The sequence below is a fragment of the Mycobacteroides saopaulense genome, assembly GCF_001456355.1.
Taxonomy (GTDB): domain Bacteria; phylum Actinomycetota; class Actinomycetes; order Mycobacteriales; family Mycobacteriaceae; genus Mycobacterium; species Mycobacterium saopaulense.
In genome coordinates, this window is record NZ_CP010271.1 from 620,605 (window position 1) to 675,971 (window position 55,367).

The window sequence follows — 55,367 nt, forward strand, 5'->3', positions numbered from 1 at the left end:
GGCAGCGTCAGATCGCGGCGCTCATGGACACGCAAGGGCCGACGACGATGGAGTACTCAAAGGCCTTCCTCGTCTCGATTGCCGTAGGGGCGCTGTTTATTTCGGTGGCCCGGATACTGCGTGACCTGGTTCGGCTACTGGCGCGATTCCTGATCCGTCGTCTGCGCCTGAGCCAGGAAGTGTCACTGCTCATCGGCACCGCCATCGTGGCCGTGTTGACGATCATGTTGTTCAACGGTGTGTTGGTACGCGGGTTCTTCTCCGCCGCGAATGCCTCATTCGGCCCGCATAACGACACCACGCGGGCCGGGGTGGAGCAGCCCATCCAACCCGAGCGTTCGGGGAGTCCGGCCTCGCTGGCCTCATGGGAAAGCCTCGGCTACGAGGGGCGCAATTTCGTTTCCGGGGGCTTGCATGCCGACGAGCTGACCAAGGTGAACGGTCGCCAGGCCAAGGAACCCATTCGCGTGTACGCGGGGCTGGAGACGGCCGATACCGCCGAGGAGCGTGTCGACATCCTGGTGCGGGAATTGGAGCGCACCAAGGCTTTCGAGCGTAAGGCGCTGATCATCGTCCCGACTACCGGTACCGGTTGGGTGACACCTGCCGCCGCCCGCGGCATCGAGCTGATGTACAACGGGGACACCGCGATCGTCGCCACCCAGTACTCGTTCCTGCCCAGCTGGATCTCGTTCCTGGCCGACAAGAAGAAGGCACTGGCCTCGGGCAGGTTGTTGGTCGACACCGTCCAGAAGCGTTGGGCACAACAGCCGGTGGGTCACCGGCCCAAGTTGCTGATCTACGGCGAAAGTCTGGGCTCCTTTGCGGGACAAGGCGCATTCGACGGTCTGGGTGATATTCGCGCGGCGGGGGTCGACGGGGTGTTGTGGACCGGTCCGCCGAACTTCAGTCAGATCTGGAACGAGCTGGTGTCCAAGCGTGATCGGGGCACGCTAGAAGCGCTCCCAGTGTACGACAGCGGATTCACGGCCCGTTTCGCGATAGGTCCCGACATCGATGCGCTGGCCAAACCGCCATGGCAGAACCCGAGGGTGTTGTTCGTGCAGCATCCGTCGGACCCCGTGACCTGGTGGTCCACCGATCTGCTGTTCAGCGAACCGGATTGGCTCAAGGAGGCGCCGGTGGGCGATCGGTCCGCGGCCATGCGCTGGTATCCGATCGTCACCTTCTGGCAAGTGGCCGCCGACCTGGCCAACGCCGTCGGGGTGCCCGATGGGCACGGCCATAACTACGGCATCTCGTCGGTCAACGGTTGGGCCGCCATCGCCCCGCCGGATGGCTGGACCCCACAGGACACCGAACGCATCCGGAAGGCTCTGGACGACACCGCGTCGCTCGACGGCCCCGACACGTGAGCTCCCGTGTTCGCGCCGTGGCTCTGGCCGTCGTGCTCGTGGCATGGCCGGCGGTGCTGGAACGGTTCCCGCAGCGCTGGCGGCCATTGATCGGCGCGGGCGCGAGTACCGCACTCGCGGCGACGGTGGGGACTCCCCTGGGTCTGCGGCACCCGCAGCTGGGGGTGGGTATGCGGCTCGGCGGGGTCGCCGCGTCGGTCGTCGCGGTTGCCGTCGGTGCGTCGCCGGCGCTGAAGCCGGTGCGCACCTCGATGCGTCAGCGCGATATCGACCTTCATCCCGCGGTGTGGTTGGGTTTGCACATTCCGGTGGGCACCGTGTGGTCGGAGGAACTCGCCTTCCGCGGCGTGCTGCAACCGATGGCCGTCGAGGCATTTGACCGCGCTCTGGGCGTCGTGGTCCAGGCCGTGGCGTTCGGGTTCGCCCATATCCGGCCCGCCCGCGCTGCAGGTGACTCAGTACCCGGGACAGTGCTGGTCACCGCGTTGTTCGGCGGGCTGTTGGGTTGGTTGCGGGAACGATCGGGGAGCCTTGCCTCGCCGGTGCTGGCCCACCTCGCGCTCAACGAGGCCGGTGCGGTGGCCGCTCTGTGTGTCGCGCGGCGCAATGTCGACTCACGGCGAGAAAGTGCGAGCAACTGATACCAAAATTCGACATTCGGCGGAATACTGCACGGATGGCCTCGAACTGGATGAGCAGGGCCGGCGCAGCACTGGCAGGCATGATGATCGCTGCCGGGTTGGCGCTGGCCGCACCCGCAGCCGCCGACTCCGGACAGGGCGCGTCGCTGCCCGTGTTCGTTCCGTACCCCTCGGACTGGTCACCGGACACCTCTGTGTTCCCCTACAACATGTGGCAGAGCCGGGCCAACGATGAGCAATTCACCGCGATGCGCGATTCGTGTCAGTGGTTCAACGCGCAGTACGACACCCTGATGGGCTCGGTGTACGGATTCCAGAACTACCTGCGCGACCACCACGACGTATGGGCCGCGTCGGGTTCGGACGCCGTCGGCAATGTGGTGACCGCCAATCTGGATCAGTCGGCGGCGTTCCTGGATCCCCGGGTGCACGCGCTGTACATCACCAACTATCCGGATCAGAGTCAGTACTCGCCGCTGTACAACGGCGACTCCTTCTACCACCTGTGGTTCCAGTTCACCCAGATCAGCGACAAGATCAAACAGCAGCTGCCGTCTGGGGTGATCAACGCCAATATCGCCACGGCCAACGTCTACGGGAACACCATCCGCGATTCCGGAGTGTGCAACGGGGCCTAAGCGCCCCAGATAGGCTGGCGGGCATGCCAGCTCGCGTCCCCGATGCCGCATCGACCCGAGCGGCTGTGCTCGCGGTGGCCGAGTGGTTGCGCGACCCGCAGGTCGGGGAGCCGCCGCGCGGCGCCCTTGCCGATGCCGTCCGGTTCACCGCACGCACTCTTGCCGCTGATGCGCCCGGAGCCTCCGTGGAAGTACGGGTCCCTCCATTCGTTGCGGTGCAATGCATCCCGGGGCCACGCCACACGCGCGGAACCCCACCAAATGTCGTGGAGACCACGCCGCGCACCTGGCTGCTGCTGGCGACGGGGCTGCTGACCCTGGATCAAGCCACTGCCGAGCGCGCCGTCACCGTATCCGGATCACGTGCCGGCGAGATCGCCGACTGGCTGCCACTGGTGCCGCTGCACTAGCGGAAGAACGGGTACTCCTGCACCCAGTGGAACCCGCGGTTGCGCAGCGGGAAGCTGTTTGGGTCCATTCGTTTCAGCATGATCGTCACCGGTTGTTCGTACATCCTCCCGCCGAGCATCAGCGCGTCGACATTCGGCTGGCTGTAAGTGAGGTCGGCGAATGGCGGCTGTCTCCCGACCTTTCCGTCGGTGTCATCCGAGGCATTGGTGAGCAGCAGGTGGCCGCCCCGGAATTCGGCTAGGACGGCCGTGAGATTGCCGTTCATGTGCTGGTAGGTGGCCATCCCCGGTCGGTCGAAAACGATTGCTTGCCAACGATTCCTGTCCGTGGCATAGGGCGGTACGAACACTCCGTCGACGAAGAACCCCTGTACCGACCACATGCCGTACAGCTGTGACTTGGGCGCGCCGCCCCCGTACTCGTGCCAGGTCACCCAGCCCTCGTAAACGCCGCCCAGCGCGACCCAGACGCCCAGGGCGACCTGAAGCCAGACCGCGAGGCGATTGCGCCGGCGATCGACGAACAGTGACGGTTGCGTCAGCGGATCGCAGGAACGTTGCCGCACAAACACATTGACGAGACGTTTGAGGTAGGGAGCGAGCAGGACCAGGCTCAGCAGCAACAGATGAAAGGACAACAGTTTGACGGGCACGTCGAACGCCATGTTCATCAGGAAGACCTGGGCCATGCCGGCCAGACTCAGCACAGTGCCCAGGACTGCCGTGCGGGGCACGAACAACAGCAGCCCGGCGATGACTTCCACCGCGCCCAAAGCCATCTCGTAGGGGTACGAGCTGCCGACCTGTAGCCAGAGCACGGAGGCCGGACTCAGGGTGCCGTACGGCTGCAGTAGCTGAGCCAACGTCGGTCCCGGCATCTGGGTGGGGATGAGCTTGGCGAATCCGTAGAAGAGCATCTGCCCGCCCAGGCATATGCGCAGGAACAGCGTGAACCAGGCCAGCAGTCGGGGATAGGAGGAGACATGGCGGTCGAGCATGGTCCACAGCGCCGTGGCCATCATCGCGACGACCAGGATGCAGAACGTGAACACCCAGATGGCGGCCTGGTCGCCGCTTCCAGAGTCCTCGTGCAGCACCGCGTCCACGCCGAACAGACTTCTGCCGACCCAGCTCGTGACGGGGTTCAACAGGGACATCGCCGCGAGCACCGCTTGGCCTCCGATCACCCGGCCGGCAACGCCCAGCAGGGCGTACGGAATCTGGGTGAAAAGCAGACAGAACAGCCCGAAGTAGACAACGCAGAATCGGAACACGACTCGTGTCAGCGGGTGCCACGAGGTGGATGCAGCAGTGGCCTGGGTCACTTTTGCGATGGTACCGACGCGACCGGGCCAGCCGATTCCCCAATCAGCAACCTTCCCCGTAGACTGGAGCAGTCACCCACCCCCCACCAGGGAGCAGCCATAGTGACCGCACAGCCAATCGAGCTGGAAAACGACCCACGCGAAGAATGCGGCGTATTCGGGGTCTGGGCACCCGGCGAAGAGGTAGCAAAACTCACCTATTACGGCCTGTACGCGCTGCAGCACCGCGGCCAGGAAGCCGCCGGTATCGCGGTGGCCGATGGCTCCCAGATCGTGGTGTTCAAGGATCTCGGCCTGGTCAGTCAGGTGTTCGACGAGCAGACCCTCGCCGCCATGCAGGGACATGTCGCGGTTGGGCATTGCCGCTACTCGACCACCGGCTCGGTCACCTGGGAGAACGCCCAGCCGGTGTTCCGGACCACGGCAGCCGGCACCGGAGTCGCCCTGGGGCACAACGGGAACCTGGTCAACACCGCCGAACTCACCGAGCGGGCGCGTGATGCGGGGCTGATCAACCCGAAGACCCCGGGCATGGCCACCACCGATTCGGACATCATGGGTGCGCTGCTGGCACACGGAGCTGCCGACGCCACTCTCGAGCAGGCCGCGATGGCGCTGCTGCCCACCGTGCGTGGCGCGTTTTGCCTGGTCTTCGCCGACGAGAACACGTTGTACGCGGCGCGCGATCCGTACGGCGTGCGGCCGCTGTGCCTGGGCCGCCTCGACACCGGTTGGGTGGTGGCCTCCGAGACCGCCGCCCTGGACATCGTGGGCGCCTCGTTTGTCCGGGACATCGAGCCCGGCGAGCTGCTGGCCATCGATGCCGACGGGGTGCGCTCCAGCCGGTTCGCCAATGCGACCCCGAAGACCTGTGTCTTCGAATACGTCTATCTGGCACGCCCCGACAGCATGCTCGACGGGCGCTCGGTGCATTCCACCCGCGTGGAGATCGGGCGCCGTCTGGCGGCCGAGCACACCGTCGACGCGGACCTGGTGATCGGCGTTCCCGAGTCCGGCACTCCGGCGGCCGTCGGCTACGCGCAGGGATCGGGTATTCCGTACGGACAGGGCTTGATGAAGAACGCCTATGTGGGCCGTACCTTCATCCAACCCTCGCAGACCATCCGTCAGCTCGGTATTCGGTTGAAGCTCAACCCTCTCCGCGAGGTGATCCGCGGTAAGCGGCTCGTGGTGGTGGACGATTCGATCGTTCGTGGTAACACCCAGCGGGCACTGATCCGGATGTTGCGCGAGGCGGGAGCCGCCGAGGTGCATGTGCGCATCGCCTCGCCACCAGTGCGCTGGCCTTGCTTCTACGGCATCGACTTCGCTTCTCCCGCAGAACTTATCGCCAACGCGGTGGAGTCGGACGATGAGATGCTCGATGGTGTCCGCACCGCGATTGGTGCCGATACGTTGGGCTATATCTCGGCCGAGGGGATGGTCGCGGCCACCCAGGAACCGCGCTCGCGGTTGTGCTGCGCGTGCTTCGACGGCAACTACCCGATCGAGTTGCCCAAGGAAACTGCTCTCGGCAAGAACGTGGTCGAGAACATGCTCGCGGCTACAGCCCGGGAGACGTCGACCGACAGTGCTGAATCCGTCCAGGCGCGCTAGCGGTTAGGCCCTTGGGGCGGGTACTTCTCATCGACGACCGCGTCCTGCAGCACAGCGAAGCGTCTTTTGGCGATGCTGATGACGGAGTCGATTTTGTGCTCGACGGCCACCATGAAGGAATGGTGCAGCCCGCCGGAGAGTAGGACTTCGTCGATCAGTACGAAAAGGTCCGCGGATACCGATGTTTCACCCTCGTAGATGTTGAGCACAATGGTGATGGTTGCGCCTTGCATCCATTTCGAGACAACCTGGAACCGGCCCCGGCGAGCGGTGAGCAGTTGATCCCTCGGGGTCGTCTCGACGACTTCCCACTCGATGGGCGTCAGCACACCGACAATGCCGGTAAGTGAGCTGAAGGTGTCTCCGGCGACAAAGTCTCGGGCGCGGCGTCGGGTGTTGGCGAACACCAGCGGGGTGCGGTTGCCTATTTGAACATCGTCGGCCCCTGGCACTTCAACGTGGGCAATGGTGTAGATCTCGTTCAGTCTGCGGGCGATCTCAAAATGCCGCTCGGCAGATAGCAAACTTTCCCCCCTTGGCCCGATCTTGTGCCTGAGGCTATGTGACGAATGTGACGGGTGCGATGACCGAATCAGTCGAATTACTTGACCGAACGCGCATCGTTTCGGTATTGCGCCGGGGAGGCGCCGGTCCAGCGCCGGAACGCGCGGGTGAATGCACTGACTTCGGAGAAGCCAAGGCGGGCCGATATATCCGTGAGCGTCTCGGTCCCGATCTTGAGACTTTTGATGGCTTCGTCGCGCAGGGTTGTATCGCGGATCTCGCGCACCGATGTGCCGAACTCGGTGCGCAGTGTGCGCTGTAGTGAAGACGGAGTCATGCTCAGAGTCCGAGCGATCTCGTCGACCGATGGGATCTGCTGCCCAACAGCTGATTTGATGATCCTACCGATTCGATCTGGCAGTTGGTGGTCGTAGCGTCCCGAGCCGAAGATGATCTCTTCCGGCCGATCGCGGATCGTCGTGATTTCTTCCTCGGAACGCAGGATCGGCGCGTCCAGATGCTCGGCATCGAAAACCAAACTCAATGTGTCGCAGCCATATTCCGCAGGGGCCTTGAACATCGGGTGGTAGTCGGAGGCGCCGTCCGGCCTGGGGTGCGGAAAGCAGACGTGGTGGGCGCGGATCCGGCGCATTGTCGCCCAGCTCATTCCCCGTATTGCGAGGGCCAACAGCCACTCGGTGACGGTGATGTCGGTTATCTGCAGGTATGAGAGATCGATGGCCACCGTGGCCAGGTCACCGCTCCTGGTGACGGTCATGGTGGGGACCACTGGAATCGCATCCCGAAAGGCGGTCGATCGCACGATGGCAGCGTCGATGTTGCCGCAGGAGGCCAGGCTGAACAGGAGGACTTGAGTGGTGCCGAGGGGGATCGGCACACCGCTCACCCCGAAGGACTCGTCCTCTATGCGGGAGAATATGTCGTGTACGAGAATCCTGAGCTGCTCGACGGAGATCTGGGTGAGTTCTCCGGCGAGGAAGCGCGGTGAGATCCCTGCCGCGACGAGCATTTCGGCGGCATCCCAACCCTGCTCGCGCGTCAAGTCGAGGGCCGCAGTGCCCCATCGGGCAGGGATCGACCACTCTCTCACAGCACCTCCTGTAGCAAGATTCCAGCAAGTGATCTTGGTACAGAACGTTGCCAGTTTCAACTATTAGCGCCGAGAAAGTATCGCGTGGCGGCCATGGCCGCGTGGACAGCGCCACCTGTGCGCACGGCCGGCCGGTCTCATTGTTCAGATTGGCAATGACTGGATCTGTCGATTTTCTTGACCGAATCGCGCACTGCCCGTGCTGGTCTCACCGGACCCGATACCGGGGTACGTCAATTCCGCGTGCCCGCAACGATTCCGATACCTTGCCCAGTAGTCGCAAGAGCTCGGCCTGCTCTTTCGTGCCCAGGTCGTCGAAAAGCGAGGCCGAGGCCAGCTCGGACGGCCCGAGCTGGTCCTGTGCGACTTGTGAGCCGGCGTCGGTGATTTCAACGCAGGTGATCCGGCGATCGCGCGCATGGGGGGTGCGCCGAACCAGCCCTTCTCTTTCGAGTCCATCGATCAGCACCGTCATGTTCCGCGGTGACATCCCCAGGTAGTCGCCGAGTTCGCTCATCCCAATGGGGTCGGTGCGGGTGGACAGGCCGACGAGCACTGTCGCGCGTGGCACGGTCATGCCTCCGCCGGTCGGGATGTTCGACTGGGTCCACTGCGTCGCCGCTTTCGACACCTTGAGCAGGGCGAAGAGGAGTTCTCGTGTTGTTGTGCTTGACATGGCCAATCTTAACAATTGATAATATTACGGACGGTAAGTTATCCACTAATCATAAACCTCAAGGGAGACCGTTGTGCCCCAATCCACCATCGTCATGACCGGCGCAACTGCCGGGCTTGGCGCGCATGCCGCCAAACTCCTTGCCGAACGGCCTGATACGCGACTGATCGTCGGTGCGAGGGGGGCCGGCCGCGATGTCCCAGGTGCCTTGGTGCTACCGCTGGACCTGGCCTCGTTGGACAGCGTCAGGGAGTTCGCCCAAGAAGTCAGGCGCGAACTTGGCGACGCCCCGATCGATGTGTTGGTGCTCAACGCGGGGATACAGTTCCGGGATACCAACCACCGGACGGTCGACGGCTTCGAGACCACCTTCGCGGTCAATCATCTGGCGCACTATCTGTTGGCCCGGTTGCTGTTGCCCAGCCTTGCCGACGGCGGCCGTCTGCTGATCACCACGAGCGATACCCATGACCCGGCGATCATCCCGTTCGGCCCGCGCTCACTGGATCCGGAGAGCCTGGCCTACCCCAGACCGGGTAGCGGCTTGGCGGGTATTCGGGCGTACGCCTCGTCCAAGTTGTGCAATCTGTTGACTGCGCGATCCTTTGCGAGGTCGGATGAGGTCACCCGCCGTGGCATCGACGTGGTCGCCTACAACCCCGGACTGACGTTGGGAACGAACCTCGTGGGGGATTCGACGTCCGCACAGGCGATCACCGGGGCATTGCGGCCGGTGCTGCGGCTGGCCTCGACGGTGCGGCCGGCGTTCTATCCCGGACGCGTCGAAACCGCGGGAAAGGCCTTGGCAGATCTGTCGATTGGCGCGGCGACGCTGCCGGAGGGACGCCTGTACGCGTCACTTGTCAAGGGGCAGCTGACCTTCCCGGACCCCGCGCCATTGGCCCGCGATGACGGCGCCGCCGCGGGGCTGTGGCACGTGAGTGCCGAGATGGTTGGGCTAGAGGCGTCCTGAGGCGACGAAGAAGTCGACGAGCTCGGTGACAGTGGTCTCGATCGGGCGTGGGTCGTAGCCCAGCTCGGTACGGGCCTTGGTGATGTCCGCGGTGGGGGACACCGTCAGCTTGTTGAAGGCGGCGCGGCTCAACGCATCGTTCTTGAGCAGCTTGCCGATGGGCTCGATGATCGGAATGGCCGCGTTGAGAAGCCCCATCGGCAACGCGAACAGCGGGCCGCGCTTGCCGACATGCTGTGCGGCCAGACGGCACACCTGCAGGAGGCTGCCCATGTGTCCGCCGAGGAGGTAGTTCTCCCCGGTGCGTCCCTTCTCGCCGGCCAGGTACAGCCCGGTCGCGACATCGCGGGCATCCACCAGGTCGTACTCACTGTTGACCATCGCGGGTAGCCGGCCACGCGCACTGTCGAACAGCAGTTGGTTGATGCGCGACAGGTTGGGCAGATCCACTGGGCCGTACACGCCGGTGGGATTGCCGATGACGGCATCGAGGCCCGACTCGATGGTCTCGCGCACGGCTACCTCGCCACCCCACTTGGAGCGTTGGTAGACGGGCAGGTCGGCACCTGTCGAGCGGGGCGAGTTCTCGTCGAGGGTCGCCACGCTGTTGGAGTAGGAGTCGATCGAACTGCAATGCACCATGCGGCGGGCACCGACCGCCAGGGCGGCCTGGGCAACCGTGCGGGCACCCTCGGTGTTGATGCGCCAGCACAGCTCATCCTCGTGCTTGAGGGTGATGACGGCCACCAAGTGGTAGACGACCTCGACGCCGTCGAGGGCCTTGGTCATCGAGTTCAGGTCGAGTACATCGCCGGAAACCCAGGTCACGGCCTCGCGGGTCTCCGGTGCACTGGGCACCGCGCGGTCGATGGCGACGACTTCGTGCCCGTTGTCCACCAGCAGATTGACTAGGTTGGTACCAATGAAGCCGGCGGCTCCGGTGACGGCAGTCTTCATTCTTTGTCCCTCATATGGCTCAGGTGTGGAGACCGCCGGGCATTCGCACGGACGGCGACATCCCGACCAACCTACCTAACGCTCGCTTGGTCGGCCTTGTGACATCTATTGCATCGCATCCCAGCAGGGTGGGGCAAGTGTTGCCATACTCTTCGGATGCGCAAACTGGCGACGGTCACTTTGGTGCTGCTCGTCGCCGGATGTGGGGTCGGGCGGCCACCTGGAGCCGTGGATGGCGAGTACCTCACGGTCGGCACCACCGACCGCGTGTCCACCCTCGATCCGGCGGGGGCCTACGACAACGGGTCGTTCCAGGTCGAGAACCAGGTTTACCCCTTCCTGATGAACTTCACGCCGGGGACCGGGGACCTCAAACCCGATCTGGCCGCGTCGTGCGGATTCAAGAACCCCACGCTCTACAGCTGCACCCTCAAGCCCGGCTCGGTATTCGCCAACGGGCACAAGCTCACCTCCTCGGATGTGAAGTTCTCGTATGACCGCGAGCGCGTCATCAACGATCCCAACGGGCCACAATCCTTGTTGGTGAACCTCGATCGCATCGAGACGCCCGACGATCTGACCGTCGACTTCCGGCTGAAGCTCCCCAACGACCAGACCTTTCCTCAGGTGCTGGCCACCAACGCCGGGCCCATCATCGACGAAGAGGTCTTTCCGCCCGATCGGCTGCTCGACGACGATGCGATCGCCAAGGCCGAGCCCTTCGCGGGTCCGTACACGATCACCTCTCACAGCAAGAATCAACTGATCGGCCTGCGGACCAACCCCCGATACGTGGGCGGACTGGGCAAGCCGCAGTGGGACCTGATCGGCATCAAGTACTACACCGGCGGTGAAAACCTCAAGATCGACATCGAGAATCGGGCCATCGACGTGGCTTACCGCAGCCTCTCGCCCAACGACATCGAGACGCTGCGGGTCAACCCGCGCCTCGCCGTGCACGAGGGTCCCGGCGGGGAGCTTCGGTACATCGTTTTCAATCTCAAGACCATGCCGGGTGGCACGGACGCGCAGAAACTCGCGATCCGCAAGGCCATCTCGTCACTGGTTGACCGTGAGGCGTTGTCCCGCAATGTATACAAGGGGATATACACGCCGGCCTACTCGGTGGTGCCCGATTCGATGCCGGGTGCCGTGGAGTCCTTCAAGAGCCTGTACGGAGCCAAGCCCGATGTCGATTTGGCTCGAAAATTCCTGGCGGAAGCCAATATCGCATTGCCGGTCCAGATCAACCTGCAATACAACCCGGACCACTACGGCGCGAACTCATCGGAGGAATACGCGGCCGTCAAGGGGCAGCTCGAATCTTCCGGCCTGTTCTCGGTGGATTTGCAGTCCACCGAGTGGGTCGCCTACCAAGAGCGCCGGTCATCGGACTCCTACCCCGTGTATCAGTTCGGCTGGTTCCCCGATTTCCCCGACCCGGACAACTATCTGACCCCGTTTTTCATGCCCGACAACATGGTGGTGAACCATTTCTCCAACGACACGATCACCCGTCTCATCACCGCGGAGACCACCGAACCGGACCGCGCCAAGCGATTGGGCATCATCGGACAGATCCAGGATCTGATGGCGCGCGACTACATTTCGACGCTGCCGCTGCTCACCGGAAAGCAAATCGCGGTGTCCGTGAAGAACGTCGAGGGGATCGAGCTGGGGCCCTCGTTCAAGTTCCAATTCACGCCGCTGAGGAAGACAGGCGGCAGTGCATGAGCACTACGCTGCTGCGCTACCTCGGAGTGCGCCTGGCACTCATCATCCCGACCGCGTGGATCCTGATGACACTGGTGTTCGTGCTCATGCGCGGTATCGGCGACCCGATCACCGCCCAGGCCGGAGGCCGGCTCACCCCGGCGGAGATCGCCAAACGCAAGGCCGAAGCCGGATTCGACCGTCCGATCTGGACGCAGTACTGGGAGTACCTGACCGGAGTGCTGCGCGGTGACTTCGGGCAGACGCTCACGGACAAGCGCTCGATCACCGACATCATCGTCGTCAACGGCGCCGCCACCCTGGAACTCGCGGTCGGCGCCATCCTGGTGGCGCTGCTGGTGGGAATCCCATTGGGACGGCTGGCCGCAACGCACCGCGACAAGCTGACCGACGTGTCCCTGCGGCTGGCTGCGGTCTTCTTCTATGCGGCACCGGTGTTCTTCGTCGCGATCCTGCTCAAGCTGTTCTTCTCGGTGAAACTGGGATGGTTGCCCGCCTCGGGGCGCAGCACCGTGGGAACCGAGATCGCGCTGGACGCCATGCCGCACCGCACCCACCTGCTGTTGGTGGACACGGTGTTGTACGGCAACAGCGCCTATTTCGTGGACGCGCTCAAGCATCTGGTCCTGCCGGTGCTGGCTCTCGGGCTGTTGACGGCCGGGGTGTTCCTGCGGCTGGTGCGGGTCAACTTGTTGCAGACGCTGCGCGCGGGCTACGTGGATGCGGCCCGTGCCCGAGGGCTGCCGGAGAGGGTCGTCGTGGGGCGGCACGCCTTCCGAAACTCGCTGGTGCCGGTGGTGACGGTGATGGGCATGCAGATCGCGATGCTGCTCGCCGGGGCGGTGCTGACCGAGACGGCCTTCGAATGGAACGGACTGGGTTCACAGCTCGCGCACTATCTTTCGGCTCGCGACTTCGTCGCGGTGCAAGGCATCGTCACCGTGATCGCCATCATCGTCGCGGTGATGAGTTTCGTGATCGACGTGGTGGTCGCGTTCATCGACCCGAGGGTGAGGTTCTGATGACAACACCGGTCAGGGGGTCCGTGAGTCGCCGATTGCGCGGGCTGCCGGGTGCGGGCCTGCTGCGTTCCACCCATGGACTGCAACGGTTCACGCTGGTGGCCGGGCTGGTCCTCGTCATCGGGTTCATTTTCGTCGCGGTACTTGCCCCCGTCTTGGCCCCGTACGGCTTCTCGCAAACCACCTCGGACGGTGCCGATTTCGTGCGGCAGCAGGCGCCGTCCTGGCAGCACTGGTTTGGCACCTCGGTGCGCGGCGAAGATGTGCTCTCGCGCGTGCTGTTCGGTGCGCGGACCGCGCTGTTGGTCATCGTGACCTCGCTGGTGGTCTCCCTGCCGGTGGGAGTGGTGCTGGGCCTGACCTCCGGGTACCTGGGTGGCTGGCTGGACCGCATATTGGTGTTGGTGACGGACGCGCTGTACGCCATGCCTTCGCTGCTGTTGGCGATCGTGGTGTCCATCGCGGTCACCGGAGGGCAATCCAGTACCGGCGGAGGCATTCTCGCGGCAGCCATCGCCATCATGGCCGTGTTCGTGCCGCAGTACTTCCGGGTGGTGCGCAATGCCACCGTGGGTGTCAAGCAGGAGCCGTACGTCGATGCCGCCCGGGTGACCGGTGCCAGCACCTCACGAATCCTGTTCCGGCACATCCTGTCGAATGTCACGTCCTCGCTGCCGGTCATCGTCACCCTCAACGGTGCCGAGGCGATTCTGACTCTGGCGGGCCTGGGCTTCCTGGGCTTCGGCATCGAACCCACGCAGGCCGCCGAGTGGGGATATGACCTGAACAAGGCCTTATCGGATGTGGCCAACGGTATTTGGTGGACGGGAGTGTTTCCGGGCACGGCCATCGTGTTGGTGGTGCTGGGCATGACGCTGGTGGGCGAGAGTCTCAACGAAGTCATCAACCCACTGCTGCGGACCCGGCGAGGTGACGCATGAGCGAGACGCACGTGCCTGCCGCGTTGTCGTTCGAGTCACTGTCGGTGACATTCAGTACCGACAGCGGACCGGTGGCGGCGGTCGAAGACGTGTCGTTCGACGTGAAACCGGGCGAGGTGCTGGCCGTCGTCGGGGAGTCTGGTTCGGGCAAGTCGGTGTCCTCACGCACCGCGATCCGGCTGCTTCCGGAGACCGCGCGTATCACCGGTTCGGTCCTGCTCGGCGGTCGGGACGTCACCAAGCTGTCGGGTCGCGAGCTGACGGCCATGCGCGGCAAGGACATCGCGATGGTGTTCCAGGAGCCCGGAGCGGCGCTGGATCCACTGTTCACGATCGGGTACCAGGTAAGCGAAGCCGTGCGTGCGCACTCGGAGATGAGCCGTAGCCAGGCCCGCGCCCGGGTCATCGAATTGCTCAAGCTCGTGCAGCTGCCCGACCCGGAGCGCCGTTACGACTGCTATCCGCATCAACTGTCCGGCGGCCAGAAACAGCGCGTGGTCATCGCGATCGCCATCGCCTGCGACCCGAGGGTCATCATCGCCGACGAACCGACCACTGCGCTGGACGTCACCGTGCAGGCCGAAATACTGGAACTGCTGCGCGATCTGCGCGACCGTCTAGGCAGTGCCATCGTGCTCATCACCCACAACATGGGGGTCGTCGCCGATATCGCCGATCGCGTGGTCGTCATGAGACACGGCAAGGTCGTCGAGATAGCACCAGTGGAAAGGCTGTTCGCCGAGCCGGCCGAGCAGTACACCCGAGCGTTGTTGGATGCCGTCCCGCACCTGGGTCAGGGTGACCCAGAACACGCGGCGGCGGACGCGGGACCCGCGGAGCCCGTGCTGGAGGTGTCCAACCTTGTCGTGGAGTTCCCGGGCCTGTTGGGTCGTTCCTCCTTCCGGGCGGTGGACGATGTGAGCTTCAGCATCGGCCGGGGTAAAACCCTTGGACTGGTGGGGGAGTCCGGCTCCGGAAAGTCGACCATCGGCAGGTGTGTGGCCGCGTTGCAGCAACCCGCCTCGGGATCGGTGCGGATGCTCGGGCACGAGCTCGTCGGGATGAGTCAACGCAAGCTTCGCCCGCTGCGTGCCCAATTCGGGTTCGTCTTCCAGGACCCGGCCACCTCGCTGAATCCCAAGATGCGCGTGGGCGACTGCATCGCCGAGCCCATGCGGGTGCACCGATACGGCGATCAACACAAGATCCTCGCCCGCGTCGCGGAGTTGATCGATGCGGTGCAACTTCCGGCCGGCACCGAAAACCGCTATCCACACGAGCTTTCGGGCGGTCAGCGGCAGCGTGCCAATCTGGCCCGCGCGCTGGCGCTGGGCCCGGACCTGCTGGTCGCGGACGAACCCACCAGTGCCCTGGACGTGTCGGTGCAGGCGGCGGTGCTGGACCTGTTCGAGGAGCTACAGCGCCAGTGGCAATTCGCCTGCCTGTTCATCAGCCACGATCTGGCCGTGGTGGACCGGCTGGCCGATGAGGTCGCGGTGCTGCGCCATGGAGTCCTCGAAGAGCTGGGGCCGCGGGGTCAGATCCTGCACAACCCGTCCACCCAGTACACCCGCACACTGGTCGCCGCGGTACCGGTGCCGGACCCGGTGGAGCAGCGCAGGCGGCAGCGCGATCGTTCCTCAACGCCGAGATGACATCTATGCGGGAGTCGACCGGCGATTGACCCGCGCCAATGTCATCTCGGCACAGGGCTAGGAGTCGCCGCCGGTGTGCTCGTGCGCCGCCCCTGCGACGGATTTCGTGTGATCGCGGGAGGGCGAGCCGGAACCGCTGTCCGAATGTCCCGTCTTGCTCTCTCCTGCCTTGCCTTCACCTGCCCCGGTGGTCGAGCTGGGACCGTGTGGGGCAGAAGACGATTGTCCACCAAGGCTGCTCGACGAACCGGTGGAGGTGGAATTGCCATTGACGGTCTTGGTCGCGTTGCCGCCGGTGAGGCCATTGGCGCCGATGCCGATCTTCGGTGTGATGTCAGGGGTCTTGGGCGCCGTGGGCTTCTTGTCGGCCTCGGGCTTGTTCGCCGGCTCTTTTATCTTCGTCTCACCGGCAACCGGTGGCGGGGATTTCTTGGTACTTGGCTTCTGTTCGGTGGGGGTGTTGGCCACCGTCACACCGTGGGTTTCGCTGATCGTGACCGATTGGCCGTTGCGTTTCACGGTGACATCGCGCCCCGCGACCTCCAGGGTCGCCCCGGACGGGGTGGTAGCCGTGGTGCCGGTCGGTGCCTGGCCGGTTGATGCGCGAGATGGCTTGGCAGCGTTCTGTTTTGCAGGTGTGGGCCGGCCGTCGATGGTCGCGACGACTTTGCCGCCCTCGGACACGGTTGTCGTGTCGCCGTCCCTGGTGAGCGTCGTGCCGGGATTGGCCTTCACCTGATCGGCGGAACGCTGTGCCGATTGGCTGGACTTGAGATAACGAGTCACCGCCGAGATGACTTCTCCGGTGTTCAGGCCGTGGTCGACCACCCCGTCGCGCGGTACGCCGGGCAGCGAATGGGCTTCGATATTGACCGCGGTGGAACCCGGTGCCGCGGTGATGAATTGAGCCTTGTAGGGGGTGGCGACGATATCGTCTTTGGTGCTCACCACCAGGTAGTCGACACCGGGCTTGGTGTCGGGCAGCTTGTTCAGCTTGTCGAGGAAGCGGCTGCCCACGGTTTGTTGTGACAGGGACGGCCAGGCCAGTGTTCCGGCGGCCGAGTAGATCGCGTCCTTGACGGGTTTCCAGCCGTTGATGTTGACCGAATTGCCCACCGGACCAATGACGTCAGCCAGCCCGCTGAAGGTGGTGCCATGGGTGGACGGTGCCAACTGCACCACATTGGCCACTCTGTCGGACTTGTCCTGTGCCACGAAATTCTTGATCAACAGGCCGCCCTGGGAATGACCCACGAGGTCGACCTTGCCCGCGCCGGTTCGGTCCAGGACCGTCGCCACTTCGTCCGCGAGCTGCTGGGTGGATACCTCGACATCACCGAAGCCGCGCAGGCCGATCTTCTGCCCGATCGACCCGACGAGGCCCTGAAATCCCGTCTGGCCGTATTCGAAGGTGAAGGCCTTCATGCCCGCATCGTGCAGGCTGGTCGTCATCGCGTCCCAGTACTTCTGATTCTCGGCAGTGCCGTGCACCAGCACGACCGGAATGCTGTCGGGTGTCGGCTTATCGGCTTGGGAAGGTGCCGTGAGGGATTCGGACTGGATCACCGCATCGAGGCCTTGGCCGTTGACGCCCGGATTCAGCGAGACGGTAGACCGCTTGGTGATCGTCAAAACCGGTGAGGAATCGGATTCGCCATGTTCGGCTCCCAGTGGTGTCGAACTCGACGTCAGCGATATGAAACCGGACTCCACCGTCAACGTAATGGGAGTCGACGGGAGGTTGCGCGGGATCGCGCGCAGTGTGGCGGGCGCTGTGTCCGTGACGACCAATGACGCGACCAGGCACGTGGCCAAGAGGGCGCGCAGGCCGGCGGCACGCGGGTGGTGTGAAGCCGGATTCCGCAAGATATCGCTCGCTCGGTGCGACGCCGTCGGCATGCGAATGACGGTAGGGGCTGGACCGGTGGATCGCATGTCGAGAGTACGAATTTTGTTGCAACACTGATGATTTGTGACCGGCATCACGGTCGCTGATGGTGCGTGGGCCCCGTGAAGTAGCGACTAGCCCAGCATTGAGAAGGGTTGTGCTTCCTCGATTTCCAGGGCCAGCTCGAGTAGCGTCCGTTCGCTGCCCCGTGGGCCGCTGAACATCACCCCGATGGGCAGGCCATCGGGATCTGAGCCGAGCGGAAGCGATATCGCCGGAGCGCCGGAGGCATTGTGTACCGGGGTGAATCCCACGTACGAGCTGAGTTTGTCCAGCAGCACGTCCGCATCCTGGTCCGGGCTGAGGTAGCCGATCCGCGGTGTGGTGTGGGTGAGTACCGGCGTCAGCACGGCGTCGATACCGAGGAATCCGCGTTCATACACCCGGGCGGACGCAGCCAGGCGCGCCAAGAACAGCGGCGTACGGTACGACCGCCTGACGAACCTGCGGCTGAGCCCGATCGTCAGCGGGTCCAGCCGGGTGGCATCGAACCCGTCGAACAACCGGGGGCCGCCCTTGGCGACGGCGAAGGCCAAGAAGGACCAGTAGTCCTCGAAGTCGACCTTGAATGAGGGCAGCACCGCCGGTGTGTACGGCTCGATGGTGTGGCCAAGGGACTCAAGTAATTCCGCAGCGGAGTTCACCGCCTGCCGGGTCGCGGTGTCGGTGGCCGGGGTGAAGGGAGAGTCCATGCACAGGCCGACGCGCAGCCGTCGCTGTACCGGGCGGTCCACATGGCCGATCGGGGTGAGCTTCGGATTGCGGTAGTGCAGTTCGGCCGCTTCGAAGAAGCGCGCGCAGTCCCGGACGCTGCGTACCAAGACTCCGTCGGCGACGATCTTCACGGGTGCCGCGCCGCTCGACGGATCACCCAAAAGTCTTCCGCGACTGGGCTTGAGACCCACGAGTCCGCAGGCTGCTGCTGGGATCCGGATGGAACCGCCGCCGTCGTTACCGTGTGCGATGGGCACCACGCCGGCGGCGACCAGTGCGGCTGAGCCACCCGAGGAGCCGCCGGCCGAGAAGTCCGTGTGCCATGGATTGCGGGTGACCGACCCACCCGAACGCTCGGTGCTGGCCGACCAGCCGTACTCGGGCATGGTGGTCGACGCGATGGGCACGACTCCCGTGCTGAGGAATTGTCGGGTGAACGGTCCGTCCACCGTCTGCAGCGTCGGTGAGATCGCGGCGGAGCCTTCGGTCAGTGGCATTCCCGCGACATGGATGTTGCACTTCGTCGCGGTGGGTACTCCGCGGAATGCACTGGGGGTCCCGGCGGGATCCTCGGCTGCCGCCGCGCGCTCCCGTGCACGCGGAAAGTCCTTGAACTCCACCGCGTTGAGTGACGGGTTGGCGCGCTCCAGACGCACGATGGCGGCCTCGGCGCATTCGGCGGCCGTCACCTCGCCGGAGGCGATCCGTTCAGCCACGCCGGTGGCATCCAAGTCGCCCAGGGCGTCCTCGGTGAATGCGTGGACGCGGGTCATGTGTGACCTCCCAGGTAGGCGACGATCGCGTTGGTCAGCCCTCGGCGGGCCTCCTGCAGATCCGAGTAGGTACCCAACTGCTTTTCCGAGACGAGTCCCCGCATCGCACCCGGGATGAAGGCCGCGACCTCGCGCACCCGGACGGGATCGACGTCCAAGCCGTCGAACGCCTGCTGGCAGGCTCGTGCCCAACGATGTTTCCATGAGGCCAGCTCGGCTGCGGTCTGGGGGTACAGCCGCTCAAGCTCCTGGGATTCGTGGGGCAGGGCTCGGCGCAGGTTCTCGATGGCCCGCGAGTCCGGTGACGTCAATCCGCTGTAGAGAGTTTCGACGATCGCGCTCACCCTGGCCTGCAGGGAGGCGTCCGGATCGGTGGGCCCCTTCTTCCAGGGCTGGTCGCCGCGTCGCTCCGCGGTGCGCTGCAGTACCGCCGCCCATAGTCCGTCGATGTCATCGAACTGGTACTTCACGGCGCCCCAGGTGGCACCGCATTCTTTGGCGATCTTGTTCGCCGACACCGCTGCCGGATCGCCCGAGGCAAGTACACGCAAGGCGGCGTCGAGCATGCCCTCGCGGGTGGCCAGGCCACGGCGATTCGCCCGTCGCCCCGCGGCCACCGCCTCGCTCATCTACACGATGCTAGCGGGCGAAAGTTTTTCATAGAAGTCTCTGTGAAAAATGCCGACGGTGGATTAGGGTCACCCGCGTAAGGAGGTTCCGATGCCGAAGCCGCCGTTGTCGATGAAGCCCACGGGGTGGTTCCAGGTCGCGTGGTCCGCGGAGATCGCGGTCGGGGCTGTGCACCGGATGACCTATTTCGGGCGCGAGATGGTGGCCTGGCGCGCGCGGTCGGGAGAACTGGCGGTGATGGACGCCCATTGCGAGCATCTCGGCGCGCATTTGGGCCACGGTGGTCACGTCGAGGGTGACCGCATCGTCTGCCCATTCCACGGCTGGGAGTGGAACCGCGACGGCAGGAACGTGTGCATACCCTACGAAAAGCGCCCAAACCCGTTGCGGCGCATTCGAAGCTATCCGGTGACGGAACGCAATGAGGCGGTGTACATCTGGCACGACATCGACGGGGGTGCGCCGTACTTCGACGTCCCCGATGTCTTCGGTGGATTCGGTGACGGCAGTAGCGCCCGAGACTACTATCCGGGTTTTCCGCACAGCACCCTGTATCGCGAACGGCTGCAACTGCATCCGCAATACGTCCTCGAGAACGGGGTCGACTTCGCGCATTTCAAGTACGTGCACAAGACGCCGTTCGTACCGAAATTCACCCGCCAGGAATTCGAGGAGCCGATCTCCTATGTCGACTTCACGATCGCATTCGACGAGATACCGGGCATGTCTGCCGACGACATGGCCAGTGGGGTGCAGGCCATCAACGGTGGCTTGGGCGTCGCCGTCACGAAAAGTTGGGGCATGATCGACAACCGCACTGTCTCGGCGGTGACGCCCGTGGACGACGAGACCTGTGATGTCAGGTTCACGGTCTTCATCGGTAGGCAGCCCGGCGACCAGTCCGATGAGCCGCCGCACACCGCAAAGACGTTCTCGCAGGCCATCATCGACCAATTCCTCGCCGATATCCACATCTGGTCGCATCAAAGGTATTCGGATCCACCGGCGTTGGTACGTGCCGAGTACGAGGGCTTCATCGCCCTGCGCAGGTGGGCAACGCAGTTCTATCCGGAGGAGATCAGAGCATGAGTGCAATCAGGGTGTTTCAGGTCGCCACTGGAAATGTCGGCACCGAGATGATCAAACGCATCGCCCGGCATCCCGACCTGGAATTGGCCGGATTGCATTGCTACTCACCGGAGAAGATCGGTCGAGATGCTGGAGCTCTCGTGGGGCTGGAACCCAACGGGGTCATCGCCACCGGCACTGTGGAGGAGATCATCGCCGCCAAACCCGACGTGCTGACCTTCCATGGTGTATTCCCCGACGAGGAGCTGTACGTCAAGGTGCTGGAGGCCGGCATCGACATCGTCACCACCGCCGACTGGATCACCGGGCACCACCGCGACCGGAACCACCCGCATCCCTCGGGACGCCCCACCACCGAGGTGCTGCGGGAAGCATGCGAACGCGGCGGGTCCACATTCTACGGCACGGGCATGAATCCGGGGCTGACGCAGATCCTGGGCGTGGTCCATTCGTGCGATGTCGCCGACATCGAGAACGTGACCGTCATCGAATCGGTGGATGTGTCCTGCCATCACTCGGTGGATTCCTGGGAGATGGTCGGATACGGACGCCCCATAGACGATCCAGCGATCCCAGCGATGCTCGAGAAGGGCACGCGTGTCTTCGCCGACGGGGTGTACCTGATGGCCGACTGTTTCGGCGTGGAACTCGACGACGTCACCTTCTCCTACGAACTGGGTGCCTGTACCGAAGATGTCGACCTGGGCTGGTACCGGCTGCCCAAGGGTTCCCTGGGAGCCAATTACCTGAAATACCAGGGGATTGTCGGCGGAGTACCCAAGGTCGAGGTGCACATCGAATGGCAGATGACGCCGAAAACCGAGCCGCATTGGAACGTCAAGGGCTGTTACATCACCAAGATCCAGGGCGACCCCTGCGTCTACAGCAAGCATATGGTCATCCCGAAACCAGGAACCGACTTTTCCGATCCGGCTGCCTTCGCATCCGTCGGAATGACGGTCACGGGCCTGCCGGCACTCAACGCCATCCGGAGTGTCATCGATGCCCCGCCGGGCATCCTTACCTCGGCCGACCTGCCGCTGCGCGGATTCGCGGGCCGGTTCAAGTAGGGCCGTGCGGACACCTCTGCCAGCTGGGACGGGTGGTTACGTGAGTCCCGACCCTCTCGGGCAGCGCACGGCCGTAACGGCAGACGGGTACCGTAAGGCCCGATATGAGCGAGCGAGCCGACAAACCCAGTAATTCGTATGCCGCGGCCGGGGTGGATATCGAAGCCGGCGACCGGGCGGTCGAACTATTCAAGACATCCGTCGCCAAGACGCATCGCCCCGAGGTGCTGGGCGGCATCGGCGGCTTCGCCGGGCTGTTCGCCCTCAAGGGCGGCTATCGCGAACCGGTCCTCGCGGCCTCCACCGACGGCGTCGGCACCAAGATCGCTGTCGCGCAGGCGATGGACAAACGCGACACCGTCGGCCTGGACCTGGTGGCCATGGTGGTCGACGACCTCGTCGTGTGCGGTGCCGAGCCGCTTTTCCTGCAGGACTACATCGCCGTCGGCAAGGTGGTGCCCGAGCGCGTCAGTGAGCTGGTCGCGGGCATCGCCGAGGGGTGCGCCATCGCCGGCTGCGCCCTGCTCGGTGGTGAGACCGCCGAACACCCCGGCTTGATGGCTCCCGACGACTTCGACCTGTCGGCCACCGGCGTGGGCATCGTGGAAGCAGACCGGGTGCTGGGACCGGACCGAGTGCGTCCCGGTGACGTGGTGATCGCGATGGGCTCCTCGGGCTTGCATTCCAACGGGTACTCACTGGCGCGGCACGTGCTGCTGGAGATCGACCGGATGGACCTGTTCGGACAGGTCGAAGAGTTCGGCCGCACGCTGGGCGAGGAGCTCCTGGAGCCCACCCGTATCTACGCCAAGGACTGCCTCGCGCTGGCCGCCGAGACCGAGGTGCGCACGTTCTGCCACGTCACCGGTGGCGGGCTCGCGGGCAACTTGGCCCGCGTCATCCCCGAGGGATTGGTCGCCGAGCTCGATCGGGGAAGCTGGACCCCGGGCCCTATCTTCGGCATGATCGCCCAGCGCGGCCGCATCGAGCGCGCCGAGATGGAGAAGACCTTCAACATGGGCGTCGGCATGGTCGCCGTGGTCGCGCCCGAAGACGTCGACCGGGCCCTGGCGGTGCTGACCGCACGACACATCGACTGCTGGACCCTCGGCACCATCAAGAAGTCGGGCAAGGATTCGGGCAGCGATCGTGCCTTGCTGGTAGGGCAGCACCCGAGGTTCTAGAACGGGACCTCGGGGTATTGACCGGGGGCCGTCTTAGCGGCGCCAGGCGTCCTCGTCGTCCGCCCAGCGGTCGCCGGTGCGGTCGTCGTCCGGCTGAGATACCGGAGCACCCGAAAGTTCACGGCGGAGTTGCTCAAGATCCGTGTGAGGAGAGCTGTACTTCAGCTCGCGAGCAACCTTGGTCTGCTTTGCCTTTGCCCGGCCGCGGCCCATGGGGGAACCCCCTCGCGCAATAGCGGAGCGGCCCGATTCGAGGGCGGCTCCGGTGGAGTTTGTTTATCGATCCTGACGATAGTTTAGCGTGCCGATCCACCAACTGCTGCACGCCCTAACTGCCCAGTTGGCCGGACCCCTGTCGTAGGCGGTTCACCGCGTCCCGTCCGCGCTGCTCACCATGCAGGTCGGGTAGTAGATCGAGGTCGATGGCGGCCGGCGACGGACCAGCGGAAAGGGGTGCCGGATTGCCGTCCGCGAGGGCCTCGACGACCGATCGTTTGACCAAAGCCAGGGCGATGGGTCCCAGGTCGACATGGTCGGTCACGGAGCCCACCCGGCCCACGGCGCGTCCGCCCGCGGCCACCTCGTCGCCGGTGGACGGGCGGTCGGCAGAGCCGTCCAGATGCAGCAACACCAGAACCCGCGGCGACTTACCCAGATTGTGCACCCGGGCCACCGTCTCCTGGCCGCGGTAGCAGCCCTTGGTCAGGTGCACGGCCCGGGGATCGTCGTCGACGGCGATCCACGCCACCTCATGGGGGATGGTTCTTTCGTCGGTATCCACGCCGAGCCGGGGACGCGCGGCGGCGACGCGGAGCGCCTCGAAGGCCCATAGACCCGCCGGCCGTACGCCCAGACGCTCGGCGAGGCCCTGACCGGACGGGACGAGGAGGTCGAAGGTCGCATCGGGAAGGGGCCAGGGCACCCGCCTGATGAGGCCGCCGCCGGGCAGGGCCACCGCGCGGTCGAAATCGGGGAGCGCCGCGATCCCGAGCTTGTCGGCCAGGCCATCGGTATCCGGCCCGAGCAGGGTGAAGACCTTCAGATCGGACGAGGCGACCTCGACCTTCGCCCAGAACACCATCTTGGCGAGGAAGTCCTTGAGCGCCTGACCGCGCCACGGCTCGGTGTCCAGGTAGGTGACGCCGTCCAGATCGGTTTGTATCCAGTGGTCCTCGACACGGCCCTGGCCGTCGAGATTGAGGTTCTCCCGTGTCTGGCCATCCTGCAGATCGGCGACATGCTGGCTGGATATGGTGTGCAGCCAGCTGAGTCGTTCAGGGCCGGACAGGGTGATCACGGGGCGCGTCGACCGATCGATGAGGGCGGCGCCGGTCAGTGCGGCGCGCTGCTCACCGAGCGGGTCGCCGTAGTGCCACACGGCACCGCTGTCCGGGTTGCCTTCGGGTACGTAAACAGCCGTCATGATGGATTCAACTCTACGACCGCTAATCTCATTGCCCATGGCGGTAGCGGTGGTGGTCACACTCGACGGTGAAGTGCATGACCCGTCGGTGCCGCTGCTACATGCCGATGAGCTTGCCGCCGTTCGCGGCGACGGCGCCTTCGAGACGTTGCTGCTGCGTGGCGGCCTGGTCTGCAAGCTGGATGCGCACCTGGATCGGATGGCGGGGTCGGCGGCATCGATGGACCTGGCCGAGCCCGACCGAGATCGGTGGCGTGCGGCCGTCGAGATCGGTGTGCAGCAATGGAACTCGATATCGCGTGGAGATGCGATGCTGCGGCTGGTGTACACCCGCGGGCGCGAAAGCGGAGGGGGCGCAACGGCATACCTGACCATTGCGCCGGTTCCGCAGCGCTCGCTGCTGGCGCGGCGTGATGGTGTCTCGGTGATCACCCTGGACCGGGGGTTGCCCGCGCAACCCGCCGAGCCGCTGCCGTGGCTGCTGTCGGGGGCCAAGACGTTGTCGTACGCGATCAACATGTCCGCCCTGAGGTACGCCGAAAATCGCGGGGCTCAGGACGTCATCTTCGTGAGCTCGGATGGATTCGTTCTGGAGGGGCCGCGGTCGACGGTCATCGTGGACACCGGGGACGCCCTGGTTACCCCGTTTCCGGAGCACGGAATTCTGCACGGAACCACTCAACGGGCGCTCTTCGAGGTGGCGGCGGCTGAGGGTGTCGCGTGTCGGTACGGGGCGCTTACCCCTGCCGATTTGGTTGCTGCCCAAGATATCTGGATGTTGGCGAGTATCACTCTCGCTGCCCGCGTGCACACGCTCGACGGCGTCACACGGCCCGCGGGTCCGCTGGCGGCACGGCTGCCCGAGCTGGTGGACAAGGCCGTCGCGCTCTGATTCGGATCGCCGCAGAATAAATCGGTTGTCGCGCACTCTTTTGCGTCGTACCTTCGGTGGTACACAAGGAAGGAGGTGGTCCGAGACATTGATTGCTTATTGGACATGTGAGGTGGCTGCTCGCTAGCTGCAGCCATGCGCTGCGGTGGGCAAATCCACGGCAGCCACCCGGCCCCCGAACCCTCGATTAGTCCGATCGAGCCGAACGGTTCGGGGGCCGCCCCATATCCGGGGCGGAGTGTGCAGTCGGGAAAAGTCTTTAGCCCGCGAACCGTGACAACCGCGCCGACAGATGCGGTGCCAGGCCGCCATCGGCGCCCACCCGCTCCTCGACATAGGCCAGATCGCCACCATCGACGATGCCGTACAGGCGCTTGGCTCCGCCGATCAGTGCACCGGACTTGCTTCGGGCCAGCGCATCGGTCACCAGCTCCCAGGACGAGGCATTGCGCGGCTGGCCGTAGAACAGCTCCACGAAGCCCGCGGCATGTGCCAGCACCAACTCGATGGCCTGGTTCTCGTCAGGATCATCCGGATCGGGCGCAAACCGCCAGAAACCGCTTTCGCGCAGCGTCAGGCGCTCGAACTGTCCATCGGCATCCAGTCGCCACGACCTCGAATCCCAGGTGAGGTAGTCGCTGCCGTCATGGGCGACGACTATCTGCTGCCCGAAGCGGTAGTCGCCGTCGGCATCTCGCCCCTCGCCCTCACCGCGCCACACCCCGACCAAAGGCAGCAGCGCGAGCATCGTCTCATTGAGGTCCGCGCCCTCTCGCAGGTTCGCGGTATCGGCGGGGATGGGAAGGTCTTGAAAGGTGGGGAGATTCCGGCCCACCGATGGCCGCGGTTCGGCGGCGTTCGGATCCGGTTCCGTCACGACTCGTCGGTGATCAGCCGGTACAGCGCGTAGAGCGCGAACCAGGTGATGACGACAACGGCAGCCACCAACGCGATCTCGAAGAAGAGCACCACGAGCAGGGAGCTTACCTGGGATAACGGTGTGACCCACAACTCGCCGGGTAACGTCCGTTCCAGCTACCGCGATGGAAGGGTGTGACGATCTTGCTGGGACGTTTGTTATCTGCATTTTTAATGCCGGTTGTTGCGTCAGTAGCCCTGATCACTGCGCCTGCAGCGAATGCACAGCCACCCAAGTTTCCGGATGTCGACTCCTACCCGGCCGCCGATCTGGGTGAGTATCGGGTGATCGGCGCGCACCCGAGCATGTCGGGCTGGGTCTTCAGCACTCCTGGCGGTCTCGCGTGTCAGAGCAACATGATCGCCGATCTGGGTGTGTCCTGTACCGGACGGATTGTGGGTGCCGGTGAAGGGATGAACACGGTGGCGGTGTCGCTGACCAAGCCGGGGCTCATCGCGCAGTACGAGCAGACTCCCGACGACCGCCCGTATCCGTTGTTGCCGACTGGGACCAAGCTCGCGCCGGGCAATGGGGTCGTGTGCGCCGTCATCGCCGACGATGCGCTGGCCTGCCGGGCGCAGAAGCCCGCCTCCTGGCCCCAGGACACCCCGGATCCGCCTGATCGTCACTACGGCGAGCACGGCTTCGTCGTGCAGCCCTCCGGCAGCTGGTCGTACTGAGCGGCGAGCTCCGGGCATCGTGGGGGTAAGCCTCCATGAACATTGGGTGTCCGTCTGGATGCCGGCAGATGGCGTGCGCGGGACGATAACGGCGTGGGCGTCGTGGATAAGAAACCAGCTGTGCGGCAATCAAAGTCATTCCTGTCCGGAATTGGTGCGGGTATGGTCGCGCTGGCGCTGACCCTGGCCACACCGGCGCTTGCCTACGCGGCACCCGTCAAGCCCACTCCGGTGCCGTCACCGAACCATGACGGCGAGTGGCTCGACGGCGGCATGGCGCCCAGCGAGGCGCAGCAGCCGCGCGACAGCGCCGGTGGCTGGGTCGATCACCCCAGTGGTACCGGACCTCAGTGCATGGACAGGGGCGTCATCTGTCGTACCGGAATCTGGTATCCCGACCAGGTGCAAAGTCAACGGGGCCAACCGGAATGGGTGCAGTTGCCCGACGCCACCGGCCCCGAATGTGAGAACCCCGGCGTTGTCTGCGGCAACACGGCGTCGTAGCCGGCGTCAGGTGCCCGCCAGGAAGGTGATCACCGCCAGCACCCGGCGGTGATATTCGTCGGTTTCGGTGAGATTCAACTTCGTCATCACGTTGTGAACGTGCTTTTCCACGGTGCTCTCGGTAATCCACAGCCGACGGGCGATACCGGTGTTCGACAGTCCCTCGGCCATCACCGCCAGCACCTCTCTTTCCCGCCCGCTCAGCGCGTCGACGGGGTGGTCCCCACGGCGGGCCATGACCAGTTCCTTGACCAAAGCGGGGTCCAATACCGCGGCCCCTGCGGCGATACGGTTCAACGCATCGAGGAAGTCCGCGACATCGCCGATGCGGCTCTTGAGGAGATAGCCCCGTCCCTCTCCGGTGGCCACGAGCTCAATGGCGTACTCCGCCTCCACATGTGCGGAGAGGACGAGCACACCGGTTTCTGGGAACTCCTTGTGAATTGCCCGGGCCGCATCGAGTCCTTCGGTGGTGTGCGTCGGCGGCATCCGGATATCGGTGACCACAAGATCAGGCTTGTGAGCTCTGACCAAGGTCATCAGCTCGACCGCATCACGCGCCTGGCCCACAACCTCGAAGTTCGAATGGTCCAGAAGGCTTGCGATCCCTTCCCGAAGGAGTACGTCGTCATCGGCGATTACCACGCGCGGGGCGGCCACGGCGCCAGGGTAGCGGCACTTCCTGTGTGGCTATATTCGAAGTGGCAGGACATATCTGGGTCCCAGAGGTAAGGAAGTTCGAGACGTGGCTCCCACCACCTCCATGCTGTCGCCGGGGCCGCCCGCGGTATCCGGCGGATGGGTCGACACCGGGCACGGCGGGTCGTCGCCTCGATTGCGGGGATGGCTGATGCTGCCCTTTCGTCCGGGTGCCCCGCCGGCTGCGATTCCCGGAATCCTTGTTGCGACAAGCTTTCTGGTCGGTGAGACCATCGCGCTGTTGCTCTTGCGGCATTTCGCGCCAACCGAGCGCATGGGCGCGATCTATCTGCTCGGAATCTTGGTGGTGTCGGCGATATGGAGCCTGCGGCTCGCGGTGGCCACCTCGATTGCCAGTGCCATCACCTTCGATTACGTGCGCGACTGGCCGCATGGCCATGTGCTGTCGGTCGAGCTGCAGAACGGCATCGTCCATACGATCTTCCTGGTCGTCGCGTTGGTGGCCAACGGGCTGGCCGGCCTGGCTCGCGCCCGTACCAATGAGGTCGAAGCGCGCCGTCGGGAGGCGGCTGCCGTCGCCAGGCAACAGGCAGGGTTGCGCCGAATAGCGACGCTCGTCGCGCGGGGTGTCGCGCCTGCGGAGGTGTTCTCGGCGTTGGTCGACGAGATGGTCCATTGCCTGCACGCCGATGCCGCGGTTCTGCTGCGGTATGAGACAAGCAACGACGCCACCATCATCGCGGCGTCGGGCGCCACCGGGGTGGACCATCTGCCGGGCGCCCATCTCGCGCTGGAAGACGGTGCGCAGGCCGGGCCGGCGATGGGATTCGACGCCAGTGTGTGCGCGCCCATCCGGGTTGGCGGGTGCACCTGGGGCGCGGCTGTTCTGCGAGTGAAAGGCCTTGAGGCTGAACTGGTTAACGATTTCGCGGAGCTGGCCGCCACCGCGATCGCGAACGCGCACACCCGAGAAGAGCTCACCGCCTCACGTGCGCGGATCGTGACCGCGGGAGACGAGGCGCGTCGTCGTTTGGAACGCGATCTGCATGACGGTGTGCAGCAGCGCCTTGCCTCGCTGCGCCTGCGACTCGGCATGGTGACGGCGACATTGCCCGCAGGTCTGCCGGATGTGGCCGAGCAGCTTGCGGAGCTGAATGCCGGATTGATCGGTGTCGCCGAGGATCTACAGGAATTCTCGCGAGGTGTTCATCCGGCGATCCTGTCCAGTGGCCTGCGGCCCGCGTTGTGCACCCTGGCGCGGCGTTCGGCCGTTCCCGTCACCATCGAGGTGAACGTCGACGACCCGATTGCCGCGCCGGTCGAGATGGCCGCGTATTACGTGTTGGCTGAGGCACTTGCCAACGCCGCCAAGCACTCTGCCGCGAGCCGAGTGCAGGTCTCTGTGCGATGCGACGGGCCGGATCTGCGGATGACCATCCGCGATGACGGCGTCGGCGGAGCCAGCCCCCGGAAAGGGTCAGGACTCATCGGCCTGACTGACAGGGTCGAGGCGCTGGGGGGCCAATTGAGTGTGGCCAGTCCCATCGGGCGCGGCACTTCTCTGGACGTGTCGATACCCAATTCGCTGACCGAGACGGCCCTGCGCAACCACAGCTGACCGGTCGCCGTGCCTCTATGGGGGAAAACCACACCCACTGAATAGCGGAAAACCGCAGCAATTTCCAAGTTTGGTCACCGTTAACCAATATTCGAGGCGGCGTTAACTGTTTTCTAGCTAGATGAGACCCGCTCCGCGTCGGAACCGTTATCAGACGGAATTACGACCGGAGGAATTATCGCGTCAGAAGAGCAATGAACTGGGGAGATCGTGGTGAAAAGTGTGCAATTTCATTGTCTGAGGGTCGGTCCAAGAATGCCTTGACCCGGCCGAATTCGCCGCTTCCAGTGAATTTTACAAACACGAGTATCGCAATATCGGGGACCATTCGAAAGGCTCACATGGCAGCAATGTTTGTTCGACGTATCTGGACCGCCTGCATTGCGGTAATTCTCTGCGGTATGACCGTTGCTGAAGCGCCTGCGGCACTGGCGGAACCGGTGACCATGCAGCCGGAAGACATGGATCAGGTGACGCCCGACGGATGGCATATCCACCTGAACAGTTACAACGAGGTCGTCAACTCGATTCCCAACCTCGCCAATGCGACGAACTCCCGGGAAGCCTTCGTCAATCTCTATTCATCGGCGACCGTCAGCGGCGGGCAGGGATCGATCCTCGACAGCCTGTTCATCATGGGGTACCAGCTGGGTTGCCAATCGGATGTGTCCAGCGGTCTGCAATTGGGTGGCGCCGTCTCCGGCGGCGTGAGTGGAACCGGATCGCTCGGGTCGAGCAACTCCATCGGCGGATCCGCGGGTGCCGGAGCCACGGGGTATGTGCAGACAGACCTTGAGCCCGGCGTCATCGTGGACCTGCCGATGTCGAACATGGCGCTCAGTCCGGCGGGCAGGGCAACGCTGGACGTGACGAACCTGCACGTCAAGGTGGACGCCTGCGGCGGTGACGTCACCATTCGGTCATACGGGTATCTGCGGATCTCGACCACCAATGCGCACTCCTCGTACGCCATTTACGGCGAACCAATCAAGATCTAGGCGAGGGTGGTCCATTCGATGGCGTCACATATCAGCAGGGGAACGGGGCTGGCCGCGATGCTCCTCGGGGTTGGCCTGCTCGTTGCCCCGATCGCATCGGCAGCTCCCTCCCCTCCCGCTCCTCCCGGCCCGCCGCCGGGGTATGACGGGCTGCCGTACCACAACATGCCGGGCCGGATCGGCCACCAACCGGGCGCCTACACCTACATTCTCGGCTTTTGGATGCGACCGCGTCGCGTGCTCGATGCCGCGGGCACCGGTGCCATGAGCAACACGGACTCGGTGTCTGCCGAATATGGGATGCCCGGCTCGGAACTCGGCGTCGAACCGCTGCGGAACTCCACGTTGGGGGTCGCACCGGGCGTGCGTCCGGAATCGCCGTCGGAGTCCATCGGTGTGCCCAATCCCGCGGGAGGTGTGGTGCCCGGGGCCAATGCGCCCGGTGGTCTGGAAGATCCGGTTCCGGGTACGCACACACCGCGGCCGGCCGCCGATAGCGAATCTGTGCAGCCGAAGTCGGACGGAACCATCGCGCCCGGCTCGCTCAACAGCGGACCAGACCAGAACACCGCCCCGTCGAACTGAATTGTCATGCACCTCAACCGCATACATAAGGATGCCAACGTATGAGAGCACCTATTCGCCGAACGGGCGTGATCGCCGGGTTGGTGGCCGTCGGACTGCTCGGCGCACCCACTGCCGCAGCCGACCCCTCAGTTCCGGGCGACCCGACCGGGCAGATTTACACACCGCCCGGATACATCGGCTACTACCCGGGTGTCTACGGGCTGCAGTCCATCTGGTCGTTGACCCCGCCGCCCCGCGTCCGCGACGCGGGCGGCACACGGGCCATGACCAATGCCGATCCCGAGTCATCCCATGTCGGCTTGCCCGGCGATCGCCTCGGCGTCCAGTTGAAGCACGTCACGGTGAAACCGCATGAGGCCGGACCGCTCGGGCAGGCATTCGGCACCCGCCCGTCGTCACCGATGCAGCAGACCGCGACACCCGAGGCGGCCGGTGGCGTGGCACCGGGGGCCACGGCGGCCACCGGTCGACAGAACATCCCGACCGGTCAGCCCATCGGCCTGGAGAACCCATCGCCCAGCGGGGCACCCTCGGACAAGCCCCTGCCCGGCCTGGAGGCCAGGCAGCCGACCCGGAGCTCGAGCGCGGCGCCGGATACGGCCAATTGAGACGACGCCGTTCTGACGCGAGAAAGGCACTCAGGTACGGGATTCGGGCTGAATCCGCACCTGAGTGCCTTCGGGAGAGAGCGAAAGGCCGCTCAGCTCTCAATCTTGATGTCGACCTCGTGGATGCCGGCGCCGGTGGGGCTCACCGTCGCGGTGCCGTTCCCGGCTGACGACAACGCCCGCAGCGTCCAGTCGCCTGGGGCGGCGAAGAACCGGAAGTCGCCGGTCGCGGATGCCACCACCTCGGCGGTGAACTCGTCCGAGGAATCCAGCAGGCGCACGAATGCGCCGCCCACCGTCTGACCGTTGCCATCGACCACACGGCCGGTGATCACGGTTTCCTTCTCAACGTCAACGCCCGCCGGAATGGCCAGGCCCTGCTTCGGTGCACTGCACATAACTAGCTTCCCAACTCGATCGGGGCTCCCACGAGAGAGCCGTATTCGGTCCAACTGCCGTCGTAGTTCGTCACGTTCTGGTGTCCCAGGAGCTCCTGCAACACGAACCAGGTGTGCGAGGAACGCTCGCCGATGCGGCAGTACGCGATGGTTTCCTTCTCACCGTCCAGTCCCGCGTCGGCGTAGAGCTTGGCCAGCTCTTCGTCCGACTTGAAGGTGCCGTCTTCGTTGGCCGCCTTGCTCCACGGAACGTTGATGGCGCCGGGGACGTGCCCGGGGCGCTGGCTCTGCTCCTGCGGCAGGTGCGCGGGAGCCAGGATCTTGCCGGAGAACTCGTCGGGCGAACGCACGTCCACCAGGTTCTTGACGCCGATGGCGGCAATCACTTCGTCACGGAAAGCGCGGATGGAGTTGTCCGGCGCGGCCGCTTGGTACGAGGTCGCGGGCCGCGAGACGGTGTCGGTGGACAGCGGGCGGCCGTCCAGCTCCCACTTCTTGCGACCACCGTCGAGCAGCTTCACATCCTGGTGTCCGTACAGCTTGAAGTACCAGTAGGCGTACGCGGCGAACCAGTTGTTGTTGCCGCCGTACAGAACCACAGTGTCGTCGTTGCTGATGCCCTTGTCGGACAGCAGCTTCGAGAACTGCTGCTGATCGACGAAGTCGCGCTTGACCGCGTCCTGCAGATCGGTCTTCCAATCCAGCCTGACGGCGCCCTCGATGTGGCCGACGTCGTACGCGCTGGTGTCCTCGTCCACCTCCACGAACACCGTGTTGGGAGCGGAAAGGTTGTCTTGCGCCCATTGGGCGGAGACCAGTACGTCAGAGCGTGCCATAAAGGCTTCCTTTCAGGGGTTACTGAGTGGTTTCGTCGGGTTATTGGGCCGACGGTTGTGTACGGCGAAAGCGGGTCACGAGAGGGTACAGCTGGCAGCCCAGGCAGATGCCGAATGCGGCGTTCAGGAAGGCGGCACCGAGCGCGAAGGCGGTGGCGATCACGCCCAGCAGGGTGAGGCCGGTGGCGAATCCGGCGGTGCCGACCGCGGCGAAGGTGAAGCCCAGCAGCTGAGCGAACTGCAGCGGCGGTACGGGCTCGCGCTCGGTAACCGGGCTCAGCCGCGGCTGGATCAGCGTCCGGAAGATCGTTCCGTAGGGCGCGCGGTGCGGCCCCAGCAGTGCGCCGATCGCAAAGACCACCGTCTGGAGCCCCAGGATCACCGCTGCCGCGGTCGGCGACACGGCGGACACCGCCAGGGTGACGATGAGAACGGTGGTGGTGACCCAGGCGGAGAAGCGAGGGCCGCGGACGTCAACCTGACTGATTACAGGCGTTGGGTTGGCAGTGGTCATGGTTTGTTGTGCTCCTAAGGGTGGCGGAAATGGCTACACCTTTGGCGACCTGAATGCGGATGCACTCGAAGATGGCCGCGATTAGCAACAACAACAGCAGCAGCCCGCGACGCGGCACAGATCGACAGCGCGTCGTTTGGTGAGCATCGGCTCAAGGCGGGCTTGCACGGCGACGAGTTTACCGTGTTCTATCTGGATCGGCCTAGCCGATCTCCTGCAGCGCAGTCCGCAGGTCCGCGGCCTTGGGTACTCCGGACACTCGATAGGCCTGCCGCCCGGTGGCATCGAAGATGAAGGTCGTCGGCAGCGAAAGCACCGAGAGCGCCCGCGCGGCGTCGGGGTTGGCGTCGATGTCGACTTCGATGTGCGCCACGTCAGGCTGGCCCGCCGACACCTGATCGACGACCCGGCGCACCGACGCACACGGACCGCACCACACCGCGCTGAAGTGCACGATCGTCGGTCCGGTCGCCGAGAGTTCAATACCGGGCGGGGCCTGGATCTCGTCCGCGCCGTCCGGGCCTTCGCGCAGCTTGCCGGCCCTGCTCCGGATGGCCACCGCGATAAGGCTCGATGCCAGCAGCGCGACCGCGATGGCAATGACCGCGGTCACCAGTGGCGACGAGCCGCTCACCTGCAGAGCGGACAAACCTGGCGTCATGACTGCTTGAACGCGTCCAGGGAGATGGTTACTCCCTTGGCGATACCTTCGATGATCACATCTGATCCACGTGCGCCGACCGTTGTTGGTTCGATCGCGAAGGGCAGCTTTTGCCGGGGGACCACCTTGGTGAACGCGGAGAACACGCCGGCCTGCTGTTCTTCGGGCACATCACGGTCGGCCGTCCCGGGGCCCGTCACCACCGATGTGGCGACGAACTGCAGATCTGTCTTGTCGGGTCCACCGACGGACACGTCGACGGACACCGTCACCTTGTGCTGGAACTCGCCTGTCTTCGGTGTCCCGGTGAACAGCAGGCCCGTTCCCGTCGAGATGCCGGATTCGGTGGTGCCGCCGGTGGCATCGTTCTGTTCCTTGGGGGGCGGCTCCACAGCGAGGTCGTTGATCCCCATGAATCGACCCAGGTGATTGGAGTCGATGATGATCCGGCTCTCCACCCGATCCACGCGCAGCGGGGAGTCGGGACGGATCAGCCAAGACGCCTTGGAGATGTCGATGCCATGCAATGTGCCTTCCAGGGTCGCCTTCCCCGTTTCGGCGTGGTCGACACCGTGCGCCTTGATCTCCACTTCCTTGTAGCGGTGTGCAAGAGCTTGAGGAATGAAGGGAAACACCAGGATGGCGACCGACGGATCGGAGCTCAGGTTCGCCTCGGCGCGCAGCGTCCGGGACAGCCGATACTCGGCGTAGATCGCAAATCCGAAATCGGTGCCGGTGGCCGCGATTGCCAGTGCACACACCACCGCGATGGCAGCGATTAGGGGTTTGCGCATCTGCATATTCTGGCGTATTGCCACGCGTCCGCCGTTCACGACGGGGCTCGCCGCGGTTCACACAGGCGGCTCAATCCGCGCTTGTGGTCTTGACGTAAACGGCTCATCCGCGCTTACCAGCAGGTGGCGCGGTACATTATGGAACACCTGGAGACCGAAGCACCCGGGTGTTGGAGGGCTCGTTGGACCTGTTGCTGCTGACCGCTGACTCAAATCCGGATGCGGTGCTGCCGTCCCTGTCGCTGCTCGCCCATACCGTGCGACCGGTGCCCAGCGAGGTGTCCTCGCTCCTGGAAGCAGGTTCGGCCGACGTCGCCATCGTCGACGCGCGCACCGATCTGGCTTCCGCGCGCGGCCTGTGCCGACTGCTGGGTGCGGCCGGATCGTCGGTGCCGGTGGTCGCCGTGGTCAACGAGGGCAGCCTGGTGGCGGTCAACGTCGACTGGGGTCTGGACGACATCCTGCTGCCCGGAACGGGCCCTGCCGAGATCGATGCGCGACTGCGTCTGTTGGTGGGACGACGCGCCGGCGCGGTCAATGTGGAGAACGCCAGCAAGGTGGTGCTCGGCGAGCTGGTCATCGACGAGGGCACCTACACCGCACGGCTGCGCGGACGCCCGCTGGATCTGACCTACAAGGAATTCGAGCTTCTGAAGTATCTGGCCCAACACGCCGGCCGTGTCTTCACCAGGGCCCAGCTGCTCCAGGAAGTCTGGGGATATGACTTCTTCGGCGGCACTCGCACCGTGGACGTCCATGTGCGTCGACTGCGCGCAAAGCTCGGCGGCGAATACGAGTCGCTCATCGGAACCGTGCGCAACGTCGGTTACAAGGCGGTGCGCCCGCCGCGCGCGAAGGGTGACTCCGGAGCGCCCGAGAGTTCCGATGCCGAGGAATCCGATGTCGACGACGATGTGGTCGACGAGGACGGCGCCGACGAGGACTTCGCTGCCGAGCAAGGGACCCTCAACGCGGGGTGAATCCCCCGACTAGCGTGGCGGTATGACCGAATGGGTCCCGCTCCTCGACGATCAGCGCCAACTACAGATCCGCGAGTTGATCGTGGAGGCCTCCCGCGTCGACGGCGTTGCACCGGTCGGGGAGCAGGTGCTGCGCGAGCTCCGCGGAACCGCGGCCAAGCACCTTGTCGTCGAAGAAGGGGACGACGTGGTGGCGTATCTCAATGTGGTACTGCCGGACCAGGCCGCCCCCGAGAGTGCCACGGCCATGGCCGAATTGGTGGTCGCGCCGGCGGCCCGCCGCCGGGGAATCGGCTCGGAGCTGATTCGACAGGCTCTCGCGAAGGGTGGTGAGGCCACCCGGATCTGGGCCCACGGCAACCTGCCCGCGGCCAGGGCACTGGCCGCCAAGTTGGGGCTGGTGGCCCTACGGCGACTGCACCAGATGCGGCGGCCGCTGGCAGAGCTCCCTACGATCTCTGCTGACTCCAGCGTCGTGATCCGCCATTACGCTGGACCACAAGATGATTCGGAGCTGCTGCGTGTCAACAACGCCGCATTCGCCTGGCATCCGGAACAAGGGGGCTGGACGCTCGACGACCTGACGGGGAGGTTCGCCGAACCGTGGTTCGATCCGCGCGGACTGTTCCTGGCGTTTGACGAGCAGACTGGCGACCTCCTCGGATTCCACTGGACCAAAAAGCATTTGGACAAGCCGGGGGTGGGTGAGGTGTACGTCGTCGGGGTTGACCCCGCCGCACAGGGACGTGGACTGGGCCACCTGCTGACCTTGGTGGGGCTGCATCATCTGGCAGCGGTCGGCTTGCATACCGTGTTGCTGTACGTCGAATCGGACAACGCGGCGGCCTTACGGACCTATGAGCGGCTCGGATTCGGGGTGGCTCTCACCGACGCCGCCTACGGTCGCGGCTGACAAGGCGTTTACCTGCGATAACGACCGGACTGTCAAGTCTGTGAGTTCACTTTCCGTTCACCTGTGGGCGGGTGCCCGTCCATCGACTGCCTTTAGTTTCCGGGGTGCGCGTAGAAGCTCCATCCCCATCACCGTCGTCCATCACACATGCCAGAAAGCGAGAGCCGTGAACCTCAAGGCCGTGAACTTCAAGAACACCGGCACCACGATCTTCGCGGCCGCCGCCGCGGTCGCTCTGTCCGCAAGCCTCGCCGCCTGCGGTACCGACAACACCACCGGAGGCTCCTCCTCCAGCGCCTCAGGCTCTGCTTCCGCATCGGGCGACTGTGCGGGCAAGGCCAAGCTGAGTGCCGAGGGTTCCTCGGCCCAGAAGAACGCCTTCGACATCTTCGCCAATGAGTACTCGACCGCATGCTCCGGAAAGTCGATCAACTACAACCCCACCGGTTCGGGCAAGGGACGCGACAACTTCATCGCCGGCCAGGTCGACATCGGCGGTTCCGACTCGGCGCTGTCCGAGGAAGAAGCAGGCAAGGCCAAGGAGCGCTGCAGCGGCAACGAGGCATGGAACCTGCCCGTCGTCTTCGGTCCGATTGCCTTGGCGTACAACCTCCCCGGTGTCGACAAGCTGGTTCTGAACGCGGATACCGCCGCCAAGATCTTCACCGGTGCCATCACCACCTGGAATGACCCGGCCATCGCCGCCCTGAACCCGGGCGCGACGCTGCCCGACACCAGGGTCACGCCGGTGTACCGCAAGGACAAGTCCGGAACCAGTGAGAACTTCGGCAAGTACCTCACCACCGCGGCTCCGGAAAGCTGGACCAAGGGCAGCAGCGGCACCTGGGAAGGTGGCGCGGGTGAGAGCGCCGAGAAGTCCTCGGGTGTTGCCGAGAAGGTCAAGGCGCTGCCCGGTGCCATCACCTATGTGGAAAAGGGCTACGCCGACGACCTCAAGATGCCGTACGCGCAGATCGACAGCGGTGCCGGTGCCGTGGCGCTGACCCCGGAGACCGCCGCCGCTTCGGTGGAGACCGCCAAGTTCGCGGGCGAGGGTAACGACCTCAAGCTGGACCTGGCCTCGATCTACGGGACCAAGACCGCCGGCGCGTACCCGATCGTGCTGGCCACCTACGAGATCGTCTGCTCCAAGGGATACAAGGACGCCGACGTCGCCGCCGCGGTGAAGTCGTTCCTGACGGTCGCGGTGAACCAGGGACAGAAGGGTCTGGCCGATGTCGGCTACGCCCCGCTGCCCACGCAGTTCAAGTCCCGCCTCGAGACGGCCATCAAGGCGCTCTCCTAGCAGCGGTTTCGTCCCCACCCGGCGAGCTTGGGCAATCCGGGTGGGGACGTACCATCGACGACATAGACAGCGAGTCCGATGAGCAGCCAGACCAGCGGGATCGATCCCGTAGGGATAGCCAGTCCGGCAGATCATGACCGAGCCCTATCCGAGGAGACGCAAACCCTGATGATCCCCGAGGCGATGGGTGGCAAAGACGCTGAACGGGAAGCGAAGCCGCGGGGGGTGGTACGGCCCGGAGACCGTATCTTCTCCGGACTCGCGACCGGTTCCGGGATCTTCGTCGTCGCGCTCATCGGGTTGGTCGCGGTCTTCCTCATCCTGCGTGCCGTGCCCGCGCTCAGCAACGACGAGGAGAACTTCTTCCTCTACAACGGCCCGTGGCGCACCGATGACACGGCGCACATGCACTTCGGCGTCCTCGACTTGTTCTCGGTCACCGTCTTCGTCTCGATCTTCGCGCTGTTGCTCGCGATGCCCGTGGCACTCGGGATCGCGATCTACCTGACCGAATACGCACCCGCACGCGTGCGTGGTCCGCTGGCCTACGTCATCGACCTGCTCGCCGCGGTGCCCTCGATCGTCTACGGTCTCTGGGGCATTTACGTGCTGGCGCCAGCGATCGCGCCGATTGCCCTGTGGCTCAACAGGAACCTGGGATTCATCCCGCTGTTCGCCGACAGCCCCGTGAACATCGGCGGCGGCGGCAACCTGTTCACCGGTGGCATCGTGCTGGCGGTGATGATCCTGCCGATCATCGCTGCCGTCACCCGCGAGGTGTTCATCCAAACTCCGAAGGGGCAGATCGAGGCCGCCCTGGCATTGGGCGCCACCAAGTGGGAAGTGGTGCGCACCACTATCATTCCGTTCGGAGCCTCCGGATACGTCAGCGGCTCCATGCTGGGGCTCGGTCGTGCGCTGGGCGAGACCATCGCGCTGATGCTCATCCTCTCGGGCACCTCGGTGGCCTTCGGCTGGTCGCTGTTCGACAGCGGCAGCACCTTCGCCACTCATATCGCTTCCAATGCATCGGAATTCAACAACGAGCTGGAGGCCGGTGCGTACATCGCGGCCGGGCTCGTGCTGTTCGTATTGACCTTCCTGGTGAACTCGGCGGCACGTGCCGTCGTCGGCGGAAAGGGCCGGGCATGACCGCGACTCTTGACAGGCCGGTGAAGGAACCCGCATTCCATCCGCTCTCGGCCAGGCGCAAGACCACCAACGCCATTGCCACGGTGCTGGTCTCGGCCGCGGTGCTGATCGCGCTGATCCCGCTGGTATGGGTGCTTTACACCGTGCTGGATCGCGGACTCGGCGCCGTCCTCAGTGCGGACTGGTGGTTCAAATCGCAGAACATGATGACCAACCGGATCGCCGGTGGCGGTGCGTATCACGCCATCGTCGGCACCCTGTTCCAGGGTTTGTTCTGCGCGATCATCTCGGTGCCCATCGGCATCTTCGTGGCCATCTACTTGGTCGAGTACGGGGCCGACTCCCGGCTGGCCAAGCTCACCACCTTCATGGTCGACATCCTCACCGGTGTGCCGTCCATCGTCGCCGCGCTGTTCATCTATGCCCTGTGGGTGGCCACCCTCGGCTTGCCGCGGTCGGGTCTGGCGGTATCACTTGCCCTGGTGCTGTTGATGATTCCGGTGGTGGTGCGTTCTTCGGAGGAGATGCTCAAGATTGTCCCGAACGATCTGCGCGAGGCGTCCTACGCGCTGGGCGTGCCCAAGTGGAAGACCATCTCCCGCATCGTGTTGCCCACCGCGCTGTCGGGCGTGGTCACCGGTGTGATGCTGGCGCTGGCCCGCGTCATGGGCGAGACAGCGCCGCTGCTGGTGCTCGTCGGCTACAGCAAGCTGATCAACTTCGACATGTTCGGCGGCGAGATGGCCTCGCTGCCGGGCATGATGCTCGACCAGCGCAGCGGTTCGGTGGTGGGGCTGGCCGAGTCCCGGTTGTGGGGCGCCGCTCTCACTCTCATCTTGTTGGTCGCGATTCTCAATGTGATCGCCAAGCTCATTTCGCGTTTCTTCGCGCCGAAAAAGGTCTAGGAAGGTAGTCATGGCCAAGCGTCTCGATCTCAAGGACGTCAACATCTTCTACGGCAAGTTCCACGCCGTGCAGGATGTCGCGCTGTCGGTTCCGCCTCGCAGCGTGACGGCCTTCATCGGCCCGTCCGGCTGCGGCAAGTCGACCGTGCTGCGCACCCTCAACCGGATGCACGAGGTGACTCCCGGTGCCCGTGTCGAGGGCTCGGTATTGCTCGACGGCGCCGACATCTACGGGGCCGGAGTGGACCCGGTGTCGGTGCGTAAGACCATCGGCATGGTGTTTCAGCGGCCAAACCCATTCCCCACCATGTCGATTCGTGACAATGTGGTGGCCGGTCTGCGGTTGCAGGGTGTGCGTAGCAAGAAGACCCTCGACGAGGTCGCCGAGCGTTCCCTGCAGGGCGCGAATCTGTGGAACGAGGTCAAGGACCGTCTCGACCGCCCGGGTGGCGGCCTCTCCGGCGGTCAACAGCAGCGTCTGTGCATCGCCAGAGCCATTGCGGTGCAGCCGGATGTGTTGCTGATGGACGAGCCGTGCTCTGCTCTGGACCCCATCTCCACGCTGGCCATCGAGGACCTGATCTCCGAGCTCAAGCAGGAGTTCACCATCGTGATCGTCACTCACAACATGCAGCAGGCTGCGCGCGTCAGCGATCAGACCGCATTCTTCAACCTGGAGGCCGCGGGCAAACCGGGCATGCTGGTGGAGATCGACGACACCGAGAAGATCTTCTCTAACCCGTCCCAGAAGGCCACCGAGGACTACATCTCCGGCCGCTTCGGCTGAGTCGTCACTGAGCCAGCGATTTCGGCGCCCCCTGGGAAATAGCACCTACTGTGGTGACTATGACCAAGGCAGTGCAGTTCGATCAGTACGGCGATATCGACGTCCTGCAGGTGCGCGATGTACCGCGACCGTCCCCCGGGGTCGACGAGGTGCTCGTGCAGGTGCGTGCCGCGGGGATCAACCCCGGTGAGGCGATGATTCGCAAGGGAGCCCTGCACGACAGATTCCCGGCGACCTTCCCGTCCGGTCAGGGCAGCGACCTGTCGGGTGTCGTGGTGGAGACCGGCCACGGGGTGGCGCGATTCGCGGCGGGGGACGAGGTGTTCGGCTACACCGATGACCGCGCCAGCCACGCCGAGTTCGTCGTTGTCCCGGCCAGTCAGCTGGTCACCAAACCCGAGAATCTCTCATGGGAGGTGGCCGGCAGCCTGTTCGTCGCCGGTACTACCGCCTACGCCGCGGTCGGCTCCGTCGAGCTGACCGCGGGCGACGTTGTCGTGGTGGCCGGCGCCGCAGGAGGAGTGGGTACCCTCGCGGTGCAGCTCGCCAAGGCGGCCGGCGCCACCGTGATCGGTATCGCGGGGCCGGGCAACGACGAGTGGCTCACCGCGCACGGTGTCATCCCGGTCAACTACGGCGACGGATTGGCCGACCGAATCAGGGCGGCGGCCCCGCAGGGGCGGGTCGATGCCTTCCTCGACTTCTTCGGTGGTGGGTACGTGGAGTTGGCGGTCAACGAGCTCGGGGTGGATCCGCGGCGCGTCGACACCATCATCGACTTCGCGGCGGTGGAACGCTTCGGCGTACAAAGCGTCGGCAACGCCGAGGGGTCATCGCCGCAGGTACTCTCCGAGTTGGCAGCGTTGATCGTCGAGGGAAAGCTGGAAGTACTTGTTGCGCAAACCTTTCCGTTGGATGAGGTGCGCAGCGCGTACGAGCTGTTGGAGCGTCGGCACACCCGCGGAAAGATCGTCCTGGTGCCGTGACGCGCTAGATGGCGGTCAGGTGGTCCTGGCCGTCGGGCGGCAGGCTTCCGGTCACCTGGAAGATGACCCGCCGGGCGACCTCCACTGCGTGGTCGGCGAAGCGCTCGTAGAAGCGGCCCAGCAGCGTCACGTCGACAGCGGCTGCCACCCCGTGCCTCCACTCGCGGTCCATCAACACGGTGAACAGGTGCCGGTGCAGATCGTCCATCGCATCGTCTTCTTCGTTGATGCGGGCAGCCTTCTCCGGGTCGCGAGTCAACAGCACCTCTTGCGCGCTATTGCCCAAATCGACTGCTACGCGGCCCATCTCGGCGAAGTAGCCGTTGACCTCTTCGGGTAGGGCGTGCTGTGGGTGGCGGCGACGGGCGATCTTGGCGACGTGCAGGGCCAGGGCGCCCATCCGGTCCACGTCCGCCACGATCTGGATGCTGCTGACAACCTCGCGTAGATCGCCGGCAACCGGGGCCTGCAGGGCCAAGATGGCGAAGGCGTTCTCCTCGGCCGCCGCACTCATCGCGGTGATCTGTTCGTGATCGGAGATGACCTGCTCGGCAAGGACGAGATCTGCCTGCAGCAATGCGCGGGTGGCCCGCTCCATGGCGGCTCCGGCCAACCCACACATCTCCCCCAGCTGTGCCGATAGCGAGGACAGCTGCTCCTGAAACGCGGTACGCATGGATCAAGCCTACGGACCCGTCACCGTCGAGTCATGGCCCTGGCGTGAACGGCGAGTGAATGCCACTACAGGTTCCGTGGACGAAACTGCGAGCAGCGTCTAAATAGACGGACTATCCGCAGCTAGCGTCGCCGGCGTTGACGACCGTCAGGTCCATCGGCAGCTCGGCGGGAGCCATCGCGCCCGAGGACAGCTGCAGTGGCACGGTCGAACCCGCGGCGGGGGGAGCGGTGGTGGAGGCGTAGTCGCTGCCGAGGACCACGCGCACGGTGGTTTGCGCCCCGTTGATCCGCTGCAGTTTGGCGCCGCCGAATGAGGCGGCAACGGTCGCGGCTTGCTGCTCGTGTCCCGGGGAGAAGAAGACCGTGGTGCTGGGCAGCGCGGACGGGTAGTCGTCGGTGGTGGTGATGCCGAATCCGTACTGGGACAGCTGACTGGCAGCCGATGCCGCCAGGCCCGTTTGGCCGGTGCTGTTGGACACGTGCACGTTGATCTCGCTGGGCTCGGTGGTTACCAGGTCAACCTGCTCGCTCGGTGTGGCGACAGGAGTCGGTGTGGCCGTGGATGTTTCGCCGAGTTCGGTGGCGGCGCCGTGCTCGCTGGACGCAAGCGTGGTGTCCTGAGTGGTGGTGCCGGGCATCGGTACGCGGGTGCCGTCCGGCTGCAGCTCACCGGGCAGGGGATCGTCATTGATGATGGCATCGAAGATCTTTCGGATGTCCGTGGTGCGCGGCGTCTCGTTGCCTTCGGAGTCGGTGCCGTCGGTGGGAACCGTCAGGAAGGTGATACGGCCGGCCTTCACGTCCTGAAGCGATTGGCCAAGATCCACAAGGTCTTTCGTGCGGATGTTGTCGACGTAGGAGTCGTCGATGAAGGTGTTCACCACGTTGTTGAGCTTGCTCAACGAGAAGAAGGTGTTGTGTGAGATCATCGAGCGCAACAAAGAGGACAGGAACAGCTGCTGCCGCTTGATGCGGCCGTAGTCCCCGTTGTACTCGGTGGTGACCTGGCGGGCGCGCACGTACTGCAGGGCGGTATGGCCGTCAATCGTTTGGCGCCCAGCGTTCTCCAGCACGGTGCCCAGTTCGTAGTCCTCGATCGGCGTGGGTGTGCACACCTCGACCCCACCGAGTGCGTCGACCATCTTGGAGAATCCGGCGAAGTCGACGCCGAGGAAGCGGTTGATGTTCAACCCCGACATCTTCTGGATGACCTTGACCAGGCACTTGGGTCCGCCGAAGGCGAAGGCCGAGTTGAGTTTGGTTTCGGTGTAGGCCTTGTCGGGTCCATAGGACCGGGTGTCCTCGTTCCAGACCTCGCAGAGCGTCGGCTGAATCGCGAGGTCGCGCGGGAAGGACACGACCGCGACCCGCTTGCGGTTGGCCGGAATGTTGACCAGCATCATCGTGTCCGAGCGGGTGCCCTCCGCATCGGAGGTGTCGCCGGCGCCCATCGCGCTGTTGGCACCCGCCCGGGTGTCGACACCGATGATGAGGAAGTTCTCATCTCCGTACTGTGCGTTGGGATCTCGGATGTCACGGGAGTTGGGATCGAGTGCCTCGACGCGATTGAGACGGTTGTTCTTGACGTTGCTCCACTGCCACGCACCGCCGGTCAGCGCCAGGGAGCACACCGCGATGACGGCGGCGATGGAGCGACCGACGTAGATGGGTCGGCGTGAGCGCTTGGGTTCCGGTCCGGCGACAACGGCGTCCGGATTGCCGACGCGCACCGGGATAGCGCGGGTGTCGATGTCGTCGTCCAGGTTCGATGCCCGGACGCGCCGTGCGGCGGCCTTGTCGTACAGCGGGGCGTCGTCGGGGTAGTCCACGAAGTCCGCGGACTCGTCGGCCGATTCGTCGGAGCGGTGATCGAGAGCGGGTGCGCTTTCCCGCACCTGCGGAAGGACGTCGGTGTGGCTTTCGTCGACGAACGACGCTGGAGCAGGCTCCTCGGCGTAGTCCTCAGGTTCTTGAGGGCGGGCATGCCGGCGCGAGCGCCGACCGCCGCTGGCGCCCTCACGGGCCAGCAGATCGGCGACGGACAGTGAGTGCGAGCCCGTCTCGTGGGCGGACGGCGCAGCCGCCACGGGTGGTTTCGGAGCCCGGGCCGGGGCCGATCCGTTGGGAGCGGGCTTGGCCGGTCGCGCGGGCGGCCTCGGCGTGGGCCGGGCGGGCGGCACCTCGGATACCGCGCGCTGCATCTCGCGCTGGGACTGCTCGGTCTCCAGTCGCCGGGTCCACTCGTCGTCGGTGGGATCGGGCAGCGAGTGATTCAGAGCCGGCGGTGGTGTCCACGGTGTGTTGGATGGTTCCGGCGCCACGTCGATGTCAGGATGACTGCCAACCGGTTCGGTGGCGCGCTCCCAAGGGGCCGAGCCATACGCGCGCGGTTGGGCAGGAGTGGCGTCAGGGCCATCACCCATGTTCAACCTCGCTTAAAACGTCTGGACAGTTGCAAGTACACGGCACACCGGCAGCACATAGCGCCGTGCCCGGGGCACGGTCGTCGTCACATGCTACTGAGCATTGCCGCAGATCACCATGCCCAGTGACCTAGATGTGACCCCACGTCATCCACCAGAGTGCATGACGTCGGCGGCTGAGGGAACCGTGCAATCGTCGGGGTCGTTGAGCCAGCCTTCCGGCAGCGACACCTTCGCGGGTGACCCCTGGCGCCCTCGCGGTCCGTTTCCACCCTCGGGGAAGGGTGCCGTCGGATCCAGCTCATTGAGCAGGGTGTCCAGCTCGGCGCGGGTGCTGACGAGTGCGAGTGCGCGCCGGAGGTCTCCGCCGGCGGGGAAGCCATGCAGATACCAGGCGATGTGCTTGCGCATGTCGCGCAACGCCTTGTCCTCGCCAAAATGATCGACGAGCAACTCCGCGTGCCGTCGCATGATGTCCGTTACCCGTCCGAGATGTGGCGGTGTGGGAATCGTCTGACCGTTGAAAACAGCACTCAGTTCAGCGAAGAGCCATGGGCGGCCCAGGCATCCGCGGCCGATCACGACGCCGTCGCAGCCGGTCTGTTCCATCATCGCGACAGCGTCGGTGGCATCGAAGATGTCGCCGTTACCGAGGACGGGAATGGTCTTCACGTGGTTCTTGAGCGCGGCGATCTGGCTCCAGTCGGCGCTGCCCGAGTAGCGCTGGGAGGCGGTGCGGGCGTGCAGCGCGACCGCCGCGGCACCTTCCGCCTCGGCGATCGATCCGGCATCGAGGTGGGTGTGGTGATCGTCGTCGATACCGACCCGGAACTTGACCGTCACCGGTATGTCGGTGCCCTCGGTGGCACGCACGGCCGCCGAGACGATCTGCCCGAACAGTCGCCGCTTGTAGGGAAGGGCGGCGCCGCCACCGTTTCGGGTGACCTTGGGTACCGGGCAACCGAAGTTCATGTCGATGTGGTCGGCCAGGTTCTCGTCGACCACCAACTTGGCGGCCCGGTAGGTCGTCTCCGGATCGACCGAATACAGCTGCAAGGACCGCGGCGACTCTTCGGGGGAGAAGGTCGTCATGTGCAGCGTCGTGGGATGGCGTTCGGCGAGCGCCCGCGCGGTCACCATCTCGCAGACGTACAGCCCGCTGACGGTTCCTGTGGTGGCAAGCTCCAACTCCCGGCATAGCGTCCGGAAGGCCACGTTGGTGACGCCCGCCATCGGCGCCAGCACCACTGGGCTCGGCAATGCCAGAGACCCGATCCTCAGCTCGGACCGGGTCTCTGGGTTAAGCGTTGTGGTCACCGTCAGACGCTGACCGTTTCCTTGGCGGCCTTGGCCGCGTTGCGCTCTGCGCGCTTGGCTTGGCGTTCCAGGTATTTGGCCTTGACTTCCTCGAAGTCGGAGGCGGTCTTCTTCAGGTCGCCGATGATGCGCTCGACGCCCTCGCGGTACTCTTCGCCCTCGCCGTTGATGTCGTCGCGATCGAAGATGCGCCACTTGCGCAGCACCGGCAGTACCACCTCATCGAGATGCGACTGCGGGTCGTACACCCCGCCGGTGGCGATGGTGACCGCGTTGCGGCGGAACCCGGGAATCGTGTAACCGGGCATCTTGAAGTTGTCGAGCACTCGGAAGATCGACTTCATGGCCTGGTTGGGGGCGATCTTGAGACCGGCCTCGACCATGTTGCGGTAGAAGATCATGTGCAGGTTCTCGTCGGTCGAGATGCGCTTGAGCAGCTCGTCGGCGATGGGCTCATCGCACGCCTTACCGGTGTTGCGGTGCGACACACGAGTCGCCAACTCCTGGAACGTCACGTAGACGACGGAGTCGAACAGCTTCTCGGCGAAGAGCTCGTCGCCGCCTTGGCGGTTCTGGCCCGGAGAGAAGCCACGGGTCATCTGCTCCACGCGCAACTTCTCCAACTCGACCGGATCCACCGAACGGGTCACCACCAGATAGTCACGAATAGCGATCCCGTGCCGGTTCTCCTCAGCGGTCCACCGATTCACCCACGTGCCCCACGGCCCGTCCATCGTGAAATTCATCGCGATCTCACGGTGATACGACGGCAGATTGTCCTCGGTCAACAAATTGGTGATCATCGCCACCTTGGCGACCTCGGAAAGCTTGGACTGCTCCGGATCCCAATCCTGACCACCCAAAGCCTTGTAGTTCTTACCCTCCGACCACGGCACATAATCGTGCGGATTCCAGTCCTTGGTCACCCCCAGGTGGCGATGGACATTCTCCTCGACAACAGGCTCAAGCTCATGCAAAAGCTCAAGGTCGGTGAATTCCTTCTGCGGCATCAAGCGATCCTAGGGTTCGACAGAGTTATCTGTATCTGGAAGTTGCAGTCAATATATCTGTAAACGGCGGTTGCACACAAGTGGACGGATCACGATGCTCATATACCCGTCCGCGTGCCTGCTGACGTGCGGACCAACGCATTTCTCGCTCAAGCTGCGAGGCTGCTGTACCCGCAGTATGCTTGCTGGCAACCTAAGGTGGAGGTGTATCCAGTGAAGTCGGTAGTCAACGCGACCATTGTCGCGGTTGCGGGCGCGGGTTTCTCTTTGGCGATGGCCGGCCTGGCTCATGCAGACGGTCCCACCGATACCACCGGGCAGTTCTACAGCGATGCTTCCTCGACCCTCAAGGGCGAGGGCTACTCGGTGGTCGTGGCGGGACGCTCGGGCGATCAGGTCTCGCTGGACAACTGCCTTGTCTCACACCAGGAAGCGTTCACCGTCAAGAAGGGCCAGGATGACCGCGGCAAGATGGTCCATGTGACCCTGCGTTGCTACAAGTCGGAGGTCGCGGCGGCTAAGAAGGCTGCCGAGGAGAAGGCGAAGTCTGCGTCGACGTAACCGTCGACGCAGCCGGCGTAGCGCCCTGCAGCAGTATTTGTACGCAGTAATCCACGAACCGCTGTCGGTCCACGTTTAGCTCCTCGTTCAGGTATGCCCTGAAAAGGCTCGTCAACGCGCCCACCAAACTGGTGGCCACCAACTGCTGCTGCACCTCGTCGGCGAGGTTGGTGCTGAGCTTTCCTTGGAGCAGCGCCACAAATCGCGGCAGCCAGTCATACCCGGACTCCGAGAGTGTCGGCTCAAATGTCGGCGCTATCAAAAGAACCCGTCCCATGGTGGGTTCGTCGACCATGAGACGGACAAAAGCGTCGACGCCCTCGTGCGCCGATCGTGCGCCACTGAGCGCCTCGATCGCACGGAAGCCCACATGGTCGTAGACGGCCCGGACAAAGGTGTCGCGGTCGGAGAAGTTCTCGTAGAAATACCGCTCCGTCATGCTCGCCGATCGGCAGACGGCCCGCACGGTCACGGCCGGTCGGGGGCTGAGCCCGAGCAGTCGCACGCCCGCGGCCATGAGTTCGCGGCGTCGCTCGTCGGCACGCTCGGCCGGCGAGACACCTGCCCAGCTACGTCGCTGCGCTTGACCGTTCGCCACGGGCCTCCTAATCTGAAGTCAAATTGACAACGCTGATTGTCACTATACGTCGAACTGCAACGGAGCGTTCCGAATGGTCAACGATATGTCCGAGCTCGTCGGGAAGGAATCCGGTGCCTTCGCGACAGGCTGCCCGGTGAGCCACGGAACCGGTCCGGCGACACCCGTGCCGTTGGGCCCGGAGTCGCTGACGTGGAAGTACTTCGGCGACTGGCGTGGGGTCTTGCAAGGTCCGTACGCCGGATCCATGCAGAACATGCATCCGCAACTAGGGGCTGCCGTCGAGCAGCACTCGCTGTTTTTCCGTGAACGCTGGCAGCGCCTCTTGCGCTCGCTGTACCCGATCGGTGGTGTCGTATTCGACGGCGACCGGGCTCCGATGACCGGCGCCGAGGTGCGTGACTATCACATCGGTATCAAGGGAGTCGACGACCGGGGGCGCCGCTACAGCGCACTCAATCCCGACGTCTTCTATTGGGCCCATGCCACCTTCTTCATGGGCACGATCGTCGTGGCGGACTGGCTGAGCGGAGGCATCGGGGAGGCTGAAAAGCGGCAGCTGTTCGATGAGCACATCGTCTGGTATCAGATGTACGGCATGAGCATGAGGCCCGTGCCCAAGACCTGGGAGGAATTCCAGGAGTACTGGGACCACATGTGCACCAACGTCTTAGAGGATCAGAAGGCTGCGCGCGATGTGCTGGACCTGACCACCCTTGCCGTACCGCCGTTCGCCCCGTGGATTCCCGAGCGCCTGTGGCGGTTCCAGCGCCGCTTGGTGGCACCGATGTTCGTGTGGCTGACCGTCGGGCTCTATCACCCGGCCGTCCGGGAGCGCTACGGGTACGGGTGGTCTGCCCGCGACGAATGGCTGCACCGCAAGTTTGGCCAGGGCGTCAATCTGCTCTTCAAGTTCGTGCCGGAACGTAAGCGCCGCCACCCGAGGGCCCGGGCGGGATGGGATCGCGCCACCGGGCGGATCCCGGCGGATGCGCCGCTGCCGCAGACACCGGACCGCAACCTGCCGCCGTCGGACACCTGGGGGAGCCCGAACCACTACAACCCCAAGGTTTCCTGAACCGAGTTACTTGTGGTGCTTGACGTCACCACATCACTGCTCCTAGTGTTGGCCTATAACTGAATCTCAATTCAGTTTTGACAAATGGCTACAACGGAGTGAGTCATGGCCGATGGCGAGGGCGATTCTCTGACGGCGGGATGTCCCGTCACCCATGGTTCGGATCGGTCGGTGGTCACGCCGCTCGGGCCAGAGTCGTTGACCTGGAAACTGACGGCGGACTGGTCCGGGATGCTGATGGGTTCCTATGCCACCGCGATGCAGAACATGCATCCGAAACTTGGCGCCGCGGTTGAGGATCACTCCACTTTTCTGCGTGAAAGGTGGGAGCGGCTGCTGCGCTCGCTCTATCCGATCACCGGGGTGGTCTTCGATGGGGAGCGCGCACCGATGACCGGTGCTGAGGTGCGTGGCTATCACGTCGGCATCAAAGGAGTTGACAGCCAAGGGCGCCGTTACAGTGCCCTTGATCCCGATGTCTTCTACTGGGCGCACGCGACGTTCTTCAAGTCGTTGTTGTTGTCGGTGGAGCGCTTCGGTGCGGGTCTTACCGAAGCGCAGAAACGGCAGCTGTTCGACGAACACATCGTCTGGTATCGGATGTACGGCATGAGCATGCGGCCCGTGCCCAGGACCTGGGAGGAGTTCCAGGAGTACTGGGACCACATGTGCGCAGATGTGTTGGAGGACAACAAGGCCACCCGGGATCTGCTGGATTTCGCCCAGCTGCCCAAGCCGCCGTTCCTGCCGATGATGCCGAACTGGATGTGGCGGTTGTCGCTTCCCGTCTTCACGCGGTTCTCCGAATGGGTGATGGTCGGAATGTTCGATGAGCCAGTGCGAAAACGCTTGGGATATACCTGGACCCACCGCGATGAGCGGCGTCTGGAATGGCTGGGACGAGCGAATCGCGCGATCTTCGGGCTGGTGCCGTTCCGGTGGCGAAAGCATCCGCGTGCGCGCGCGGGATGGGACCGGGCGACCGGGCGGGTACCCGTCGACGCGCCGCTGCCGCAAACGTCCGCGCGCTACCTGCCGCTGGCGGAGCTGCGCGACAGTCCTCATCATTACAGCCCCAAAGTGACCTAGCCGCAGTTTGTCTTTCGCCGGTGACAAGGCCTCACATGGTGCGAAGATTGCTGCTCATGGCAGGAAGTTGGGGTTCTGTCCTCACCGGGCTCATTCCGCTCGGATTGGTTATCGCGCTCTCGCCGATCACCGTCATTCCGGCGGTGCTGGTTTTGCAGGCGCCGCGGCCGCGGCCCAGCGGTCTTGCGTTTCTCGCGGGCTGGTTGTTGGGCCTGGCCGCCCTGATGGCACTGTGCGTCGCTGCCACCGGCCTACTCGGCGGGCTGCATCGGTCGGTGCCGAACTGGGCCTCCTGGGTGCGGGTTGTCCTCGGGTCGGTGCTGATCCTCTTCGGTATCTACCGATGGCTGACGCGCCACCATCACACCGACTCCCCGGGCTGGATGCGCTCGTTCTCCACCATCACCCCGCCACGGGCCGCGATAACGGCGGCGGCGTTGGTGGTGGTGCGGCCCGATGTCCTGTTCATTTGTGTTCCGGCGGGATTGGCGATCGGAGCCAGCGGACTGGACCTGGCGGATCGCTGGACAGCCGCGGCGTTCTTCGTCGCAGTCGCCGCGTCAACGGTCGCGGTGCCGATATTGGCCTATGCGGCCGCAGGCCACCGCCTCGATGACACGATGAGCCGGCTCAAGCACTGGATGGAGAAGAACAACGCCGCGCTGATGGCGGCCATTCTCATCGTGATCGGTGTGATGGTGCTGTACAACGGAATTCACGCGATGGCGTGAGGATTCAGCGGCGCACCGGCAGGGGCTCGACGCCGACGAGCGCGCAGCTCTTGGCGTACAGGTCGTCTTGTGCCGCTTGGTTTCTGGTGTAGCGGCGTACCGGGCTTGGGGTTTGGGCGGCGAGATAGTCCCCGTTGCGCCCGCGATGCTCCTGCGACACTGCCATGTCGGTGATCAGCTGGCTGGGCCGCTCCGGGGTGATCAGGGCCAGCATCACCAGCGACCGGACCGGCTGCGGTATCTCACGCCAGATCTCGGATCTGACATTGCCCGGGTGCAGTGCGTTCGAGGTGACCCCATCGGGCAGGCGGCGGGCCAGCGCATTGCTGAACATGAGGTTTCCCATTTTCGACTGCGCATACGCCGAGAAGGTGAAATAGAAACGCCTCCCTCGCCAAGTGTTTTCGTTGATCCTGCCTACGCTGTGAGCGACGGAGGCCAGGTGGATGATGCGGGCGTCACCGTCCGGTGCTGCCTGCAACTGCGGAAGCAGCAGGTGCGTCAGCAGAAAGGGACCCAGATAGTTCGCGCCCCACTGCAGCTCGAAGCCGTCCGCGGTCTTCGACTGACGCATCGGGGAACCGCCTGCATTGTTGATCAACACATCGATCTGGGGGTGCTGCGCGGACAGCTCGCCGGCGAAACGGCGGATGTGTTCGAAGGAGGACAGATCCAGCGACTGGATGTCGACCTGGGCGCCCGGAGTGGCGGCAAGGATCTCATCGCGCGCCGCCTCGGCCTTCTGCTGATTGCGGCAGGCCATCACGATGGTGTGCCCGTCCGCGGCCAGCCGCTGCGCGGTGGCCAGGCCGATTCCGGCGTTGGCGCCGGTGATCACGATGGTCTTGGGCATGTTGGTCTCCTCATCGAGCCGTCCGGAACAGGGGGCAGTCTCACACGGTGATGGCCGGCTGTCGACCGGGGGACTGCCAGATGAGGCGCAGAGCTCGCATCGCATAGACAAGGGCAATGGCGGTCAGTGCCACGCGGACGAGGTTGAGCATGTTCCACTGCAGTGCGAGGCGATGCAGCTCACTGGGGGTTTCGCCGAGGGAGCCGAAGAAGAGCGTCGTATTGAGCTTGACGATGACATAGACGGACAGGACAACGGCCGCGATCTCGGCGACACATGCCAGGAACAGCGAGAGCTTTTCGGGAGCTTTGCGTGGGGTGTGCACAAACCAGACGATCAGTGTGATGGCGGCGATCTGCGTGAGTGGGATGTAGTAGTACACCGGGTTGGTCACCTCGGTGAACTGCTGGAACGCCTTGAGCTGTTCCTTGCTGTCGCCGGCGATGTTCGGGCCGATCACGATGGCCTCGTAGAGGTTTCCGAAGAACCACATCGCGATCCCGAACACGGTGAAGTACATCAGTACCCGACGGCCCATCGGCACATACTCCCAAGATTGCGGTCCGATACGGCCAAAAGTCGTCGAAATGTGGCCGGCAGCAGCCTTTCGGCATAGCGCCGGGGACCGATACGGTCTGCGCGTGACCAAGGTATTGCTCTCGATCCACGTCCTGGCGGTGATTCTCGCGGTGGGACCAATAGCCGTGGCGGCCAGCATGTTTCCGGCGTTCGCGCGTCGGGCGTCGGCCTCGTCCGGGGGCAGCGCCGAGTTGGACAGCCTGCGCACACTGCATCGGGTCTGCCGGGTGTATGCGGTGGTGGGGATCGCCATTCCGATGTTCGGTCTGCCGCTGGCCGACCTCATGGGGGTGCTCGGCAGCCCCTGGCTGATCGCATCGCTGGTGCTCACGGGCGCGGCCGCGGCGGTACTGGCGTTTGTGATGCTGCCCCGCCAACAGCGTGTCTTGGCACAGTTGGGTGATGGAGAATCGCTTGACGTGCGGGTGTTCGCGCGCCTGGCGATGTTCACCGGGATCTTTAATCTGCTGTGGGCCGCGGTCACCGTGTTGATGATCGTGCGTCCCGGATCCAGCACCGGCGTCTAGATGGCGGAAAACCGCTAGCGTCCGCGGTCGCTCGTCCTGTGCAATCGGTGGGTGGACACCGCGACCGCCGCCCAGACCCGTAGGAGCTGGCTTCCTCTGCAATTCGCAGCTCTTGCCCTGGTGTGGGGTGCGAGCTTCTTGTTCATCAAGGTCGGGCTGCAAGGATTGTCGGCGCTGCAGGTCGCGGCAGCGCGCCTGGATTTCGGTGCCCTGACTCTCCTGTCTCTGGTTGTGCTGCTGAGGGTTCGGCTGCCGCGCGAACTCAGGGTGTGGGGACATATCACCGTCGTCTCGCTGACGTTGTGTGTCATTCCGTTTGTGCTGTATCCGTGGGCCGAGCAGACCATCGATTCCGGGCTGGCGAGTATCTACAACGCGGCAACCCCGCTGATGACCACCCTCGTGACTCTCGCGGCTTTGCGCGCCGAGCGCCCGGGACGCATGCAGCTGCTCGGTTTGGCGTTGGGGTTCCTGGGCGTGTGCGTGGTGCTGGCCCCGTGGCAGCTGATCGGTCATGGCGGGCCGGTGCTCGCGCAGTTCGCCTGTCTGGGGGCAACTCTGAGTTATGGAATCGGTTTCGTCTACATGCGCAAGTACCTCACGCCGCTGGGTCTACCCGCGCTGACGGTGGCCGGAATTCAGGTGGGCACAGGTGCGGTGCTGATGACCGTTGTGGTGGCCGTGGCCGACCATCACCGGATGGTTGCGACGCCAGCGGTGGTGCTCAGCATGCTGGCACTCGGGGTCCTGGGGACTGGGCTGGCGTATGTCTGGAACACCCGCATCATCAACGGCTGGGGCGCCACCGCGGCCTCCTCGGTGACCTACCTGACTCCGGTGATCGGTGTCCTACTGGGTGCGCTACTTCTGGGCGAGCGCATCGGCTGGCACGAACCGCTGGGCGGCGCGATCGTGATAGCCGGAATCATGCTGAGCCGCAAAGGCAGCTGACCTCACGTCAGCTGGGCCGGTGGTGCATGCGCCAGCGCAGCGGGGGCTCGCCGAATCGGCGTTGGAATGCGCGGCTGAATGCGGCATCGGAGGTGTATCCGACGGACCGGCCGATCTGACTCACCGCATCGGTGCTCGAACGCAACAGCTGTGCCGCGCGGTCCAGTCGTCGTTCGGTGATGTAACCGGCCGGTGGTTGACCCAACAGCTCGGTGAATCTCTGGGTGAATGCCGAGCGCGATTGCCGGGCGTGCTTGGCGAGCTCCGCGATCGACCACGGGTGCGCCAGGTCGTTGTGTATCGCAGTCAGCACGGGAGCAAGGCGCGGGTCCATGGCGGCGGTAAGCCAGCCGGGTTCGTTGCGATCGGATGTCGACCACTCGCGAAGTGCGTGGATGAACAGCAAGTCCAGGATCCGGGAGATCATCACCCACGAGCCCGGGCTGGGTGTGACGACCTCTGTCAGGATGAGCTGAAGCGACAACGGTAGCCATTCATGGCCCGGTCGAGCGGCGCGAACGACGATGGCGGGCGGCAACACCGACAGCAGTGGGTCCGCTGCCGCCCTTTCTGCCGTGAACCTCCCACTGATCCAGGCGATGGCACCGAGGGGCTCGTCCTCGCCGGGCGGCTCTCCTCCGGAGAGGCGGTGAGCCGTGCCCCGGGCCAGCAGCACCATGTCCCCGGCATCCAGGGCACACACCAGCTCGCCGTCGATATGCACACGGAGCCCGGGGGTTTCGGCGATGTGCAGTACGCGGTCGCTCTCGGGTACGGCGATATCGAACGGCGATTCGGAAGAGCAACGCCTCACGGCGTCGCCGCGCAACCGGATGGCGGACAAGATGCCGGAGAAGGCGTC

General features: G+C 64.7%; 58 protein-coding genes and 1 pseudogene (2 of these 59 only partly in view). 33 read left to right on the forward strand and 26 right to left on the reverse strand.

Translation table 11 applies throughout. From position 1 onward, the window contains the following. The 4 genes in view from MYCSP_RS03130 to MYCSP_RS03145 are tightly spaced (at most 35 nt apart) and all read left to right on the forward strand, a layout consistent with a single transcriptional unit that may run on beyond the window. On the forward strand, positions 1-1,376 hold the 3' portion of the coding sequence (locus MYCSP_RS03130; protein ID WP_083017949.1) for an alpha/beta hydrolase. 427 nt of this gene lie to the left of the window's left edge; 1,376 of the gene's 1,803 nt are visible here — the last part of the coding sequence; the start codon falls outside the window, past its left edge; the stop codon is at positions 1,374-1,376. Then, a complete protein-coding gene (locus MYCSP_RS03135) occupies positions 1,373-2,017 on the forward strand; it encodes an Rv0804 family intramembrane glutamic endopeptidase (RefSeq protein WP_083017950.1) in 645 nt (214 codons plus the stop codon). The genes MYCSP_RS03130 and MYCSP_RS03135 overlap by 4 nt, the downstream gene beginning before the upstream one ends. A 35-nt stretch (positions 2,018-2,052) precedes the next feature. Beyond that, positions 2,053-2,655: a hypothetical protein gene (locus MYCSP_RS03140; protein ID WP_070913148.1), complete on the forward strand. Its 603-nt coding sequence runs from the start codon at positions 2,053-2,055 to the stop codon at positions 2,653-2,655. A gap of 23 nt (positions 2,656-2,678) precedes the next feature. Next, entirely contained in the window at positions 2,679-3,065 is a 387-nt protein-coding gene (locus MYCSP_RS03145) for a sterol carrier family protein (RefSeq protein WP_083017952.1), read from the forward strand. Here MYCSP_RS03145 and MYCSP_RS03150 read toward each other — a convergent pair. After that, positions 3,062-4,390: a DoxX family protein gene (locus tag MYCSP_RS03150; protein WP_083017954.1), complete on the reverse strand. Its 1,329-nt coding sequence runs from the start codon at positions 4,388-4,390 to the stop codon at positions 3,062-3,064. The genes MYCSP_RS03145 and MYCSP_RS03150 overlap by 4 nt on opposite strands. Before the next feature lie 102 nt (positions 4,391-4,492). Here MYCSP_RS03150 and purF point away from each other — a divergent pair, with 102 nt between their 5' ends. Beyond that, positions 4,493-6,007, forward strand: a complete 1,515-nt coding sequence (gene purF, locus MYCSP_RS03155; protein WP_070913145.1) for an amidophosphoribosyltransferase — start codon at positions 4,493-4,495, stop codon at positions 6,005-6,007. On the opposite strand, the gene MYCSP_RS03160 is transcribed toward purF, so the two are convergent. The 3 genes from MYCSP_RS03160 to MYCSP_RS03170 form a co-directional block, all read right to left on the reverse strand. Then, positions 6,004-6,531 carry a hypothetical protein gene (locus tag MYCSP_RS03160; protein WP_083017957.1) on the reverse strand — a complete coding sequence of 176 codons (528 nt, stop codon included), beginning with the start codon at positions 6,529-6,531 and terminating at the stop codon, positions 6,004-6,006. The genes purF and MYCSP_RS03160 overlap by 4 nt on opposite strands. A gap of 77 nt (positions 6,532-6,608) precedes the next feature. Then, positions 6,609-7,622: an AraC family transcriptional regulator gene (locus MYCSP_RS03165; RefSeq protein ID WP_083017959.1), complete on the reverse strand. Its 1,014-nt coding sequence runs from the start codon at positions 7,620-7,622 to the stop codon at positions 6,609-6,611. 208 nt (positions 7,623-7,830) lie between these two features. After that, positions 7,831-8,298 carry a MarR family winged helix-turn-helix transcriptional regulator gene (locus MYCSP_RS03170; RefSeq protein ID WP_083017961.1) on the reverse strand — a complete coding sequence of 156 codons (468 nt, stop codon included), beginning with the start codon at positions 8,296-8,298 and terminating at the stop codon, positions 7,831-7,833. Between the two features lie 94 nt (positions 8,299-8,392). Between MYCSP_RS03170 and MYCSP_RS03175 the strand changes: the two genes are divergently transcribed. Beyond that, complete coding sequence (locus MYCSP_RS03175; RefSeq protein WP_407661684.1) at positions 8,393-9,271, forward strand: SDR family NAD(P)-dependent oxidoreductase; 879 nt, start codon at positions 8,393-8,395, stop codon at positions 9,269-9,271. On the opposite strand, the gene MYCSP_RS03180 is transcribed toward MYCSP_RS03175, so the two are convergent. After that, a complete protein-coding gene (locus tag MYCSP_RS03180; protein WP_088413156.1) occupies positions 9,257-10,228 on the reverse strand; it encodes an NAD-dependent epimerase/dehydratase family protein in 972 nt (323 codons plus the stop codon). The two genes, MYCSP_RS03175 and MYCSP_RS03180, sit on opposite strands and share 15 nt — an antisense overlap. A gap of 156 nt (positions 10,229-10,384) precedes the next feature. Between MYCSP_RS03180 and MYCSP_RS03185 the strand changes: the two genes are divergently transcribed. Genes MYCSP_RS03185 through MYCSP_RS03200 form a run of 4 tightly spaced genes read left to right on the forward strand, consistent with a single transcriptional unit; the run spans position 10,385 to position 15,580 of the window. Further along, positions 10,385-11,962, forward strand: a complete 1,578-nt coding sequence (locus MYCSP_RS03185; protein WP_088413157.1) for an ABC transporter substrate-binding protein — start codon at positions 10,385-10,387, stop codon at positions 11,960-11,962. Beyond that, the gene (locus MYCSP_RS03190) at positions 11,959-12,984 is read left to right on the forward strand and encodes an ABC transporter permease (protein ID WP_070913138.1); all 1,026 of its coding nucleotides are present in this window, start codon (positions 11,959-11,961) and stop codon (positions 12,982-12,984) included. Before MYCSP_RS03185 ends, MYCSP_RS03190 begins: the two co-directional genes overlap by 4 nt. Beyond that, positions 12,984-13,925, forward strand: coding sequence for an ABC transporter permease (locus MYCSP_RS03195; protein WP_088413158.1), 942 nt, complete (start codon positions 12,984-12,986; stop codon positions 13,923-13,925). Before MYCSP_RS03190 ends, MYCSP_RS03195 begins: the two co-directional genes overlap by 1 nt. After that, positions 13,922-15,580: an ABC transporter ATP-binding protein gene (locus MYCSP_RS03200; RefSeq protein WP_088413159.1), complete on the forward strand. Its 1,659-nt coding sequence runs from the start codon at positions 13,922-13,924 to the stop codon at positions 15,578-15,580. Before MYCSP_RS03195 ends, MYCSP_RS03200 begins: the two co-directional genes overlap by 4 nt. A gap of 57 nt (positions 15,581-15,637) precedes the next feature. Here MYCSP_RS03200 and MYCSP_RS03205 read toward each other — a convergent pair whose 3' ends face one another. From MYCSP_RS03205 to MYCSP_RS03215, 3 genes are all read right to left on the reverse strand, one after another. Next, positions 15,638-17,479, reverse strand: a complete 1,842-nt coding sequence (locus tag MYCSP_RS03205) for an esterase/lipase family protein (protein ID WP_088413160.1) — start codon at positions 17,477-17,479, stop codon at positions 15,638-15,640. Positions 17,480-17,602: 123 nt separating this feature from the next. Continuing rightward, complete coding sequence (locus MYCSP_RS03210; RefSeq protein ID WP_088413161.1) at positions 17,603-19,015, reverse strand: amidase; 1,413 nt, start codon at positions 19,013-19,015, stop codon at positions 17,603-17,605. Beyond that, entirely contained in the window at positions 19,012-19,581 is a 570-nt protein-coding gene (locus MYCSP_RS03215) for a TetR/AcrR family transcriptional regulator (RefSeq protein WP_162266305.1), read from the reverse strand. Before MYCSP_RS03215 ends, MYCSP_RS03210 begins: the two co-directional genes overlap by 4 nt. Before the next feature lie 154 nt (positions 19,582-19,735). On the opposite strand from MYCSP_RS03215, the gene MYCSP_RS03220 reads away from it, so the two are divergent. The 3 genes from MYCSP_RS03220 to purM all read left to right on the forward strand — a co-directional run bounded on the left by MYCSP_RS03220 (position 19,736) and on the right by purM (position 22,988). Then, the gene (locus tag MYCSP_RS03220) at positions 19,736-20,734 is read left to right on the forward strand and encodes a Rieske 2Fe-2S domain-containing protein (RefSeq protein ID WP_088413163.1); all 999 of its coding nucleotides are present in this window, start codon (positions 19,736-19,738) and stop codon (positions 20,732-20,734) included. Further along, the gene (locus MYCSP_RS03225) at positions 20,731-21,804 is read left to right on the forward strand and encodes an NAD(P)H-dependent amine dehydrogenase family protein (protein WP_088413164.1); all 1,074 of its coding nucleotides are present in this window, start codon (positions 20,731-20,733) and stop codon (positions 21,802-21,804) included. Before MYCSP_RS03220 ends, MYCSP_RS03225 begins: the two co-directional genes overlap by 4 nt. A gap of 104 nt (positions 21,805-21,908) precedes the next feature. After that, positions 21,909-22,988, forward strand: coding sequence for a phosphoribosylformylglycinamidine cyclo-ligase (purM, locus tag MYCSP_RS03230; RefSeq protein WP_070913130.1), 1,080 nt, complete (start codon positions 21,909-21,911; stop codon positions 22,986-22,988). 33 nt (positions 22,989-23,021) lie between these two features. Here the strand turns inward: purM and MYCSP_RS03235 are convergent, their stop codons facing one another. Then, positions 23,022-23,201 (reverse strand): DUF3073 domain-containing protein, encoded by a 180-nt coding sequence (locus MYCSP_RS03235; RefSeq protein ID WP_070913129.1) that lies wholly within the window; start codon positions 23,199-23,201, stop codon positions 23,022-23,024. Positions 23,202-23,316: 115 nt separating this feature from the next. Then, positions 23,317-24,411, reverse strand: a complete 1,095-nt coding sequence (gene ygfZ, locus MYCSP_RS03240; RefSeq protein ID WP_088413165.1) for a CAF17-like 4Fe-4S cluster assembly/insertion protein YgfZ — start codon at positions 24,409-24,411, stop codon at positions 23,317-23,319. Positions 24,412-24,448: 37 nt separating this feature from the next. Here ygfZ and MYCSP_RS03245 point away from each other — a divergent pair, with 37 nt between their 5' ends. Beyond that, positions 24,449-25,303: an aminodeoxychorismate lyase gene (locus MYCSP_RS03245; protein WP_088413166.1), complete on the forward strand. Its 855-nt coding sequence runs from the start codon at positions 24,449-24,451 to the stop codon at positions 25,301-25,303. Positions 25,304-25,562: 259 nt separating this feature from the next. Here the strand turns inward: MYCSP_RS03245 and MYCSP_RS03250 are convergent, their stop codons facing one another. Further along, a complete protein-coding gene (locus tag MYCSP_RS03250; protein WP_083017987.1) occupies positions 25,563-26,180 on the reverse strand; it encodes an FABP family protein in 618 nt (205 codons plus the stop codon). Between the two features lie 347 nt (positions 26,181-26,527). On the opposite strand from MYCSP_RS03250, the gene MYCSP_RS03260 reads away from it, so the two are divergent. Continuing rightward, positions 26,528-26,902 (forward strand): hypothetical protein, encoded by a 375-nt coding sequence (locus MYCSP_RS03260; RefSeq protein ID WP_083018019.1) that lies wholly within the window; start codon positions 26,528-26,530, stop codon positions 26,900-26,902. Positions 26,903-27,064: 162 nt separating this feature from the next. After that, the gene (locus tag MYCSP_RS03265) at positions 27,065-27,406 is read left to right on the forward strand and encodes a hypothetical protein (protein ID WP_083017988.1); all 342 of its coding nucleotides are present in this window, start codon (positions 27,065-27,067) and stop codon (positions 27,404-27,406) included. 6 nt (positions 27,407-27,412) lie between these two features. Here the strand turns inward: MYCSP_RS03265 and MYCSP_RS03270 are convergent, their stop codons facing one another. Next, positions 27,413-28,066, reverse strand: a complete 654-nt coding sequence (locus MYCSP_RS03270; RefSeq protein WP_083017990.1) for a response regulator — start codon at positions 28,064-28,066, stop codon at positions 27,413-27,415. 190 nt (positions 28,067-28,256) lie between these two features. On the opposite strand from MYCSP_RS03270, the gene MYCSP_RS03275 reads away from it, so the two are divergent. The 4 genes from MYCSP_RS03275 to MYCSP_RS03290 all read left to right on the forward strand — a co-directional run bounded on the left by MYCSP_RS03275 (position 28,257) and on the right by MYCSP_RS03290 (position 31,878). Continuing rightward, a complete protein-coding gene (locus tag MYCSP_RS03275; protein WP_083018021.1) occupies positions 28,257-29,684 on the forward strand; it encodes a DUF4118 domain-containing protein in 1,428 nt (475 codons plus the stop codon). A 341-nt stretch (positions 29,685-30,025) separates the two neighbouring features. Continuing rightward, the gene (locus MYCSP_RS03280; protein ID WP_083017992.1) at positions 30,026-30,682 is read left to right on the forward strand and encodes an MspA family porin; all 657 of its coding nucleotides are present in this window, start codon (positions 30,026-30,028) and stop codon (positions 30,680-30,682) included. 18 nt (positions 30,683-30,700) lie between these two features. Further along, positions 30,701-31,267: a hypothetical protein gene (locus MYCSP_RS03285; protein WP_088413168.1), complete on the forward strand. Its 567-nt coding sequence runs from the start codon at positions 30,701-30,703 to the stop codon at positions 31,265-31,267. A 41-nt stretch (positions 31,268-31,308) separates the two neighbouring features. Further along, positions 31,309-31,878, forward strand: coding sequence for a hypothetical protein (locus tag MYCSP_RS03290; RefSeq protein ID WP_088413169.1), 570 nt, complete (start codon positions 31,309-31,311; stop codon positions 31,876-31,878). A gap of 92 nt (positions 31,879-31,970) precedes the next feature. Here MYCSP_RS03290 and MYCSP_RS03295 read toward each other — a convergent pair whose 3' ends face one another. From MYCSP_RS03295 to lmeA, 6 genes are all read right to left on the reverse strand, one after another. After that, positions 31,971-32,276 carry a DUF1416 domain-containing protein gene (locus MYCSP_RS03295; protein ID WP_005064245.1) on the reverse strand — a complete coding sequence of 102 codons (306 nt, stop codon included), beginning with the start codon at positions 32,274-32,276 and terminating at the stop codon, positions 31,971-31,973. 2 nt (positions 32,277-32,278) lie between these two features. Next, positions 32,279-33,112, reverse strand: a complete 834-nt coding sequence (locus tag MYCSP_RS03300) for a sulfurtransferase (protein WP_083017998.1) — start codon at positions 33,110-33,112, stop codon at positions 32,279-32,281. Positions 33,113-33,152: 40 nt separating this feature from the next. Beyond that, positions 33,153-33,626, reverse strand: a complete 474-nt coding sequence (locus MYCSP_RS03305; protein WP_070913119.1) for a DUF4395 domain-containing protein — start codon at positions 33,624-33,626, stop codon at positions 33,153-33,155. An 81-nt stretch (positions 33,627-33,707) separates the two neighbouring features. Then, on the reverse strand, positions 33,708-33,911 hold the full coding sequence (locus tag MYCSP_RS23680; protein WP_407661587.1) for an Ms5788A family Cys-rich leader peptide: 204 nt from the start codon (positions 33,909-33,911) through the stop codon (positions 33,708-33,710). Further along, the gene (locus MYCSP_RS03310; RefSeq protein WP_083018023.1) at positions 33,829-34,239 is read right to left on the reverse strand and encodes a thioredoxin family protein; all 411 of its coding nucleotides are present in this window, start codon (positions 34,237-34,239) and stop codon (positions 33,829-33,831) included. The genes MYCSP_RS23680 and MYCSP_RS03310 overlap by 83 nt, the downstream gene beginning before the upstream one ends. Before the next feature lie 44 nt (positions 34,240-34,283). Next, complete coding sequence (gene lmeA, locus MYCSP_RS03315) at positions 34,284-35,087, reverse strand: mannan chain length control protein LmeA (protein ID WP_083018025.1); 804 nt, start codon at positions 35,085-35,087, stop codon at positions 34,284-34,286. A 176-nt stretch (positions 35,088-35,263) separates the two neighbouring features. Between lmeA and MYCSP_RS03320 the strand changes: the two genes are divergently transcribed. From MYCSP_RS03320 to MYCSP_RS03350, 7 genes and pseudogenes are all read left to right on the forward strand, one after another. After that, positions 35,264-36,061 carry a winged helix-turn-helix transcriptional regulator gene (locus MYCSP_RS03320; protein ID WP_083018027.1) on the forward strand — a complete coding sequence of 266 codons (798 nt, stop codon included), beginning with the start codon at positions 35,264-35,266 and terminating at the stop codon, positions 36,059-36,061. 22 nt (positions 36,062-36,083) lie between these two features. Beyond that, a complete protein-coding gene (gene mshD / locus MYCSP_RS03325) occupies positions 36,084-36,974 on the forward strand; it encodes a mycothiol synthase (RefSeq protein WP_083018000.1) in 891 nt (296 codons plus the stop codon). A 166-nt stretch (positions 36,975-37,140) separates the two neighbouring features. Further along, on the forward strand, positions 37,141-38,280 hold the full coding sequence (gene pstS, locus MYCSP_RS03330; RefSeq protein WP_088413171.1) for a phosphate ABC transporter substrate-binding protein PstS: 1,140 nt from the start codon (positions 37,141-37,143) through the stop codon (positions 38,278-38,280). Positions 38,281-38,484: 204 nt separating this feature from the next. Then, positions 38,485-39,432, forward strand: a pseudogene (pstC, locus tag MYCSP_RS03335) (phosphate ABC transporter permease subunit PstC); the annotation flags it as partial. Further along, entirely contained in the window at positions 39,429-40,337 is a 909-nt protein-coding gene (pstA, locus tag MYCSP_RS03340; protein ID WP_083018006.1) for a phosphate ABC transporter permease PstA, read from the forward strand. The pseudogene pstC and the gene pstA, both read left to right, overlap by 4 nt. Before the next feature lie 10 nt (positions 40,338-40,347). Continuing rightward, positions 40,348-41,124, forward strand: coding sequence for a phosphate ABC transporter ATP-binding protein PstB (gene pstB / locus MYCSP_RS03345; protein WP_070913113.1), 777 nt, complete (start codon positions 40,348-40,350; stop codon positions 41,122-41,124). Between the two features lie 59 nt (positions 41,125-41,183). After that, the gene (locus MYCSP_RS03350) at positions 41,184-42,110 is read left to right on the forward strand and encodes an NADP-dependent oxidoreductase (protein WP_088413173.1); all 927 of its coding nucleotides are present in this window, start codon (positions 41,184-41,186) and stop codon (positions 42,108-42,110) included. 4 nt (positions 42,111-42,114) lie between these two features. Here the strand turns inward: MYCSP_RS03350 and phoU are convergent, their stop codons facing one another. The 4 genes from phoU to MYCSP_RS03370 form a co-directional block, all read right to left on the reverse strand. Then, complete coding sequence (phoU, locus tag MYCSP_RS03355; protein WP_088413174.1) at positions 42,115-42,786, reverse strand: phosphate signaling complex protein PhoU; 672 nt, start codon at positions 42,784-42,786, stop codon at positions 42,115-42,117. A 112-nt stretch (positions 42,787-42,898) separates the two neighbouring features. Beyond that, the gene (locus MYCSP_RS03360) at positions 42,899-45,211 is read right to left on the reverse strand and encodes an LCP family protein (protein ID WP_088413175.1); all 2,313 of its coding nucleotides are present in this window, start codon (positions 45,209-45,211) and stop codon (positions 42,899-42,901) included. Between the two features lie 147 nt (positions 45,212-45,358). Next, a complete protein-coding gene (gene dusB / locus MYCSP_RS03365; RefSeq protein WP_407661685.1) occupies positions 45,359-46,492 on the reverse strand; it encodes a tRNA dihydrouridine synthase DusB in 1,134 nt (377 codons plus the stop codon). A gap of 38 nt (positions 46,493-46,530) precedes the next feature. Next, positions 46,531-47,538 (reverse strand): acyl-ACP desaturase, encoded by a 1,008-nt coding sequence (locus MYCSP_RS03370; RefSeq protein ID WP_070913109.1) that lies wholly within the window; start codon positions 47,536-47,538, stop codon positions 46,531-46,533. Between the two features lie 213 nt (positions 47,539-47,751). Between MYCSP_RS03370 and MYCSP_RS03375 the strand changes: the two genes are divergently transcribed. Beyond that, entirely contained in the window at positions 47,752-48,099 is a 348-nt protein-coding gene (locus MYCSP_RS03375; protein WP_070913233.1) for a hypothetical protein, read from the forward strand. Here the strand turns inward: MYCSP_RS03375 and MYCSP_RS03380 are convergent. Continuing rightward, entirely contained in the window at positions 48,056-48,697 is a 642-nt protein-coding gene (locus MYCSP_RS03380; protein WP_088413176.1) for a TetR/AcrR family transcriptional regulator, read from the reverse strand. The two genes, MYCSP_RS03375 and MYCSP_RS03380, sit on opposite strands and share 44 nt — an antisense overlap. 73 nt (positions 48,698-48,770) lie before the next feature. Here MYCSP_RS03380 and MYCSP_RS03385 point away from each other — a divergent pair, with 73 nt between their 5' ends. The 3 genes from MYCSP_RS03385 (at position 48,771) to MYCSP_RS03395 (ending at position 51,595) form a co-directional block, all read left to right on the forward strand. Further along, complete coding sequence (locus tag MYCSP_RS03385) at positions 48,771-49,775, forward strand: oxygenase MpaB family protein (RefSeq protein ID WP_088413177.1); 1,005 nt, start codon at positions 48,771-48,773, stop codon at positions 49,773-49,775. A 105-nt stretch (positions 49,776-49,880) separates the two neighbouring features. Next, positions 49,881-50,864 (forward strand): oxygenase MpaB family protein, encoded by a 984-nt coding sequence (locus MYCSP_RS03390; RefSeq protein WP_083020051.1) that lies wholly within the window; start codon positions 49,881-49,883, stop codon positions 50,862-50,864. 56 nt (positions 50,865-50,920) lie between these two features. Continuing rightward, complete coding sequence (locus MYCSP_RS03395) at positions 50,921-51,595, forward strand: GAP family protein (protein ID WP_088415419.1); 675 nt, start codon at positions 50,921-50,923, stop codon at positions 51,593-51,595. A 4-nt stretch (positions 51,596-51,599) separates the two neighbouring features. Here MYCSP_RS03395 and MYCSP_RS03400 read toward each other — a convergent pair whose 3' ends face one another. Together MYCSP_RS03400 and MYCSP_RS03405 are read right to left on the reverse strand one after the other, a co-directional pair. Next, the gene (locus MYCSP_RS03400) at positions 51,600-52,448 is read right to left on the reverse strand and encodes an SDR family NAD(P)-dependent oxidoreductase (protein WP_070913106.1); all 849 of its coding nucleotides are present in this window, start codon (positions 52,446-52,448) and stop codon (positions 51,600-51,602) included. Between the two features lie 40 nt (positions 52,449-52,488). Further along, entirely contained in the window at positions 52,489-52,986 is a 498-nt protein-coding gene (locus MYCSP_RS03405; protein WP_070913105.1) for an anthrone oxygenase family protein, read from the reverse strand. 103 nt (positions 52,987-53,089) lie between these two features. Between MYCSP_RS03405 and MYCSP_RS03410 the strand changes: the two genes are divergently transcribed. Continuing rightward, the gene (locus MYCSP_RS03410; protein ID WP_088413178.1) at positions 53,090-53,554 is read left to right on the forward strand and encodes a DUF2269 family protein; all 465 of its coding nucleotides are present in this window, start codon (positions 53,090-53,092) and stop codon (positions 53,552-53,554) included. A gap of 51 nt (positions 53,555-53,605) precedes the next feature. Next, on the forward strand, positions 53,606-54,505 hold the full coding sequence (locus MYCSP_RS03415) for a DMT family transporter (RefSeq protein WP_088413179.1): 900 nt from the start codon (positions 53,606-53,608) through the stop codon (positions 54,503-54,505). Positions 54,506-54,512: 7 nt separating this feature from the next. Here MYCSP_RS03415 and MYCSP_RS03420 read toward each other — a convergent pair whose 3' ends face one another. After that, a protein-coding gene (locus MYCSP_RS03420; protein ID WP_088413180.1) for a cupin domain-containing protein crosses the window boundary here: on the reverse strand, positions 54,513-55,367 show its 3' portion. The gene runs 72 nt beyond the window's last position; the window shows 855 of its 927 coding nt (coding positions 73-927); its start codon lies off the right edge, out of view; it ends in the stop codon at positions 54,513-54,515.

Bases quoted from the DNA above. Each gene is read 5' to 3' on its own strand.
- MYCSP_RS03140 (WP_070913148.1), top strand. From the start codon at position 2,053: ATGGCCTCGAACTGGATGAGCAGGGCCGGCGCAGCACTGGCAGGCATG.
- MYCSP_RS03145 (WP_083017952.1), top strand. From the start codon at position 2,679: ATGCCAGCTCGCGTCCCCGATGCCGCATCGACCCGAGCGGCTGTGCTC.
- MYCSP_RS03170 (WP_083017961.1), bottom strand. From the start codon at position 8,298: ATGTCAAGCACAACAACACGAGAACTCCTCTTCGCCCTGCTCAAGGTG.
- MYCSP_RS03175 (WP_407661684.1), top strand. From the start codon at position 8,393: ATGACCGGCGCAACTGCCGGGCTTGGCGCGCATGCCGCCAAACTCCTT.
- MYCSP_RS03180 (WP_088413156.1), bottom strand. From the start codon at position 10,228: ATGAAGACTGCCGTCACCGGAGCCGCCGGCTTCATTGGTACCAACCTA.
- MYCSP_RS03185 (WP_088413157.1), top strand. From the start codon at position 10,385: ATGCGCAAACTGGCGACGGTCACTTTGGTGCTGCTCGTCGCCGGATGT.
- MYCSP_RS03190 (WP_070913138.1), top strand. From the start codon at position 11,959: ATGAGCACTACGCTGCTGCGCTACCTCGGAGTGCGCCTGGCACTCATC.
- MYCSP_RS03195 (WP_088413158.1), top strand. From the start codon at position 12,984: ATGACAACACCGGTCAGGGGGTCCGTGAGTCGCCGATTGCGCGGGCTG.
- MYCSP_RS03200 (WP_088413159.1), top strand. From the start codon at position 13,922: ATGAGCGAGACGCACGTGCCTGCCGCGTTGTCGTTCGAGTCACTGTCG.
- MYCSP_RS03205 (WP_088413160.1), bottom strand. From the start codon at position 17,479: ATGCCGACGGCGTCGCACCGAGCGAGCGATATCTTGCGGAATCCGGCT.
- MYCSP_RS03210 (WP_088413161.1), bottom strand. From the start codon at position 19,015: ATGACCCGCGTCCACGCATTCACCGAGGACGCCCTGGGCGACTTGGAT.
- MYCSP_RS03215 (WP_162266305.1), bottom strand. From the start codon at position 19,581: ATGCTCGACGCCGCCTTGCGTGTACTTGCCTCGGGCGATCCGGCAGCG.
- MYCSP_RS03220 (WP_088413163.1), top strand. From the start codon at position 19,736: ATGCCGAAGCCGCCGTTGTCGATGAAGCCCACGGGGTGGTTCCAGGTC.
- MYCSP_RS03225 (WP_088413164.1), top strand. From the start codon at position 20,731: ATGAGTGCAATCAGGGTGTTTCAGGTCGCCACTGGAAATGTCGGCACC.
- purM (WP_070913130.1), top strand. From the start codon at position 21,909: ATGAGCGAGCGAGCCGACAAACCCAGTAATTCGTATGCCGCGGCCGGG.
- MYCSP_RS03235 (WP_070913129.1), bottom strand. From the start codon at position 23,201: ATGGGCCGCGGCCGGGCAAAGGCAAAGCAGACCAAGGTTGCTCGCGAG.
- ygfZ (WP_088413165.1), bottom strand. From the start codon at position 24,411: ATGACGGCTGTTTACGTACCCGAAGGCAACCCGGACAGCGGTGCCGTG.
- MYCSP_RS03245 (WP_088413166.1), top strand. From the start codon at position 24,449: ATGGCGGTAGCGGTGGTGGTCACACTCGACGGTGAAGTGCATGACCCG.
- MYCSP_RS03260 (WP_083018019.1), top strand. From the start codon at position 26,528: ATGTCGGGCTGGGTCTTCAGCACTCCTGGCGGTCTCGCGTGTCAGAGC.
- MYCSP_RS03265 (WP_083017988.1), top strand. From the start codon at position 27,065: ATGGTCGCGCTGGCGCTGACCCTGGCCACACCGGCGCTTGCCTACGCG.
- MYCSP_RS03275 (WP_083018021.1), top strand. From the start codon at position 28,257: ATGCTGCCCTTTCGTCCGGGTGCCCCGCCGGCTGCGATTCCCGGAATC.
- MYCSP_RS03280 (WP_083017992.1), top strand. From the start codon at position 30,026: ATGGCAGCAATGTTTGTTCGACGTATCTGGACCGCCTGCATTGCGGTA.
- MYCSP_RS03285 (WP_088413168.1), top strand. From the start codon at position 30,701: ATGGCGTCACATATCAGCAGGGGAACGGGGCTGGCCGCGATGCTCCTC.
- MYCSP_RS03290 (WP_088413169.1), top strand. From the start codon at position 31,309: ATGAGAGCACCTATTCGCCGAACGGGCGTGATCGCCGGGTTGGTGGCC.
- MYCSP_RS03295 (WP_005064245.1), bottom strand. From the start codon at position 32,276: ATGTGCAGTGCACCGAAGCAGGGCCTGGCCATTCCGGCGGGCGTTGAC.
- MYCSP_RS03300 (WP_083017998.1), bottom strand. From the start codon at position 33,112: ATGGCACGCTCTGACGTACTGGTCTCCGCCCAATGGGCGCAAGACAAC.
- MYCSP_RS03305 (WP_070913119.1), bottom strand. From the start codon at position 33,626: ATGACCACTGCCAACCCAACGCCTGTAATCAGTCAGGTTGACGTCCGC.
- MYCSP_RS23680 (WP_407661587.1), bottom strand. From the start codon at position 33,911: ATGCCACCGGGCGGCAGGCCTATCGAGTGTCCGGAGTACCCAAGGCCG.
- lmeA (WP_083018025.1), bottom strand. From the start codon at position 35,087: ATGCAGATGCGCAAACCCCTAATCGCTGCCATCGCGGTGGTGTGTGCA.
- mshD (WP_083018000.1), top strand. From the start codon at position 36,084: ATGACCGAATGGGTCCCGCTCCTCGACGATCAGCGCCAACTACAGATC.
- pstA (WP_083018006.1), top strand. From the start codon at position 39,429: ATGACCGCGACTCTTGACAGGCCGGTGAAGGAACCCGCATTCCATCCG.
- pstB (WP_070913113.1), top strand. From the start codon at position 40,348: ATGGCCAAGCGTCTCGATCTCAAGGACGTCAACATCTTCTACGGCAAG.
- MYCSP_RS03350 (WP_088413173.1), top strand. From the start codon at position 41,184: ATGACCAAGGCAGTGCAGTTCGATCAGTACGGCGATATCGACGTCCTG.
- phoU (WP_088413174.1), bottom strand. From the start codon at position 42,786: ATGCGTACCGCGTTTCAGGAGCAGCTGTCCTCGCTATCGGCACAGCTG.
- MYCSP_RS03360 (WP_088413175.1), bottom strand. From the start codon at position 45,211: ATGGGTGATGGCCCTGACGCCACTCCTGCCCAACCGCGCGCGTATGGC.
- MYCSP_RS03370 (WP_070913109.1), bottom strand. From the start codon at position 47,538: ATGCCGCAGAAGGAATTCACCGACCTTGAGCTTTTGCATGAGCTTGAG.
- MYCSP_RS03385 (WP_088413177.1), top strand. From the start codon at position 48,771: ATGGTCAACGATATGTCCGAGCTCGTCGGGAAGGAATCCGGTGCCTTC.
- MYCSP_RS03390 (WP_083020051.1), top strand. From the start codon at position 49,881: ATGGCCGATGGCGAGGGCGATTCTCTGACGGCGGGATGTCCCGTCACC.
- MYCSP_RS03395 (WP_088415419.1), top strand. From the start codon at position 50,921: ATGGCAGGAAGTTGGGGTTCTGTCCTCACCGGGCTCATTCCGCTCGGA.
- MYCSP_RS03400 (WP_070913106.1), bottom strand. From the start codon at position 52,448: ATGCCCAAGACCATCGTGATCACCGGCGCCAACGCCGGAATCGGCCTG.
- MYCSP_RS03405 (WP_070913105.1), bottom strand. From the start codon at position 52,986: ATGGGCCGTCGGGTACTGATGTACTTCACCGTGTTCGGGATCGCGATG.